Raw genomic sequence first — 55925 nt, forward strand, 5'->3', positions numbered from 1 at the left:
GCATATCGCGAAAGGCAGCGAGACTGATAGCGCTACCATTTCGGCGCCAGATGTATAGCGGCCGGGCGGCGTTGTCACCATGCACTGCAACAAATCGGGAGCGTACGGCGTACGCGTCCGCTGCGCGCGGCGCCTCAGGTGGCCGGGCCTGCCGGTCTGCTGCCGATGCGGATCGCGCGACTGTTCAGCGCTCGCGTCCTGCCAAGCGGCTGAGGCCGCGCCGCCAAGGCATGTTCAGGCATTCGCCCGCACGTCGAACGCGAGCGCCCTGTTCGTGCGCTCGCGTGAAAGCGACGCGGGCTGCACGCAGCCGGTGAAGCGCGTCGCGCTCTGCCGCAGTCCGCGCCGTCGTTCGACGGCGCTGCGGTGTGCCCGGCCCATCGGCGTGGGCCGGCCTGCGCGGCCTCCGCGCGTTGGACGACTACTTGCGTTTGGGCAGGTAGAGATCGGTGATCGTGCCGTCGTAGACCTCGGCGGCCATCGCCACCGATTCGCTGAGCGTGGGATGGGGATGGATCGTGTGGCCGATGTCGGCGACCTCGGCCCCCATCTCGATCGCCAGCGCAGCTTCGGCGATCAGGTCGCCGGCATGCACGCCGACGATGCCGGCACCGACGATCCGGTGGGTGGCCTCGTCGAACACCAACTTCGTGAAGCCCTCGGTCCGGCCCAGGCCGATCGCGCGGCCGCTGGCCGCCCACGGGAACTTGCCCACGCCCACCTTCAGACCCTTGGCCTTGGCTTCGTTCTCGGTGATGCCGACCCAGGCGATCTCCGGATCGGTGTAGGCCACCGACGGGATCACCCGCGCGACCCATTCCTTCTTCTCGCCCGCCGCGACCTCGGCCGCGAGCTTGCCTTCGTGCGTGGCCTTGTGGGCCAGCATCGGCTGGCCGACCAGATCGCCGATCGCGAAGATATGCGGCACGTTGGTGCGCATCTGCGCATCGACCTGGATGAAACCGCGCTCGCCCACGCGCACACCGGCCTTGTCGGCGCCGATCTTGCCACCATTGGGCGAACGGCCCACAGCGACCAGCACGCGGTCATACAACGTCGTGTCCGGAATGCTCTCGCCGTCGAACGCGACGACGATGCCCGTTTTCTCCGGCTTGGCCTCGACGACCTTGGTCTTCAAGTGCACGGACACGCCCTGCTTCTTGAGCCGGTCGGCCAACGGCTTGACCAGGTCCTTGTCGGCACCGGGCATCAGCTGGTCGGCGAGCTCGACCACGGTGACCTGCGCGCCCAGCGCGCGGTACACGGTGGCCATCTCCAGACCGATGATGCCGCCGCCCACGACCAGCAATTGCTTGGGCACCTCGGCCAGTTCCAGCGCGTCGGTCGAATCCATCACGCGCGGGTCGTCCCACGGGAAGCCCGGGAGTTTGAGCGCCTGCGAGCCGGCGGCGATGATGCACTGCTCGAAGCGCACCAGCGTGGTCTTGCCGTCCTGGGCGACCACTTCGATTTCGTTCGGCGACACGAAGGTGCCGGTGCCGGCGACCACGCGCACTTTGCGCTGTTTGGCCATCCCGGCCAAGCCCTTGGTCAGCTGCCCGACGACCTTGTCCTTATAGGTGCGCAGCTTGTCGAGCGAGATCTTCGGAGCGCCGAAGTCCACGCCGTAGTCGCTGGCGTGCTGCGCCTGATCGATGACGTCGGCCGCATGCAGCAGCGCCTTCGACGGGATGCAACCGACGTTGAGGCAGACACCGCCGAGCGTGTCGTAACGCTCGATCAGCACGGTGTCGAGTTCGAGATCGGCAGCCCTGAACGCGGCGGTGTAGCCACCGGGGCCGGAGCCGAGCACGACGATGCGGCATTCCACGTCGGCCTTGCGGCCCGACGACGGGGCCGCCTGCACCGCTTCGGGCTCGGCCGGCGCACGATGTGAGCGCGCGACCGGCGGGTTGCTGCCCGGCGCCTCGCGTTTGCTCCCTCCCCCGCTCACGGGGGAGGCCGGGGGTGGGGGTGCCTTGTCGGCAGATTCCGCAGCCGGCTTGGCGCCGCCTTCGGCGTCGCCCTCGGCTTCGATCACCGCGACCACGCTGCCTTCCGACAACGTGTCGCCGACCTTGACCTTCAGTGCCTTGACCACGCCCGCATGCGAGGACGGCACTTCCATCGTCGCCTTGTCCGACTCCAGCGTGACCAGGCCCTGGTCCTTGGCGACGGTGTCGCCGACGGCGACCAGCACCTCGATCACCGGCACGTCGTCGTAGCCGCCGATGTCGGGGACTGTCACTTCGAGGGTCTTGGCCATCACGCGTTCTCCGGGGGTTGCGTCTGTTCTGGCACCGCCACGCGCGACGCCGGGCGCCGAGCCCAGCTCAGCGTATACAGGTCGTGGCGGCGGTCGTTGAGGTTCTGCACGGTGCCGTCGTTGCGTGCGACCGTCAGATCGTTGAGGCGCAGGTCGGCGAAGGCCACCTGCTCGACATTGGGCGTGGTGTCGGCGGCAACGCCGTCGCGCGCAAACGGGAAATCGCAGGGCGTCAGGATGCAGCTCTGCGCGTACTGGATGTCGAAGTTGTTCACGCCCGGCAGGTTGCCGACGTTGCCCGACAGCACCACGTAGCACTGGTTCTCCACCGCGCGCGCCTGCGAGCAGTAGCGCACCCGCAGGTAGCCCTCGCGAGTGTCCGTGCAGAACGGCACGAACAAGATCATCGCGCCCTGGTCGACCAGGTGCCGGCCGAGTTCGGGGAATTCGCTGTCGTAACAGATCATCACACCGATCGGCCCGCAGTCAGTCATGATCGCCTGGGCGCTGTCGCCGCCGCCGATCCCCCACCAGGTGCGCTCGTTGGGCGTGGGATGAAGCTTGTCGCGGGTATGCAGCGAGCCGTCGCGCAGCGCGACGTAGCAGATGTTGCGCACCTTGCCGTCGTCGTCGTCGCTGGTCCGGGTCGGATGCGAGCCGCCGATGATATTGATGTTGTGGCGGACCGCCAGTTCGCACAGCAGCTGCGCGAAACGCTCGGTGTAGCTGGTGAGCGCCAGCAACGAGTCGACCGGCGACAGCGGCCTGTTCTTCACAGACAACAGCTGCAGCGTGAACAGCTCGGGGAAGACCACGAAGTCGGCGCGATAGTCAGCGGCGATATCGACGAAGTACTCCACCTGCGTGGCGAACTCCTCGAACGAGGCGACACGCCGCTGCTGATACTGCACTGTCGCCACGCGCACCGAATCGGGCAGCGGGCGTGCGGTGCCGCGCGGGTCGGCATCCGGATCGATCTTGGGATTTCGCCAGACCAGGTGCGCCGCGTAGCCGGCCGACTCGGTGTCCTGGGGCAGGTAGCCGGGCAGCACGCCGATCAGCTCGAAGCCGTTACGCAGTTGGAAGCTCAGCGCGCGGTCGCGGATGCGCCCGGCGCGCACATCGGCGACGTACGCGCGCACGTCGCCGCGGTAGGCGCGGGCGCGCCGCGAAAAACCCGGCAGCCGCCCGCCGAACACGATGCCCTTGAGCCGCAGCTCCTGGCACAACCGCTTGCGCATCTCGTAGAGCCGGCGACCGATGCGCAGCCCGCGATGGTCGGGGTCGACGCAGACCTCCATGCCGTAGAGCCAGTCGCCGGTCGACAGGTGCCGTGAGGCATAGCCGCCGCCGGAGATTTCCAGCCAACGGTGCGGCGCCATCGCGGTGCGCTCGTCGATGCGGAACGTGCCGCAGTAGCCAATCGCCACGCCGTCGTAGAACGCCACGAACACGCCCTGCGGAAACTGCGCGATCTGGCCGTTGAGCATCTCGGCCGTGTACCCGTTGTCGTGTCCGTAGACGCGCTCGCTCAGTGCGACGATCGCCGGGATGTCGGCGATGTCGGCATGGCGCAGCGTCAACCGCGCCCGCTCGCGCGTGGACGGATCGCTCATGCCGACACCGGCGCGGTTACAGCAGCACCCGGCGCATGTCGCCGAGCAACTGCGCCAGCGTCGCAGTGAAGCGCGCCGCCGCGGCACCGTCGATGACCCGGTGGTCGTAGGACAGCGACAGCGGCAGGATCAGGCGCGGCTGGAACTGCTTACCGTCCCAGACCGGCTTGATCGCCGACTTCGACACGCCCAGGATCGCCACTTCCGGCGCGTTGACGATCGGCGTGAAGCTGGTGCCGCCGATACCGCCCAGCGAGCTGATCGAAAAACACCCGCCCTGCATGTCCGCCGGGCCGAGCTTGCCGTCGCGCGCCTTCTTGGCCAGCGCCGACATTTCCTGGGAGATCTCCAGCACGCCCTTCTTGTCGGCGTCGCGGATCACCGGCACGACCAGGCCGTTGGGCGTGTCGGCGGCGAATCCGATGTGGAAGTACTTCTTGAGCGTCAGCGTTTCACCGGCCGCGTCCAGCGAGCTGTTGAAGCGCGGGTACTGCTTGAGCACCGCGACCGACGCCTTAATCAGGAACGCGAGCATGGTCAGCTTGATGCCGGCCTTCTCATTCTCCTTGTTGAGCTGCACGCGCAGCGCCTCCAGATCGGTGATATCGGCATCGTCGTGCTGCGTGACGTGCGGGATCATCGCCCAGTTGCGCGCGAGGTTGGCGGCCGAGATCTTCTGGATGCGGCCCAGCTCCTGGACCTCGATCTCGCCGAACTTGGCGAAGTCGACCTTCGGCCACGGCAGCAGGTTCAGGCCGCCGCCGGCCGCGGCCGGTGCACCGGCCTTCGTGGCGCCGCCACCCGCCAGCACGCCCTTGACGAACTGCTGCACGTCCTCGCGCGTGATGCGCCCGGCGCGCGCGGTCCCGCGCACCTGGGCCAGATCGACGCCGAGCTCGCGTGCGAACAGGCGCACCGCGGGGCTGGCGTAGGGCACGTTGCCCGGCAGGATCGCCTCGGCATCGAAACGGACCGGCGGCTGGCCGCTGCCGGCCGGCCGGTGGTCCATCGAGGCCTGCGCGATCGGATCGGCCTTGGCCTGCGGCGCGACCGGCTCGACGGCACTGTCGTCCTTGGACTTGGCCGGCGCGGCGGCCGGCGCCTTGGCGTCGGCCGATGCATCGCCACCGCCCTCGGCCTCGATGATCGCGACCACGCTGCCTTCCGACAGGGTGTCGCCGACCTTGACCTTCAGTTCCTTGATCACGCCGGCCACCGCGGCCGGCACTTCCATCGTCGCCTTGTCCGATTCCAACGTGACCAGGCCCTGGTCCTTGGCCACGGTATCGCCGACCGCCACCAGCACCTCGATCACCGGCACGTCGTCGTAGCCACCGATGTCGGGCACCTTCGATTCCTGCGTGCCAGCGCCGCCGGGCTGCGCCTTGGGCGCCTCGGTCTTGGCAGCGGGCGCGGCCTTCTCGGCCGCCGGCTTGTCGCCCCCACCCGACGCGCTGCGCGCGTCGACCTCCCCCGCTTGTGGGGGAGGTGCATCGGCGGCGGCATCCTGGGCCTCGATGAGCGCGACCACGCTGCCTTCCGACAGGCTGTCGCCGACCTTGACCTTCAGTTCCCGGACCACGCCGGCCACCGTCGAGGGCACTTCCATCGTGGCCTTGTCCGATTCCAGCGTGACCAGGCCCTGGTCGACCGACACCGTATCGCCGACGGCGACCAGCACCTCGATCACCGGGACATCGTCATACCCGCCAATGTCGGGAACGCGCGCTTCTTTCAGGTCGGCCATGCGGCCCTCCGGGCATCTCGTGACCCACTATTGTGGCGCCCCGCAGGTCCCGCGCCAACTGCTGTGATGCCGCATCTCGCGCCTGCACCGATCGCGGAACGTTGCGTCGCGCCCATGGCGTTCGTCTGCGGTACAGGCGCGATGTTGGCCGACGCTCCCATACGAACCCGCATGGCAGCGGGCCCGCCGATGAACGCGCTGCGCAGATTTCCGAAGGCCACGTGAAGCGTTGCGAACGCTTCAGACAGCGCAAATCGCGGATTCAGGTTCCCTGCGCCAGCATAGTCGCGCCTTCCCGAAGAGGAGGGTCGCGACAGGACTTCAGGTTCCGGCCGCGAGAATCCCGCCGGCGCGTCTGCGCTCCCGGCGCCAAAGCAACAAGCATAAGGAGAACTCCCCCATGAAGCCGAACGCGTCCATCCTCAACAAGCGCAGCCTGATCCTCGCCACCCTGGCCTCGCTCGCAGTCTCGTCCGCGGCCTTTGCCCAGGACACCGACACCGCGGCCGGCAAGCGTTTCTCGGTCGTCGGCGGCGTCACGCTGCTGCAGCCGAACAACGACACCGGCCGCAACAACGGACTCAAGGTCGATGGCGGCCCGGCGCCGACCGCTTCGGTGTCGTACAACTTCACCGACAACATCAGCGCCGAGCTGTGGGGCGCGCTCGATTCATTCGATCACCGCGTCAAGCAGGACGGCGTCAAGATCGGCAATGTCGATCAGCAGCCCATCGCGCTGAGCGGCCAGTACCACTTCGGTGATGTCGACAACACCTTCCGCCCGTTCGTCGGTCTGGGCTATCACCAGTCCAACATCAGCAACGAAGACCTGGGCGGCGGCGGCGACCACGTCAGCCTGACCACGCCCAAGGGCGCGATCGGCACGGTCGGCGTCGACATGAACATCAACTCCACCTGGTTTGCCCGTGCCGATGCGCGTTACCTGCGCAGCCGTGCGGACGTCAAGCAGGCCGGTCAGACGGTGCAGCGCGATCTCAAGCTCGACCCGTGGACCGTGGGTGTCGGTATCGGCGCACGCTTCTGATCCTCTCTCTCCCAGAGACGTGCCCAGCGGCCCCGCCTTGTGCGGGGCCGTTTTTTTGCGCCTAAATCGGGGTCAGAGTGCAATTTCGCGTCGCGAAATTGCACTCTGACCCCGGTTCTACCCAGTCCCCGCCGAACGCCGCAAGCCTCAGAGCCAACGCCCCAGGCGCCATTGCAGCAGCACCGCGTAGGCGGCGTGGTAGCCGAGCACCAGGCCGGCGACCGCGAACAGCCCGGCCGGTTCGCCGAGCGGCCCCCACGACGCCAGAACCTCGACGTTGCCGCGCCAGCGCTCCCAGGCCTGCCAGATGCCTGCGATCACCCGCGCAACCACCACCAGCGTCAATGCCAGCACCAGCCAGCGGTTGGGTGTGTACCAGACCGCCCCGGGCCGGTGCTCGACCCGCGTCAGCGCCCAGCCCAGGCCACCGGTCGCCAACCCGGCGAACAGCCCCAGCCCCGCATAGACGAACGCATGCGCGACGAACAGGTTGGTCACGCCCATCACGCCGAGAAACAGCAACGCCGAGGCCGGCAGCAGCCAGGCATTGAGCCGGGTCAACCAGCGCGGCGGGCGCCGGCGCGAAGTTCCGACGCGATAGCGGTTCCACAGCGCCAGCGGCCACAGCAGCAGCATTGCCGCGCACAGCGCCAGCACGAACACGATCAACAGGACGATGGGCATGGCGGCAGTGTGCGGCACGCAGCGTGGCGGCGGCGTCGGCGGCTCCGATCGGCCGCCCTCAGGGTGGCGGCGTCGCGTCCGGGTGACGCACCGGCGGGTCGGCCACCACCCGCTCGCGGCGGAACATGTACAAACCGCTGGCGACAATGATCGCCGCGCCCAGCCAGGTCGGCGCGTCGGGCAGCACGCCCCAGAGCGTGAGATCGAGCACGATCACCCACAGCAGCGCGGTGTACTCCAGCGGCGCGACCTGACTGGCCTCGCCCAGGCGGAAGGCATGGGTCATCGCGACCTGGCCCAGCGCGCCCGCGCTGCCGATCAGCGCCAGCACGCCCAGGTGCTCGGTCTGCAGCGGCCGCCAGTCACGCCAGGCCAGCAGCCCGGCGAAGACCGCCATCAGTACCAGGAACCAGAACACCAGCGACTCGGGGCTGTCGCGCTGGGCCAGGATGCGCACGGTGATCGAGGCGACCGAGTAGCACAGCGCACCGAGCACCACCGCCAGGCCGGCCAGCGTGGCGACACCCTCACCAGTCGGGCGCAGCACCACCAGCACGCCGACGATGCCCACCGCGATCGCCGTCCAGCGACGCGGGCCCACCCGTTCGCCGAGCAGCGGCACCGCCAGCGCGGTGACCAGCAGCGGCGATACGAACACGATCGCGTACGCCGTCGACAGCGGCATGCGCGCCAGTCCGTACACGAAGCCGGCGATCATGCCCACGCCGAGCACGCCGCGCAGCAGGTGCAGCGGCCAATGGATCCGCCACAGCGTACCGCCGCGGCCGCGCAACACGATCCACGCCGCGATCAGCGGCAGCGTGGTCAGGCTGCGGAATGTGGCGACCTGGAACGCCGAGTAATCCTCGGCGATCCACTTCATGCCCGCGTCCATGCCCGCGAACGCGAGCACCGCCAGCAGCATCCACCACACAGCGGCGCGGGCATCGGTCGGCGGAGCGGCACGGGACATGGTCGCGAAGGATGAACAGGGGGCGTCCATCCTCGCACGGAAGCACGCGCCGGGCATCCGGCGCGCACGAGTCTTCAGCGCCGCAGCGTCTCGATGTCGATGACGAAGCGGTAGCGCACATCGCCCTTGCGCATACGCGCGTAGGCGGTCTCGATGTCGGCGATGCCGATGCGCTCGATGTCGGACACGATGCCGTGCTCGGCGCAGAACTCGAGCATCTCCTGGGTCTGCCGGATACCGCCGATCAGCGAGCCGACCAGGCGCCGGCGCTGCATGATCAATGCGCCGGCCGCGACCGGGGCCGGCACCTCGGGAATGCCGACCAGAATCATCGTGCCGTCGACGCGCAGCAGCGACAGATACGCGTTGTAGTCGTGCTCGGCCGACACGCTGTCGACGATGTAGTCAAACGACTTGGCCAGCGCCTTGAACGTGGCCTTGTCGCGCGTGGCCGCGAACGCATGCGCACCGAGCGCCAGTGCGTCGGCGCGCTTGGATTCCGAACTGCTCAGCACCGTCACCCGCGCGCCCATCGCGACCGCGAACTTGACCGCCATATGCCCCAACCCACCCAGGCCGACGACTGCAACGTCGTCACCCGGGGCGACGCCGAAATGGCGCAGAGGCGAGTAGGTGGTGATACCCGCGCACAGCAGCGGCGCGGCAGCATCGAGCGGCAGTCCGTCGGGAATACGCAGCACATAGGCCGCATCGACCGTGATCCGCGTCGAATAGCCGCCATAGGTCGGCCCGCTGCCATCACGCGCCATCGCGTTGTAGGTGGAGGTCATGCCCTCATCGCAGAACTGCTCTTCTCCGGCGCGGCACTGCGGGCAGGTCCGGCACGAGTCGACGAAGCAGCCGACACCGACCGCGTCGCCGACCGAGAACGCGGTCACCGCGCTGCCGACCTGGGCGATGCGGCCGACGATCTCGTGGCCGGGCACCATCGGAAAGATCGACCCGCCCCACTCGTCACGCACCTGGTGCAGGTCGGAGTGGCAGACACCGCAATAGAGGATGTCGATCAGCACCTCGGAGGGGCCGGGCGGGCGGCGCTGGATGGTGGTGGGCGCGAGCGGCGCGGTGGCGTCCGCGGCGGCGTAGGCAGGGGTCTCGAACATGACGGCGGTCTGCGACAGCGGGGGAGGCCACTATTGTCGCGCGTCAGACGCGGAGCGGAGGCGGCGAGCGCGCGATGCAACGTTCCAAGCCGGCTGCGTTACCCTGCGGGCCGTTCCCCATTGCCAGGTGCCCCACATGCCGTCCTTCGACGTCGTCTCCGAAGTCGACACCCACGAACTGACCAACGCGGTCGACCAGGCCAACCGCGAACTGACCACCCGCTTCGACTTCAAGGGCGTGGCGGCATCGTTCGAGCGTGAGGACGCGGTGATCACCCAGTCGGCCCCGAGCGAGTTCCAGCTCCAGCAGATGACCGAGATCCTGCGCCAGCGCCTGGCGGCGCGGAAGATCGACGTCCGCTGCCTGGAGTTCGGCGACATCGACACCAACCTCGCCGGCGCCCGACAGAAGGTCACCGTCAAGCAAGGCATCGAACGCGATCTGGCCAAGAAGATCCAGACCACGCTCAAGGCCGCCAAGCTCAAGGTCGACAGCCAGATCAACGGCGACAAGCTGCGCGTGACCGGCAAGAAGCGCGACGACCTGCAGGCGGCGATCGCGCTGCTGCGCGGTACCGAGTTCGAGCTGCCGCTGCAGTTCGACAACTTCCGCGACTGAGCGCCGCGCCCTAGAAGTAGCGCAGCCACGCCCAGTCCCGGTGCCGCGCCTTGAGCGCGGCAAACCAGCGCACCGCCGGATACAGCGCCAGCGCCAGGGCCGCCGCGGCCGGCAGCAACCACGCCGGGGCGCCGAACCCGAAGAATGCGCCCTGGTTGTGGCCCCACACCGCGACCGCAGCCAGGTACAGCAGCTTCAGCACGTACAGGTGCAGCAGGTAGAAGAACATCGGCGCCGCGCCGTAGGTCGCCACCGGCGCCAGCCGCAGGGCCCACGCCGGCCGCTCGAACAACCGCAGCAGCAACAGGCCCACGCCCAGGGTCAGGCACAGGAACAGCAGCGAAGGCGGGTATTTGGTGACGTTGACCAGACTCATCGCCGTGCGCAGTCCGTCCTCGCCGAGGCGCCAGGGCGCATCGCCATAGCCGTTGACCAGCCGCAGCACGGCGAACGCCGCCAGCGCGCCCACACCCCACGCCAGCAGCCGCCGCTGGCGGCGCATCGCACCGAAGCCGGCCGCGAACCAGGGGCCGGCGGCGTACCCGAGCGCGATCACGCCGATCCACGGCAGCACCGGGTACGAGGTCCGCACCCGCAGGCCCTCGATCGGTTCAAGCCAGGCGCGCTGGTGCAGCACCGCCCACACCCCGGACCAGGCACTGTCCACGCGCACGCTGTCGAGCAGGTTGTGCGCGGCCACTACGACCAGCCCGAGTGTGACCAGCGCCGGGCGCGGCAGCCACAGCAGCGCAGAGAGCGCGAGCATCGACAGACCGATCGCCCAGATCACCTGCAGGTACAGCGTCTGTGGCGGGAACTCGAACGTCCAGGCGAAGTTGACCAGGGTCACTTCCAGCAGCACCAGGAACAGGCCGCGTTGGAACAGAAACGCCGCGGTCGCCGCACGCGGTGCCGGCTGGCGCTGGCCATAGAGCCAGGCCGACAGCCCGGTCAGGAACACGAACACCGGCGCGCACAGATGCGCGAGCAGGCGGAAGCCGAACAGCAACGGCGAGACCTGGTCGATGTCGACCGGATCGCCCATCTGCGCGTGCAGGAAGAAGGTCTCACGCACATGGTCGAGCAACATCAACAGCATGACCAAGCCGCGCAGCAGATCGATCTGGACCAGACGCGGTTGAGGCGATGGGACGGAGACGGCCATGACGAATCGGGACAGCTGGAAAAGTTATTTTATAACATATCGATTGCGGCGTGCCGGCTGGTCTAGACTGCGCGCCCGTCCGCGCCGCCGATTCCGTGACCGCACAGCTTCCCGACGACCCGCTGATCGCCACCCGCCGCTGGCTCGAGCGCGCGGTGATCGGACTGAACCTGTGCCCGTTCGCCAAGGCCGTCTACGTCAAAGATCAGGTGCGGCTGGTGCTGTGCGAGGCGACCACGCCCGAGGCCCTGCTCGAACGCCTGGGCGAGGAACTGCTCCACCTGCGCGACACCCCGGCGCAGACCACCGACACCACATTGCTGGTGCACCCGCACGTGCTGCAGGAGTTCCTCGATTACAACGATTTCCTAGACGCGGCCGATGCCCTCGTCGAGTCGCTCGACCTCGACGGCGTGCTGCAGGTGGCCAGCTTCCATCCCGATTACCGCTTCGCCGGCGTACCCGACGACGACATCAGCCACTGCACCAACCGCTCGCCCTACCCCACCTTGCATCTGCTGCGCGAGGACAGCGTCGAGCGCGCGGTAGCGATCTATCCCGACCCCGACGCGATCATCGAGCGCAACATCGCCACACTCGAACGGCTCGGGCCCGACGGCTGGGACGCCTTGCGCCGCCCCTGAGCGTCAGCCGTGCTCGATCACCCGGCCGATGCCACTGGCATCGATCTCCCGGGTCGCGGCCGCGAGCGCATCGCCATCGCAACCGGCCATCAGCCCGATGCGGAAATGCAGCTCGCCGCCGGGCGTGCGCGAGGAATGGATCGAGCCCAGGTTCACGCCGTGTCGTTCGAACACGTGCAACAGCGCGCGCAGCGAACCCGGCCGGTCCAGCGGCAGGTGCACGCTGACGAACCGGTCACCGGCAAGATCGGCCAGCAGATAACCGACACGCTCGAAGGCGTAGTTGCCCTGCTCGAGCGCCGCCGCGCCCAGCGCCTGGCGTTGCGTATCGAGCAAGGCGCGGAACTGCGCGCGTGCGGCATCGTCGCCGCGTGCCACCAGGGCATGCAGTTGCGCCGTGCGCGCGGCCAAGTCGGCGAGCACGCCGACCACGTGTGGATTGTCGAACTGGATGTCCTCGTAGATCGCGGGGTTCATCGACAGGATCCGCGCGATCATCGCCGCATCGAGCTCGAACGAGGCCGAACGAAACGGCAGCAGGTCCGCCAATCCGCCGCCGTCTGGCGCCCGGTCGAGCAGCACGCCGGCCTGGGCCAGATGCCCGGCGTGCACCAGCGCCTGCACCAAGGCCATGATCCGGTCGTGGCGCTCGGCCTCGGCATGTACCACCTGGCCCTCGAGCGCTACGAGCAGGCGCGCGACCCACGGTCGCCAGCGCGCCAGGCGCGCCTCGCAGACCACGAGCACGCGGCCCCGCAGCGTCGGTGACTTGGGCGGCGCGGTCATCGGGTGCAGGCCGACGACCTCGGCCTGCGCACACAGCATCGCCGCGACCGGGGCCTGTTTGAGCGAGGTCACATCGAGCCACAGCCGCCCGTGCTCGCGCCCGGCCGAGCGCGCGGTCCAGTCGGCGACGACCGCCGCGGTCGCGCGGATCGGCGCGGCGAACACCAGCACGTCCGCCGCCGCGAGCAATGTCTCGGGCGCATCGCTGGCCGGGTCCGCCGGGTCGTGGCCGAGCACTTGCAGCCCCATGCGCGAGGCGAAGAACCCGCGCAGCCAGCGGCCGTAGGCGCCGGCGCTACCGACGATGCCCACGACCGGCGACTCGGGCAGCGGCGCGTCAGAAAAGGGGGAGTCAACGGTCATACCGCCATTCTCGCCGCTCGACGGCGGACATGCCGGCACTTCCCTAACTTATAAATACATGCTTATATGTCGACACTTACCGCCGCCCTCCTCCGCCGATGTCGCACGCCCACGACCATTCCGCACACAAGGCGCACGCCCATGCGCATGACCACGATCACGCGCATGCCCCTTCGGTCTCGGCTGCGAACGAACGCGCGGTCCTGACCGGCTTCGCATTGACCGCCAGTTTCATGGTGGTCGAGATGGTCGGCGGGGTCCTGTCCGGCTCACTGGCGCTGATCGCCGACGCCGGGCACATGCTCACCGACGCTGCGGCGCTGCTACTCGCCTGGCTGGGCTTCCGCATCGGCCGCCGAGCCTCGGATGCCCGGCGCACCTTCGGCTACATGCGTATCGAAGTGCTGGCCGGCCTGATCAATGCGATCACGTTGTTCGCGCTTGTGCTGTGGATCGCCTGGGAAGCAGTGCAGCGCCTGCGGCAGCCAGGCGAGGTGCTCGCCGGGCCGATGCTGGCGGTCGCGGTCGTCGGCCTGCTGGTCAACTGCCTCGTGTTCTGGATCCTGCATCGCGGCGACCAGTCGCACGTCAACATCAAGGGCGCGACGCTGCACGTGCTCGGGGATCTGCTCGGTTCGGTCGCCGCGATCGTCGCCGCGCTGGTGATCCACTTCACCGGCTGGATGCCGATCGATCCGATCCTTTCGATGCTGGTCTGTCTGCTGATCCTGCGCAGTGCCTGGGCGCTGCTGCGCGGCGCCTTCGACATTCTGATGGAAGCCACCCCGCCGGACATCGACATCGACGCGCTGCGCGCGCATCTGCGCGAGCAGGTGCCGGGCGTGGCTGGCGTCGACCACGTGCATGTGTGGTCGATCACCTCGGGCCGGGTGCTGGCGACACTCGAGCTCGCCCTCGACGAGGACGCACCGGCGTCACGCGTGGTGCCGGCGGTCAAGCGCGCGCTGGCCGACCGGTTCTCGATCGGCCACACGACCGTCGAGGTCGTGCACGCCCCGCACCGTGCCTGCGCGCTGGAGTCCGGCAATCGCGCATCGCCCGACAACGCGCACGAGCACGCGCATCCGCACGCACACGACCACGCCGACGCCCCCGATCGCATCCCGGACGCAGCGAAGCCAGGAGGCCCGAATTGAGCGCATCTGCGCCTGCGGTCGAGGCGGCCCCCGATCCAGAGCACGTCGAGATCCTCGCCGGCACCTTCCGCCTGCTCGGCGACCCGACCCGGCTGCGGGTGTTGCTAACCTGTCTCGACGGCCCGGTGCCGGTCGGTGAGATCGCCCGCCGCACCGGTGCCTCGCAGCCGCTCGTCAGCCACCACTTGCGCCTGCTGCGCGGCGCGCGACTGGTGCGCGGCGAACGGCGCCAACGTCAGGTGTTCTACGCGACCGCCGATGCGCACGTGCGCGACATGCTGGTCGATATGCTCGCCCACGCCGACGAGCCGGAGGACGAGGTGCCGCGAGGCTAGCGCACGCGGGGGCGGGCAGGCTCAGACCCGTGCGTGCGCGGCCTCGATCAGTTGCCGGACATCGTCGAGCGAATCGACGATCCGGTGGCCGAGTGCCCGCACCGTCTCGTCGGGCAGCAGCAGGTCGGGCACCTGGATCGTGGTCATGCCGGCCGCGAGCGCGGCGCGCACGCCGGTCGGCGAATCCTCCAACGCCAGGCACCGTGCCGGCGACACGCCCAGCCGCTCGGCCGCGAGCAGGTAGACATCCGGCGCCGGCTTGGGATGGGCGACATCGCTGCTGGTGCACACCGCATCGAAGTACCGCAGCAGACCGGCGGCGGCGAGCTTGCGCTGCGCCAGCGGCGCCCGTGTGGAGGTCGCGACCGCGCGCGGGATGCCGCACTCGGTGAGCAGGTCCAGCAGCGCGACGATGCCCGGACGATGCGCGATCCCGGCTTCGGCACGCGCCAGATACAAGGCCTGGCTGCGACCAAACAGCGCATCCGCAGCGGGCTCGCCGATGCGCTCGACCAGGCGTGCGCGACAGATGCTGTCGCTGTGGCCGATCATCGCGTGCCAGTAATCGGGCTCGATGTCCTGCGCCTGCTCGGCGGCCGCCAGACGCATGCAATCGAGGATTTCGCGCTCGCTTTCGAGCATCAGGCCGTCCATGTCGAACACCACCCCGGCAGGCAGCGACGGCAGGGCGAACGCGTGCGCAGACGGTGGAACGACAGGGGAGATGGAGGGCGTGGACACGCGTTCGATTCTACCCCGCATCGATTCGACGGCCCATTCAGCGTACCCGTGCGTACGGGCAATGCCGTACGCATTCCGCAATAATCGCCGTCCGCCCCACTTCCCCGGTCCACGCGTCGATGAAGGATTCTTTCAGCTACGAACAACTGATCGCCTCGGGCGAGGGCCGGCTGTTCGCGCCGGGCAGCGGCCGCCTGCCGCTGCCGCCGATGCTGATGTTCGACCGCATCCCCCACATCGACGACGACGGCGGTGCGCACGGGCTGGGCCAGATCCACGCCGAGCTCGACGTGCGCCCGGACCTGTGGTTCTTCCAGTGCCACTTCCAGGGCGATCCGGTGATGCCCGGCTGCCTGGGCCTGGATGCGATGTGGCAACTGGTCGGCTTCTACCTGACATGGCAGCAACTGCCCGGTCGCGGCCGTGCGCTGGGCGTGGGCGAGGTCAAGTTCACCGGCGAGGTCGGCCCCGACGCCAAGCTGGTGCGCTACGAGATCGACATCAAGCGCGTGATCAAGCGGCGCCTGATTCTGGGCATCGGCGATGCGCGCATGCTCGTCGACGGACGCGAGATCTACACCGCCAGCGACCTGCGCGTGGGGCTGTTCATGCGTGACGAGGCCGCATGAGCCTGAATCCGACCGCCCGCCGCGTCGTGATCACCGGCGCGGGCATCGTCTCGTGCATCGGCAACGATCTCGACACCGTCGCCGCCTCGCTGCGCGAAGGCCGCTCGGGCATCACCTTCGACGCCGGCCATGCCGAAAAAGGCCTGCGCAGCCAGGTCTCGGGCATGCCCGATGTCGACCTCGACGCGCTGATCGACCGCAAGCTGCGCCGCTTCATGGGCGATGCCGCCGGCTACGCCTATCTGGCGCTGCGCGATGCGATCGCACAATCGGGCCTCGCCGACGACGCGATCTCCGGCCCGCGCACCGGCCTGATCATGGGCTCGGGCGGCGGCTCGCCGGAGAATCTGATCGGCTCGGCCGACGTGCTGCGCGACAAAGGCGTGCGCCGGATCGGCCCGTACCAGGTCACCCGCACGATGAACTCCACGGTCTCGGCGTGCCTGGCCACTGCGTTCGGCATCAAGGGCCTCAACTACTCGATCTCGTCGGCCTGCGCGACCTCGGCGCACTGCATCGGCGTGGCCGCGCAGCAGATCCAGGCCGGCCTGCAGGATGTGGTCTTTGCCGGCGGCGGCGAGGAAGCGCACTGGGGCATGGCGATGCTGTTCGACGGCATGGGCGCATTGTCGAGCCGCTACAACGACACGCCGATGCGCGCCTCGCGGCCGTACGACGCCGATCGCGACGGGTTCGTGATCGCCGGCGGCGGTGGCGCGCTGGTGCTCGAGAGCCTGGAGCACGCGCAGGCGCGCGGCGCGACGATCCTCGGCGAACTGGTCGGCTTCGGCGCCAGCTCCGACGGCGTCGACATGGTTGCGCCCTCCGGCGACGGCGCGATCGCCTGCATGCGCATGGCGATCGACGGCCTCGACGGCGCCATCGACTACGTCAACACACACGGCACTTCGACGCCGGTCGGCGACGTCAGCGAACTGCGTGCGATGCGCACGGTATTCGGCGAGTCGATGCCGCCGTTCTCGTCGACCAAGTCGCTGACCGGCCACTCGCTCGGCGCGACCAGCGTGCACGAAGCGATCTTCTGCCTGCTGATGCTCGAACGCGGCTTCATCGCCGGCTCGATCAACGTCGACACCCTCGATCCCGAAGCCGAAGGCTTGCCGCTGGTCCGCGAAAGCCGCCCCGCCCAACTGCGCACCGTACTGTCGAACAGCTTCGGCTTCGGCGGCACCAACGCCAGCCTCGCCCTGCGCCGCTGGGACGCCTGACAGAACCGGGGTCAGAGTCGAATTTCCAACAGGACGTCCCACGCCTGTTAGCTTTCGGGGAAATTCGACTCTGACCCCGGTTTCGGTCAGCCGAAGAGGGTGGTCAGGTCGGTCGCGTCGAGGGGGCGCCACTGTCCTTCGGGGAGGTCGCCGAGTGACAGGCCGCCGATGCGGCTGCGGTGGAGCGCGACGACGTGGTTGCCGATGGCCGCGAACATGCGTCGGACCTGGTGGTAGCGGCCTTCGACGATCGTCAGCCGCGCATGCGTGGGGTCGACGACCTCGAGTGCGGCGGGCAGCAGCGGCGTGGTCTCGGACTCGAGCACGAGCGTGCCGCTGGCGAACAGCGCGGCCTCGTCGCCGCGCAGCGGCTGCGCCAGCGTCGCCTCGTAGACCTTGGGCAGTGCGGCCTTCGGCGAGATGATCCGGTGCAGCAGTTGGCCGTCGTCGGTGAACAGCAACAGGCCGCTGGTCTCGCGGTCCAGGCGCCCGACCGTCGACAGCACGGGCGCGCGCAGCCGGAAGCGCGGCGGCAGCAAGTCGTAGACCAGCCGGCCGGTGTCCTTGGTCGAGCAGGTGTAGCCGGTGGGCTTGTGCAGCAGCAGCGTCAGGCCTTGCGGCGGATCGAGCGGTTCACCATCGACGCGAATGGCCGCATGCGCCACGCGGTCGTCGGCATAGAGCACCTCGCCGTCGGCATCGGTGATGCGCCCCTCGCGGAACATCCACGCCACCTGCTTGCGGCTGCCGTAGCCGAGGTTGGCGAGCAGCTTGACCAGTTTCATCGCGCCTGCTCCGCGTGCACGATCTTGAAGCCGCCTTGCGCGGCGACCTCGCGCACCAGCCCGAAGCGTGCGGCGAGCACGTCCTCGTAGGGCAGGTGCCGGTTGGCCACCAGCCACAGGCTGCCGCCCGGTGCCAGCGCGTCGGCGGCCGCGGCGATGAACGCACGTCCCAGCTCGGGCCGCTCCTCGCGCCCGTGGGCGTGGAACGGCGGATTGCTGACGATGAAGTCGTAGCGTCGCGGCAGGCCCGCGGTGACGTCGCGCCACTGGAAGTCCAACACCACATCGTCGCGCAGACCGGTCAGATTGCGCCGGGCCAGGGTCAGCGCGCGGCCCTCGGCCTCGATCACGTCGAGCGCGCGCACGCCCGGGCAGCGCTGCAGCACCTCGGCCGCCAGAAAGCCGTAGCCCGCGCCGAGGTCGGCGCCGTGCCCGGCCAGCGTCGTGGGCAGGTGTGCGGCCAGCAGCGCCGACGCCGGGTCGATCCGGTCCCAGGCGAACACGCCGGGACGGCTGACGAACCGGCCACCGAGGATCGGGCGCGGCGCGTCCAGCGCCGCCCAACGCGCGCGCAATGCCTCGTCGCCGCGCGCATCGCACTGCGCCCAGAACACCCGGCACTTGTGCTTGGACAGCGCGCCGATGTTGCCGGCGAGCGCGGCCAGATCGGCCTGCGCGGACTTCGCCCCTTCGTCATTGGCGACGCTGGCCACGACCCAGCCGCCGGGCGCGACCGCCGCCAGCGCGCGTGCCAGCAACGCCCGCGCCTCGTCGCGCTGGCGCGGTGGCAGCGCCAACACCAGCGGCCGTTCCGGCAGCGCCGGGTCCTCGCCGTCGTCGGTCTGCGGCAGCGTCTCCAGGCCCGCGCGCTGCAGCGCGGTGTGCAACGGCGCCAGAGTCTGCTCGCACAGCAGGCCAGGCCACCGGCCGCCGGTCGTCGCCACGCCTGGGCGCGCACGCAGGAACAGCGCGCCGGCCGGCGGCCACGGCAGCAACCGCTGCTCGAACGGGAGGAACAGCGCATCGAGCGCGGAGTCGGCCATCGCGAGGGGTCCTGAGAAACAGCCGGCGATTCTACCGGGACCGCTCGACCGCGACCGCCGCCGCCTGCAGGCGCCGATGCGCGCGTCGCAACGTGGACGGCGCCATCGCGATGCCAACGCGACGTTGATGCATCGCGAACATCCGCGTCGGCACGATGGCCGGGCCTTTCCCAGCCCCAGGAGATCGCGATGCCCATCCGTGCACTGTTCGTCGGCGGCGTCATCGACAACAACGAACTCGACCTCGACGGCACGGAACCGCCGAAGCACTACCCCCCCGAAACCGGCAGCGGTCAATCGCGTTACCGCCTGCATCTGGTCGGCCGCAAGAAGGACCGCGTCGCGTACGCCGTCTACGGCGCGCCCGAGCTGCCCGGCGAGGAGGTGCTTCGGGTCAGCACGGAACGCGAATACGCCCGCCGCTTCGACGCGGCAGAAGATGTGATCGAGTGACCATCGGGCCGGGCAGCGCGCACGCGTTGCCCGGCCGTCTCAGTCCTGCAGTTCGCGCAGCGTCACCGAGGGCGGCGCGTCGAGTACGCGGCGGGTCGCCCACAGGCCGGCGACCAGCGTCACGCCGACGCCGATGCCGCCGCCGGCCGCGGCCAGTGCCCAGTTCGGCCTCCACGGCAGATCGAACACCTGCACCGAGACGACGCCAGCCAGCACCGATGCGGCCAGGGCGGCGACCACGCCCGACAGCAGGCCGATCGCTGCGAACTCCGAGGCCTGCGCCAGCCGCAACTGCGCGCGCCGGCCGCCGAGCACGCGCATCACCCCGCCTTCGAGCAGGCGTTCGTCCTGGCTCGCGCTGACCGCCGCCAGCAGCACCAGCACACCGGCGGCGAGCGAGAACCAGAACACCACCTGCACCACGGTGGAGACCTGATCGGCGGTGCTGCGCACCTGGGTCAGAACCGCATCGATGTCGACGACCGACAGGTTCGGGAAGCGCTGCACCAGATCGGCGGTGAAGCGCGGCCGCTCCGGCGGCACGCGCACCGCGGTGATGTGGCTGGCCGGGTAGCCGTCGAGCGCACCCGGCGAGGCAACGACGAAGAAGTTCGGCCGGAAACTCTCCCATTCGATGCTGCGCAGACTGGTGATCGGCGCCTCGAAGCGCTGGCCGGCGATATCGAACGCGATGCGGTCGCCGATCTGCCAGCCCAGATCCTTGGCGAAACCTTCCTCGACCGACAATTCCGGCGACGCCGGCACCGTGTCGCCCCAGTACGTGCCGGCGGTGATTCGATTGTCGTCTCGCAGCGCGCCCTGCATCGACAGGTTGAACTCGCGCTCGGCGCGGCGCTGGGCCTGGCGGTCCTGGGCCTCGTCGCCGCTGCGCCCCAGATAATCGTCGCCGCGCACCGGTTCGCCATTGCGCGCGATCAGGCGCGCGCGCACCATCGGGAACAGCACCGGCGGCTCGACCGCCTGCTCGGCAATGAAGCCACGCACGGCGTCGAGCTGGTCGGGCTGCACATTGATGATGAAGCGGTTCGGGGCATCCTGGCCGATCGACAGCTGCCAGCGATCGAGCAGGTCGGTGCGCACGAAGGTCAACAGCAACAGCGCCATCAGGCCCAGGCCGAGTGCGCTGATCTGCGCGACGCTGGTGCCCGCGCGCCGGCTCACATTGGCCAGGCCGTAGCGCAGGCTGCCGCGCAGCCTTGAGCGCAGCGCACGCACTAGCGCGATCAGCCCCCAGGCGAGCAACGCCAGCACGGCGAACGTGGCCGCGATGCCGGCCAGCATCGCGCCACCGAGCGCCGCCGAGCCGGCCTTCCACCACAGCAGTGCGGCCAGCCCACCGAAGCCGGCCAGCCCGACCAGCCAGGCGCTGGGCTCGAAACCGCCGAGGTCGCGGCGCAGCACGCGCAGCGCCGGCACCCGCCGCAGCGCCAGCACCGGCGGCGCGCCGAAAGCCAGCAACACGACCAGGCCGACGCCGTAACCTTGCAGCGCGGGCAGGACACCAGCGGCCGGGATCGACAGGCCGAGCAGCGACTCGAGCCAGCGGCCGACGCCCCATTGCAGACCGAACGCAATCGCAACACCCACGGTGCAGGCGACCAGTCCGAGCAGCAGCAGCTCGCCGACGTGGATACCAACCAGCGTGCGCTGCTGCGCGCCCATACAGCGCATCACCGCCACCGACGACAGGTGCCGGGCCGAATGCTGGCGCGCGGCCATCGCCACCGCGACCGCCGCCAAAATCACCGACACCAGTGCCGCCAGCCCGAGAAAGCGGCCGGCACGATCAAGCGAGGAGCGCACTTCGGGACGCGCATCACCGATCGTTTCCACGCGCTGGCCTCGGCCCAGTTGCGCACGCGCCAGGCGGGTGAAACCGTCGACCGCGTTGGTGTCGCCGGCGACGACCAGCCGATAGCCGATGCGGCTGCCCGGCTGGATCAGCCCGGTCCCCGCGAGATCGGACAGGTGCAGGAACACCTTCGGCGCGACGTTGAAGTAATCGATCGACGCATCGGGCTCCTGCAGCACCAGCGCGGCGAGGCGGAAGCTGCGTTCGCCCAGGTGCACGGTGTCGCCGACCGCCGCGCCGAGCGTGTCCGCCCCGGCCCGGCTCATCCACGCGGTGCCCGGCTCGGGCACCGTCTGCGCGTCGCGCTCGACGCCATCGCCGCGGTCGATCCGGAAGCTGCCGCGCAGCGGAAAGCCGTCGCCCAGCGCGCGCACGTCGCCCAGGCGCAGATTGGCCGCATCGCCCTCGCCGACGCGGATCATGCTGTCGAGTTCGACCGTCTCGACCGCGCGCAGGCCCGGCGCATCGGCGGCTGCGCGGAGCGCACCGTCGATCGGCGCATCGCCGCGCACCACCGCGTCGCCGCCGAGCAAGCGGTTGGCCTCGATCGCCAGGGCGCGCTCGGCGCGGTCGGTGACGAAACCGACCGCGGTCACCGCGACGACCGCGAGCACCAAGGCGGCGAACAGGATGCGGATGTCGCCGGCCTTGAAGTCGCGGCGCAGCTGCCGCCAGGCGAGCCCCGCGATCCTCATGCGGGCAGCGCCTCGTCGGCGACGAGCCGGCCGCTGTCGATGCGCAGGCGCCGCGCGCAGCGCGCGGCCAGACGGTCGTCATGGGTGACCAGCACCAGCGTGGTACCGGCATCGGCGTTGAGCGCGAACAGCAGATCGACGATTGCCTGGCCGGTCGCGGTATCCAGGTTGCCGGTCGGCTCGTCGGCGAACAGCAGCGACGGCCGGGTCACGAACGCGCGCGCCAGCGCCACGCGCTGCTGCTCGCCGCCCGAGAGCTGGCGCGGATAGTGGCCCAGGCGCTCGCCCAGGCCGACGCGTTGCAGCACCTCGCGCGCCGGAAACTCGACATCGCGATCGCCACGCAGCTCCAACGGCAGCATCACGTTCTCCAGCGCGGTCAGCGACGGCAGCAGTTGGAAACTCTGGAACACGAAGCCGACCTTCTCGCCGCGCACGCGCGCCCGGCCGTCCTCATCGAGCGTGGAGATCGGCGCGCCGTCGAGCAGCACGCGGCCCGCGCTCGGCGTGTCGAGTCCGGCCAACAGCGACAGCAGCGTGCTCTTGCCCGAACCCGAGGCCCCCACGATCGCCACCGTGTCGCCGTGCCCGATGCGGAAGCCGACGTCCTGCAGGATCGTCAGGTCACCGGACGGCAACGCCACGCGCTTGCCCAGCCCATCGACATCGAGCGCACAGTGCGTCGCGCGCACGGCTTCATCTTGCAGGGAGGAACCGTCGTGCATAGATATCCTTCACTGTTCGCGCCAGCCGGGCGCGCCGTCGCGACGCGGCACCGCCGACCAACCGGAGACATGGGAGATGACACTGGGAACTGCGGCCACGCGCCGCCTGATGCAAGCGCGCGTGGCGCGCTGGATGCTGGCGTGTCTGCTGGCCCTGCCTGTTCTAGCACAGGCCCAGGCCGCCACGGCGCGCCCTGCCGCCGAACCACAGACCAAGACGCTCCTGGTCATGGGTGATTCACTGTCGGCGGGCTACGGCATGTCCGCAGCGCAAGGCTGGGTCGGCCTGCTCGCACAACGGCTGCAGCGCGAGGCGCCGGACTGGCGGGTGGTCAATGCGAGCATCTCGGGCGAGACCACCGCCGGCGGCGCATCGCGGATCGTGCAGGCGGTCGTGCGCGAACGCCCACAGGTGGTGATCATCGCGCTGGGTGCCAACGACGGGCTGCGCGGGCTGCCGCTGGCCGAGGCCCGCCGCAACCTGGCCCGGACGATCGGCGCCTCGCAGCACGTCGGCGCGCGCGTGCTGCTGGTGGGCATGCGCATGCCGCCCAACCTCGGCCCGGACTACACGCGCGGCTTCGAAGCCAACTACCGGCTGCTCGCCGACACGTTCGATGTCGCGCTGCTGCCGTTCCTGCTCGAACCGGTCGCCAACGACCGCGCCAACTTCCAGGACGACAACATGCATCCCACCGCCGAGGCACAGCCGAAGATCCTCGAGCACGTCTGGCCTGCGCTGCGTCCGCTGCTCGGGCCCTAGTCAGGGCCGTTCGAGCAGCGGATACGGATTGACCGGCGCGCCGGTCCACCACTGGCGTTCGGCGGTCAGCCGGAACACCGCGAAATGCAGATGCGGGGCGGCGGGATCGGCGTTGCCGGTGCTGCCGACCCGGCCGATGACATCGCCGCGCCGCACATGCACGCCCTCGGCGATACCGGGCGCATAGGCCTGCAAGTGGGCGTAGTAATACGACCAGGTCCCGGTGGGCTCGAACTGGTAGATCGTCAGGCCGCCGCGCTCGCTGGTGAACAGCTTTTCGATGGTGCCGTCGGCTGCCGCCAGCACCGGCGTGCCGGCAGGCGCCATGATGTCGAGCGCCTCATGCCGGCGCTCACTGCCGCGCGCATCGTCGAAGGTGTCGCGCACGTCGGCGAGCGCGATGCCCTGCACCGGCAGCAGTAACTGCGGTGCCATGCCCGCGTCTGCGCCTGGGGCGGGCACCGGCGTCGCTTCGGGCGCCGCCACGGGCGCGGTGCTCGGCACGGACGCGGCAGGCGCCGATGCAGCGCTCGCTGCAAAGGTGTCGGCCGGTCCCGGCTCTGAAGCCGGCGACGACGGCGCGGCCTCGACGGCCACGGGCGACGCGGCGTCGTGCGTAGATCCGCCGCGCCACAGGAACACCGCCGCGTTCGCCAGCGCGAGCACCGCCGCAAGCGCGATCCACAGGCCGGCACGGGTCATGGCCTATTCCTCCAGCAGTACGACGGTGCCCGGCCCGACGACACCGGCAACCCGGCGCGCGCTCCAGTTGGTCATCCGGATGCAGCCGTGCGACTGGGTCTTGCCGATGTGCGCCGGCTCCGGCGTGCCATGGATGCCGTAATGCGGCTTGGACAGGTCGATCCAGACCGTGCCGACCGGGTTGTTGGGCCCCGGCGGCAACGTGGCCTTGGCATGTCCCCGGTCGGCATCCCAGAACAGGTCCGGGTTGTAGTGGAACGTGGGGTCCTCGGCCACGCCCTCGACCTTCCACTCGCCGATCGGCAGCGGATCGTGCGCGCTGCCAGTGGACGCCGGGAACTGCGCATAGACCTTGCCGGCGCCATCGACCAGCCGCACCACCGAATCGGACTTGCTGACCACCACCCGCTCCGGCTTCGCCAACGTGGGGGCGTCGGCCGTGTTCGGGACCACGATGCGCGCGCCGGCCTCGAAGCGGGCACCGGGGTTGAGCCGGCGCAGCAGCGCAGGCGCGGCATGGAAGCGCTCGCCCAGTGCTTCGGCGAGGCTCTCGAAGCCCAGCGCCTGACGCTTGGCCTTCTCCATCATGTCCTCGGGCAACGCGACGAAGGGACCGGCGACCTCGTCGGCGGTCAGCGTGTGCGCCGTCAATGCCGGCACGGCATCGGTGGTCAGCAGCTGCCAGGTGCGCGCATCCAGCGTGCCGCTCGCCTCCAGGCCGTGGAAGCGCTGGAAAGCGGCGATCGCGCGCGTGGTGTTGGTCCCGCCCTGCGCATCGATCTCGCCCGGCGAGAACTGCGCGCGGTCGAGCAGCACCTGTGCGCGCAGCATCGCCGCATCGCCGCCGTCGGCCGTCGCCGCATTGACCGACTCGGGCGTCAGCGCGACCTCGGCATCCGCCTGCGGTTGATCCTGGGCGATCGCCGGCGCGCAGCTCAGCAGCAGCACCAGGCAGGCGATCATCCAGCGGACGGGACGGGGTCGGGATTGCGTCATCGGGGCGCTCCTGCAACGGGGATGCCGGCATGGTTCCGTGTCCGCTGCGCCGGCCATGTGAAGCCTGGGCCGCGCGTTCAGCGGGCCGGACAGTGCAGCAAGGTCGAGCCCTGTCGCCAGCCGGGATCGTCGGCATAGGCGAACAGCACCTGGCCGTCCTTGAGGTCATCGATCACCGCGCGCGCCACCGCGGTGCGAACGGCGGGACAGCCCCAACTGCGCCCCAGCCGTCCCTGCCGCCGAGCCTGATCGGGATCGACGTAGTCGGCCCCGTGCATGACGATCAGCCGCTCGCGGGCGCGGCCATTGATGCCCGGCTCCAATCCATCCAGGCGCAGCGAGTAACCGTTCTGGCCGGTGTAGGTCTCGGCCGTCGCAAACAGCCCCAGGCTGGATTGGTAGCTGCCCTCGATATCGGAGAAGACCGTCGGCCGGTTGTCGCCGCTGCCGCGTCCATGCGCGACGTGCTCGGCGTGCAACAGGCGCGCCTGCGCGAGATCGAACACCCACAGGCGGACCTCCGTCGACGGCCGCGAGTAGTCGATCACCGCCAGCCGGCGGCCGACATCGCGTGTCCGCGCAGCGCACGCACGCGCTGCCAGCGCGAGCGACAGCACCTCGCGATCGAGCGCGGGCGCGGCGGCCGCCAGCCGGTCGAGCGCATCGTCGGCGCGCGGCGCCATCGCCGGCAGCAGCGCGCCAGGCAGGAGGCAGACGATCCACGCCAGATGGCGAAGGCGTTTGGCAGACATGCGAAGAGCCTACGAGGTCCGCCCGACGCGTGTGTGATCGCGCGCCCAGTCGTGCGGCCGCGCCCAGGCGGGCCTAACGGCGCCGCGCCACCGCGATGGCGACGCCGCCCCGGCACACACCGCTGAACAGGCGCGTCGACTTGATTGCCGGTTAAGCCCGTCCGGCGCAAGATCCTCGCATCCCACACGCCATCGAACGGGCGCCACGCGCCCGCGGGAGATCCGGACATGAACCGCCGTTCCCTGCCCCTGCTGCTTGCCGCCGCGCTGACCGCGATCGCCGCGCCGGTGCTTGCGCGCAGCGACGTGACCGACCCCGAAATCCCGAGGTCGCTGCCTGGAGACAGCCCGGTGTCGGTGCAATGGGCCGACCCGGACGCGTTCTCCGACATCCGCCAGAGCGGCAACCGCTGGGAGGCGCGCCGCGGCAACTGGGTCGTGCAGATCGCCGAGCACATCCGCCGGCGCGCCGAGCGCGAGTTGCCGCCCGGCAGCACGCTCGAGGTCACGATCAACGACATCCGCCGCGCCGGCATGTACGAGCCCTGGCGTGGCCCGCAACTCGACCATGTCCGCATCGTCAAGGACCATTACCCGCCGCGGATCGATCTGGACTTCGTGCTGCGCGACGCGTCCGGCACGATCGTCGCAGAAGGGCCACGCGAACTGCGCGACATGGGCTTCCTGCAGCGTGCCGGCAGCACCATGAGCAGCGACGCCCTGCGCTACGAGAAGCAGCTCATCGACGACTGGCTGCGGCGCGAACTGCGCCCCGCGCTCGTCCAGCGCTGAGCGCAGTCACCGCCCCCTGGCGCACCGGGCGGGTCGAAGTCCCCAACAACAAAAGGCCGCGCAGATGCGCGGCCTTCTGCATGACAGCCCTGCGAAGCGCTAGCGCACCACATTGAGGAAGTGGATGTGGCGCTGGTACTGGTCAAGCACGTCGTGGATCAGCTCGTCACGACGCCAGCCCATCACGTCATAGTCCTGCCCGCCCTCGCGCAGATGCACCTCGGCGCGATAGTAGCGATCGGAGTCCTTCCTGCGCCGGCGCGGGTCGTCGAGCATGAAGCTCGGCGGCTCGTATGGGATCGGTCGCACGGAATAGTAGAAGTCCATCTCCTCGCCATGGCCGACCTGCAACCAGACCCGACCATCCTCGCCGCTGTCGACCTGCACCTCGAGATTCTGCTTGCGCAGTTCGGTGGCGACATCCTCGAACGCAGGCAGGACCTGCGACTGCAGGTAGGCCAGCACTTCCTTCTGCAACGGGTGATGGGCGAGCGCGCGCAAGCGTAGCTTCCAATCACCGCCACCGCCCAGGCCCGTCGGCGCCAGCCGCGCCTCGCGGGTGCTCACCTGCTTGACCACCTCCAGACGCATCGCGCGCACCATGCCCCAGCACATCAGGATCATGACCACGGTGAACGGCAGCGCGGACGCGATCGTTGCGGCCTGCAATGCGGCCAGGCCGCCGGCGAGCAGCAGCGCGATCGCCACCGCGCCCTCGGCCAGCGCCCAGAAGATGCGCTGCCACACTGGCGATTCCTCCTCGCCCTTGGTCGTGAGCATGTCGATGACCAGCGAGCCGGAGTCCGACGAGGTCACAAAGAAGATCACCACCAGCGCGGTCGCCAGACCGGACGTGATCGTCGAGAACGGTAGATTCTCCAGGAACTGGAAAATCGCCACCGAGCTGTCGGCGGCCACCGCATCCACCAGTTGGGTCACGCCGTCGAACATGACCATGTGCAAGGCCGTGTTGCCGTAGATCGTCATCCACAGAAACGTGAAGCCCAGCGGGACCAGCAGCACGCCGACGACGAACTCGCGGATCGTGCGGCCGCGTGAAATGCGCGCGATGAACATGCCCACGAACGGCGACCAGGCGATCCACCAGCCCCAGTAGAACAGCGTCCAGCCGCCCAGCCAACTGGTCGGCTCATAGGCATAGAGGTTGAAGGTCATCGAGAACAGGTTCGACACGTACATGCCGGTGTTCTGCACGAAGGTCTGCATCAGGTAGACCGTCGGCCCGGCGATCAGCACGAACGCCAGCAGCGCGACCGCCATGATCATGTTGAGCTCCGACAGCCGGCGCACGCCACGATCCAGGCCGCTGACCACCGACCCGGTCGCGATCAGCGTGATCACCGTGATCAGCACGATCTGCGTCGTCGTCCCCACTGCGATGTCGAACAGATAGTTCAGGCCGGCGTTGATCTGGATCACGCCCAGGCCCAGCGAGGTCGCCAGGCCGAAGATCGTACCCAGGACCGCGAAGGTGTCGACCGCGTGCCCGATCGGGCCGTGGATGCGCTCGCCGATGATCGGGTACAGCGACGAGCGGATTCGCAGCGGCAGCCCATGGCGATAGGCGAAGTAGGCCAGCGACAGCGCGACCACCGCGTAGATCGCCCAGGCGTGGATGCCCCAGTGGAAGAACGTGATGCGCATGGCCTGGCGTGCGGCGGCGATCGTCTGCGGATCGCCGGCCGGCGGCTCGGCGTAGTGCATGATCGGCTCGGCCACGCCGAAGAACATCAGGCCGATGCCCATGCCCGCCGCGAACAGCATTGCAAACCAGGTGACGTAGCTGTAGTCGGGCCGGCTGTGGTCGGGGCCGAGCTTGATCCGCCCGAAACTACTGACCGCGATACCGATGATGAATACCAGAAAGCCCGCCACCGCGAGCACAGTGAACCAGCCGGCGTCGTTGGCGACCCAGGTCTTGGCGTGGCCGAATGCGGTCTCGGTCGCCTCGGGCACGACGAACGAAAGCACCACCAGCGCCAGCACGATCAACGCCGACGGGTAGAACACCGGGCCGAGAATGCGCGAGTGCCAGCGTTCCGGTGGTGCGGCCGGCTCGGGAGCCGGATGCGCGGGAGAGTCGTTCATGGAGAGTCCTCATACGGGGCACGACGTCGGGCTGCAGCCTGTGCCAGGCGCCGCCGTGTCCAGGTGAAAGCGGTGGCAAGGCCGCCGCCGGAACGCGGGCCGGGACGCGCCCGGCCCTCGGTCAGAAGTAGAAGCCGATGTTGACGTTGAGCCGGGAATGCCAGCCGTCATTGGCCGGATCGCGCACGCCGATGCCCGGGCCGCCGGCGAACCACATATTCTTGCCGGCGATCCAGTCGACGTAGGTCAGCATCACGCCCTTGCCGAAGCTGCAGCCGGTGACGTTCTGGATCGAGTCGCGCAGGCCTGGATCGCCGCCCACCGGCAGCGTCGCGCTGGCATTGTTGTAGCAGGTGATGCTGTCGAACCAGCCCGTGCGCTGCACGTCCCAGGCGACGTTGAATGTCGGCACATCGGCTTGCGCGGCGATCTCGAACGGAAACATGAACGCCGACATCGCGATCCGCGACTCGGGGTTGTCGTAGCGGTAGCGTGCCCATTGCGCCTGCAGCGTCAACGGACCGCGCGTCCACTGCCCGTGCAGCGCCGCGCCGGTGTGATCATGCTTGCGACCGTCGAGACGATTCTCGATGCGGCCGGCGAATGCCGACGCACCATAGGCCGTGTCCCAACCCCCGCTCGTGCCGCTGTGCTCGTAGCGCACGATCACGCGTTCGCGCTCGCGATACGGCAGCTCCTCGGTCGTCGCGACATCGAAGGAGTAGCGATCGAAGTTGGCGCCGGTACCGTACTCGTCGCCAGAGAACACGCCCGCATGCCACTGGTGCGCACCGTGCTGGCGCTGCCAGACCACGCCCAGATCGTAATCGTCCTCGATGCCCAGGTAGTAGCCGGAGCCGAACCAGAAACTGTACGAGGCGGTCGGCAGCAGCCCGAATGGCACCTGCTGGACACCGGCGCGGATGTCGGACACCGGTCCGCCGTCGCGGCCGTCCTCCAGACGCCAGCCCGCATAGGCGTGATGCACGGCGTCGAAGCCGTCGTACCAGCGGTATTGCAGGGAGAAGAAGGCCGGGCCGGCATGGCCCTTGGCGTCGACCCGGACCAGCTCGGTCTGCAGGCCACTGGTCGGCCCGTAATCGAGCCATCCGTAGTTGAAGCGGACCGCGCCGCCGAGCTCGAAACTGCGTCCGGGGTCGGCACCGTCATCGGCCGATACGACAGGCATCGCGCCTGCCAGGACACCACATAACACCCATTTGGAACCACGCATCATCACAACAGGTCTGCCCTCCTCGAATCACTCGATCAATCGGCACGAATCAGCCAGTTTAACGATTCGCAGCGCCAAGCCCAAATCCGGCGAGTTGCGAACATGCGAAAAACCCAGGGAAAACCCGGGGTTTTCAGCCACGACACGATGTGCGAAACGCGCGCGCGCCGCAGGCCATTCGATGTCGGAAACACACGATCGCCGCAGGCACGCGGCCGCATCCGGGCGCTATCATGGACAACCGGCAATGACGCCGATGTGCAGACCCGCCATGACCGTCTACGTCGATGATGCGGTGCACCTGTGGCGCGGCGAACGCTGGGCGCACCTGCTGGCGGACACGCTCGACGAGCTGCATGCCTTCGCCGCGCAGCTCGGCATGCCGCGCCGCGCGTTCCAGAACCGCACCAGCGGCGCCCATTACGACGTCACCGCCGGCTTGCGCGAACGCGCGATCGCGCTGGGGGCGATGCCGATCTCGCGCCACCACGACCGTGCGCTGGTGCGCGCGGTGATCGAGAACGCGCGGCGCCAGGGACGCGGCCTGGCGCCCTGAGCGCGGCGCCGCAGATGAAGCCGGCCTTCGGCGGCGGTATCCTTCCGCCCTTTCCGATCGCGATGCCGACCGCCATGACCGATACACCGCCCGACCGCCTGTCCAACGACCCGCGCAGCCCGCACTACGATGCGGACGCGATGAACCGCGGCATCGGCATCCGGTTCAACGGCAACGAGCGCCGCGACGTCGAGGAATACTGTGTCAGCGAAGGCTGGATCCGGGTCGCGGCCGGCCGTGCGCTCGACCGCCGCGGCCAGCCGCTGACGGTCAAGCTCAAGGGCACGGTCGAACCCTACTTCCACCTCGACGCCTGACGCGCACGGGCGCCGCGTCGCCGGTTCAACCGCCGCCGCGGACCTCGGCGACGATGCCATCGGCGATCGCCTTCACCTGCTTGGTGGTCATCGGCGCGAAGACGCCCTGCCAGGCGCTCGAGGTCGTGTCGTAGCTGCGCGTGGCGACGACCCGGCCTCCCGGCACCTGCACGAACTGCGCGCTGGCCTTGATGTGCGCGTTGCCGGTCATCACGCCCAGACCGATACGGGCGCCGGTCGACACATAGCGGTAGCTGTCCACACGCAGGACCACCACGACCCCGGGCGGATCGAGCGTGGCCGGCCGGCTGTCGCGCACACTGCCCTGCAGCCCGGCGGCCGACGCCGAGTTGCGGATCGCCTCGTCCCACAGCGCACGGAACTTCGACCAATCGTCCGACGCGCGTGCGGCGTCGCTGCCCTCGACGACCAGCACGACCTGGCGCACGTCGCCATCGATCGCAACCGGCTCGACCGGAGCGCCGGCCGGCCGCTGCACGGTGGCCGCGCAGGCCGACAACAGCGCGAGCAGTGCAGTGGCCGTGACGACACGCAGCGCGCGCGGGCGGCGAGCGGCCGCGGATGGGATTTGAGGACGAACGGTAGACATGGCGACTCCTTCGATGGCGGGCATCGCGGCCGGACCCTCCCCCTGCGCGGCGTCCTGGCGCGCGCGGGCAGCCTAGCGCGATCGCATGCGCATCGCGTGAACTGGCGTCCGCCTCACAGCATGCCGTCGCGCTTGACCGCCAGATAGCGCTCGACGAGCGCGGAGGGCAATTGCTCGCCGGTGACGTCGAGCACGGTGACGCGGTGATTACGCAGCGCATCATGCGCCGCCTTGCGCTGGGCCAGGTAACGTGCGGTGGCGCCGGCACGCACGGCGTCGTCGTGATCGTGCACTTCGGCATCGAGCACCTCGTCGAGCGCGCGCTCGCGCAGCGAGGCGACGACGACCAGATGCCGCTTCTGCAGCATGCGCACCGCGGCCAGCACATCCTCGATGTCCTCGTCGCGCAGGTTGGTCACCAGCATCAGCAGACCGCGCCGACGCTGGCGCAGCGACAGTTCGGTCGCCGCGGCCAGGTAGTCGGTCGCCACCGCCTGCGGTTGCAGGTCGTAGCTCACGCGCAGCAGCGTGTCGACCGCGCCCATGCCGCGCTGCGGCGCCATCCAGCGCGCATCGCCGCCGGTCGCCAGCAGGCCGACCGCATCGCCCTGGCGCAGTGCGAGATAAGACACCACGAGCGCCGCGTCGAGCGCGTGGTCGAAGTGCGACAGCGCGCCGTCCTGGGCAAGCATCCGCCGCCCGGTGTCGAGCACCACGACCAGTTGCTGGTTCTTCTCGTCCTGGTACTCGCGCGAGATCAGCTTGCGCGCGCGTGAACTGGCCTTCCAGTCGATCTGGCGCAGGCTGTCGCCGACGCGGTATTCGCGCATCTGGTGGAAATCGGTGCCCTCGCCGCGTCGCCGCTTGATGTGCGCCCCGACCAGCCGCGAGGCCTGGTCGGCGCTGAGCAGCGCGAGCCGGGTCAGCGGTGCGAAGTTCGGGAACACGCGCACGCGCTGCCGCGTACCGGTATCGCGCCGCTGCCACCACAGTGCCAGCGGCGAGCGCAGGCGCAGCTGCACGCCGTCGAAGGCGGTCTCGCCGCGCCGGGTCGGGCGCAGCCGGTACTCGACCCGGGCGACCGTGCCCGGCGCGAGCCGCAGCCGCCGCGGCAGGCCCGTCACCTCCCAGTCCGGCGGATGCAGGTCGTGCACGTCCAGGTGCTGCACACGTGCGCCGCCCTCGATCTGCAGCACCGCCGGGCGAGTCACCCCGATCGGCCAGGCCTCGGGCACCGTGCGCACGACATCCGGCGTGGGCCGGCGCGCCAGCACTGCCAGGTCGCCGATCGACAGGGCCAGCAAGAGCGCACCGATCGTCTGCCACGGCAGCACCGCGGCCGGCCACAGCGAAGCGGCCACGCCGGCCAGGCCCCAGACCACGAGCAGCCCGATCAGGACCGGCGTCGGTCTCATGCCTGCACTCCGCGTTGGCGAAGGCCCGAGGTCATCGGCGCGGCGCGTCGACCTTGGCCAGCACCGCCTGCAGCACCTGGTCGGCGTCCTGGCCTTCGATCTGCAGTTCCGGCGCGAGCGCGATGCGATGGCGCAGCGCGGGCGTGGCGATCTCGCGGATGTCGTCGGGGGTCACGAAATCCCGCCCGGCCAGCACCGCCTGCGCGCGCCCGGCGCGGATCAGCGCCAGGCTGCCGCGGGGACCGGCGCCCAGCGCGATGCCCGGCCAGCGCCGGGTCGCGCCGGCGATGCGCACCGCATAGTCGACGACCGCGGCATCGACGACGGTCGTCGCCGTGCCCTGCTGCAACGCGACGATCTCGCCCGGCGCCAACACCGTCGCCAGTTGCGAGAGGTCGAAATCGGCAGCGACCTTGCCCCCGCTGATCGCGGTCACCATCGCGACCTCGTCCTCATGCCCGGGGTAATCGATCAGCACCTTGAGCAGAAAGCGATCGAGCTGCGCCTCGGGCAGCGGATAGGTGCCCTCCTGCTCCACCGGGTTCTGCGTGGCCAGGGTCATGAACGGCGGCGGCAGCTCGAAGCTGTGGCCCTCGATCGTGACCTGCTGTTCCTGCATCGCCTCCAGCAGCGCGGACTGGGTCTTGGCCGGCGCGCGGTTGATCTCGTCGGCCAGCAGCAGGTTGGTGAAGATCGGCCCGCGGCGCACGACGAAGGTCTCGCTCTTGGTGTCCCACACGGCATGGCCGCTGACATCGCTGGGCATCAGATCGGGCGTGAACTGCACGCGCGCGAAGTTGCAGCCCAGCGCGGCCGCCAGCGCCCGCACCAGCAGTGTCTTACCCAGGCCCGGCACGCCTTCGAGCAGCACGTGACCGCCGGCCAGCAGCGCGACCAGGATCTGGTCGAGCACCTCGGGCTGGCCGATGAAGGCCTTGGCGACTTCGTCGCGGACGGCGGCGACGCGTTCGGCGAGGACATCGCCGGTGATCGGCGCGGGCGGGGACACGGGCAGTTCGCTCATGGTCGGGGTCTCGTGAGGTTCGATCGCATCTGGATCAGGCGGGCGATGCGCTGGCGCAGCGCCTTGGCATCGTCGGGACGGGGCGCGAGCAGGGCCTGGCGGACCTCGCGCGGCGACAGGCCGGTACGCGCGGCGATGGCCTGGTCGCGGGCCTCGCCCTCGAGCGAGGCGGCGAGCGGATCACGCCGGCGCAGGCGCGCCAGGAACGCCTCGCGGACCGCCTCGTAGAGCAGCGGCGCACGGCCGTAGCGCACCAGGTGTTCGCCGCTGGCGCGCACGTGTTCGAGCAGCGCGCGGCGCGCCGCAGGCGGCGACGGGCGCAATGGGCCCAACCGCTGGGTGCGCATCCACAGCCAGGCCGCCAGTGCCAGCAACAGCGGACCCCAGGCCATCCAGCCCCGCGTCAGCAGCAGGTACCACAGCGGCGGCACGCTGGCCGCGTAGACCAGGTGCACGGTGCCCTCGCCCCAGTTCGGCGCCAGCACCTGGCGCGCGAGCATCCAGTGCGGGCCCTCGCGCAACGCGTCGTTGGCGAGGAAATCCATGTCGGCGAGCACATCGACCCAGCCCTCGCCGTGAGCGAAGCGGGCATAGGCGAGATGGCCGTCCGGGTCGCCCCAGGCCAGCCACGGCGCGACCGCGTCAAGCTGGAAGCGGCGGCCGCCGCAGAACTCGGTATGCGGCGGCTGGTCTTCGATCCGCAGGTGCTCGCAGACCCCGGGGCCGTCGACCAGTTGCACGCCCAAGGCGCCGAGCAAGGTCCGCGGCCGCGTCGCCTCGTCGCGCAGTCGCGGTGGCGGCGTGCGCACCACCAGGTGACCGCCGCCGTCGACCCAGTCGAGCACGGTCTCGATCTCCGCCGGCGTCATCGCCCCCGGATCGCTGTAGACCACCAGCGTGTCGCGGGGCCCCAGTGCGATCGCGTCCAGGCGCAGGCGCTGGCGCGACTGCGCCGGCACCCCGGCCTCGCGCAGCGCCTGGCGCAACGCGTACAGCGGGTTGTAGGCGGCCTCACCACGCGGCGGCAGCGTGCGCTCCTCGTCCACGCGCTCGTGGGTGTGCAGGAACAACGCCACGCTCAGCGCGAGCACGAGAGCCGCCAGCACGCCCACTCCGATCCGCGCCGGCCAGCCCATCAGGACGCCCACCCGAAGCGCGGCGCCAACTCGGCGACCAGCGCCTCGAAGGCGGTGTCGTCGGGCAAGCGCCCGCCGTACGCGGCGCGCTGCCAGACCCGCACCATGCCTGCGAACGCGTCACGGTCGCCGGCCTCTGGCAGACGCCGCGACGCGCGCAGGCACTGCGCTTCGGTCGCGCCCGGGACCAGGGTCACCCCGGCCCGTTCGGCCATCGCCTCGACGCTGCCGCGGTAGAGCAGTGCCAGCGCACGCCGCCGCTGGCCCGCGCGCCACAGCGTCCGCGCAGTCGTCACCAGATCATCGGGCAAGGCCTCGGGCAGTGGCGGCGCCGCATCGACGACGATCTCGCTGGGCGCGTCCGGCGCGGCGAGCCCGTCGCGCATCCACGGCCACCAGCGGCGTGCGGTCAGCGCGAGGGCCAGCACAATCAGGCCGAACACGATCCACAGCCCGTACTCGGCGATCAGCGCGAGCACCTTTGCGATCGCCGCGAACACACCCGGATCGAGCGTGCTGCTGCGGTCGCGTGCCTTGTCGTCGCGCGTTTTGGGCTGCCAGCGCCGCTCGATCCGCCGGTTATCGAGCAAGGGATCGGCGTACGCGCGCTCGACGGACTCGCCGAAATCCGCATGCTGCGCGAACTGGTCATCGAATACGTCCTGCAGCGAGACCGCCGACGTGCTCGGCTCGCGGTCCCGCTCCCGGTCCTCGGGCGTCCAGGTCTTGGTCGGCGCCAGCGGGTCGTCGGCCGGGGCCTGTTGCGCCTGCGACGGCCCGGCGGCCAGCAACAGGCCCGCCAACAGCGCGACCGCGACGGTCGAGGCCGCCGGCGCGATCCGCGCGCGCAGCCGCCGGAACGCGATCTCCAGGTCCCAGGCCTCCAATTGCGTGCGCCGGTTGAGGTACAGCCCGAACCCGGCACCAACCTGGAACGGCGCGATCAGACCGATCGCCAGCCAAAGCGCCAGATTGCCCAGCACCTGCGCCCAGCGCGGAGGCTGCTGGGTGATCAACGCCCACATCGCGCGCGCCGACTCCGACAGCAGCTCGGCCGGCACGAACAGCAGCACCAGCGAGACCAGCGACAGCACCAGCACGCCGACGAACAGCTGACCGACGATCGCCAGCAACAGCGCATGCCCGCCGACACCGTCGACCAGCAGCCGCCGGCGCTGCGCCAGCGCCGGTCCGGTCAGGCCTTCGAGCAGTGCGACCGGCAGCGCCACCGCCCGCCACGGACTGAACCGGCGCCAGGTCAGATAGCCGAGCATCGGGCGCCAACCCCAGCGCAACTGCGCGGCGAGTGTCTGCCGCGGCCGCGGCGCGGCGCCGAACACCGCGCGCGAGAGCACAAACAACGGAATCCGGTCGAGCAACGGCGCCAGCCACCACAGCGCCAGCGTCGCCAGCCAGAGGCGGTCGATCGCCCAGGCTGCGGCGTTGACCGCGACAAACAGCGGCAGCGCGCACGCCAGCCACGGCCCCCAGATCGCCGCCGCATGCCGGCGCACCAGCGCATTGCCCAGTTCCATCGCTTCCCAGCCGGTCCGCGGGCGCAGCTCGACCTGGACCGACTCAACGCGCATCCACGCCTCCACGCCCGCCGCGCCACAGCCACAGCAGCACCAGCAGCCACAGCCCGCCGCCGACCCCGAAGCGCACCGGATCGGGAATCGCACCGGTCGACGACCAGAACGCCTCGACGAACGCCGCGAACACGAGCATCACCAGAATGCCGATGCACAGCCGGCCGCCATCGCGCCCGGCCTGCACCACCGCATCGACCCGCCGCAACGGTCCCGGCGCGACCAGCGCCAGGCCCAGCCGCAGGCCGCCGGCCCCGGCGATCACGATCGCGGTGAGCTCGGGCGCCGAATGGCCGACCACGAAGCGCCAGAACGGGCCGCCATGACCGATCGCCTGCAGGTGGCCAGCGACGACGCCGAAGAACACGCCATTGAACAGCAGCACGAAGATCGTGCCCACGCCCGCCAGCAGCCCGCTGGCGAAGGTGCGGAACCCGATGCTGACGTTGTTCCAGATGTAGTAGCCGAACATCTGCACATCGGTCTGCCCCGAGCGCTGGAAGGCCAGGTCCGCCCCGGCCGGGTCGTACATCGATTCCATCTCGGCCAGCTGCGACGGCGAGAGCACCGTATAGGCCAGCTCCGGCCAGCGCAGCACCAGCGCGAACAGCAGCGCCATCGGCAAGGCGAACAATGCCAGCGATGCCCACAGGCAACCGCGCTGGGCGCGCACCAGACGCGGGAATTCGGCCAACAGGAACAGCAGCGCGCGCCGCCAGGGCGGCGGCGGCGGGCGATACATCACCGCATGGCCGCGCTGCATCAGCGCCTGCAGCCGCGCGGTGAGCTGCGGGCTGTAGCCGCGCCGACGTGCGAGCGCCTGCTGCTGGCACAGCCGGCGGTAGCGCGAGGGGATCTCCTCATCGCTCAGGCCGTCCCAGCCGCTGCGGTGGCGGCGTGCGCGCCAGGGGCTGGCCGCGCGTGCATCGAGCCAGCGCTCGAACGCATCCCATTCGGCCGCGTGCCGGGCGACGAAGCTGTCCTGCCTCATGCGCGGCGCCCCAGCAGCCAGTTCGCGATGCCCAGCAGGCGCAGCACCCCCACCTCGCCGCGCGCACCGGTCACCGGCGCGACCACGTCGGCCAGCTCCTGCTGCCGCCCGGGCGTGAGCGTGCCCGCGCGCTCGGCGAACGCGATCACCGCGATCTGCTCATGCGCCTGCAGCGGCACGGCCGGGGCCTGCGGCTGCAGTTCCAGCGCGGTCGGCAACGTGCGGTCACGGGGCGCATGGATCACCAGCGTGCCGGCGACCATGTCGCCCAGCCGCCGGCTCCAGGGATCGGCCAGGCAGGCCACCAGGCCGGCGCCGTAGCCCATCGGCAGCATGTCGACGGTGCGCATCAGGTTGCGCACAAAGCTAGCCATCCAGCCGATCGGCGCACCATCGGCCGAGACCACGCGCAATGACAACGCGCGCTTGCCCGGGGTGCGGCCGCCCGCCAGAGCCTCGAACAGCACCGGATAGCCCCAGAAGATCACGAACAGCGTCACCATGTAGACGCCCGAGCCGACCCGGCCCAGCAGACCGAGCACGATCGACGCGGCCAGCAGCAGAACGCCACGGATGCCCAGGTCGATCAGCCAGGCGACCGCGCGCGGCACCGGGCCGGCCGCCGGCAGCTGCAGGGCCACGCCTTCGGGCGTGTGCACCTCGCGCACGGTGTCGAGCAGCGCCACGGGCGCCTGCGCGCGCGCTGCTGCCGCTGCCTCCCTGCGCTCCGGCTCCGTGCCGCTCATGCGTCGTACGTCGTCCCGCTCAGGCCGCCATCGCGGCGAGATACTCGTCCTTGAGCCGGACGTAGTGCGCTGCGCTGTAGCGCAGTCCCTCGATCTGCGCCTCGGTGAGCCGGCGCACGCAGCGCGCCGGATTGCCGACCCACAGCTCGCCCTCGCCGATCTCGCGCCCCGGCGGCACCACCGCACCGGCGCCGATCATCGCGTGGCGGCCAACGACGACACCGTCGAGCACGATCGCGCCCATGCCCACCAGCACCGCATCGCCGATCGTGCAGGCATGCAGGATCGCCTTGTGGCCGACGGTGACGTCGCTGCCGACGATCGTCGCAAAGCCGCCGAGCTTGGCATGCGGGCCGGCGTGGCTGACGTGGATCACAGTGCCGTCCTGCACGCTGGTGCGTGGGCCGATGCGGACATGGTTGACGTCGCCGCGGATCACCGTGCCGGGCCAGACCGAGACATCGTCGCCAAGATGCACGTCACCGATCACGGTCGCGGCGGGATCCACATAGACGCGGGCGCCGAGCTGCGGGGCGATGTTGCGATAGGGGCGCAGGTTCATCGCGCGAGTATGCCTGCCCGGCCGCGGCTTTGCCCCCATCGCGCCGGTGCCGCGACGCCGCGATCGTCCGCGGCGCGGCCCGGGACCGACACCGCCGCGCGAGGGCTCAGCGCGCGGGCGGCAGCCGGTACCAGTCGCGGGCGTAGGCGAGCGAGCCCCACAGCGCCTGCGCATGCGCCTGCCGGACCAGCGCCGGCGACAGCGCGGCCGGACGCAGCACCCCGGTCCCGGGCGTGTCGCGGTACTGGCTCGGCGGCTTGTCGGGCTGGAACACCACCACGTCCTCGCCCTGCAGCCACGCGAAGTTGCGGTCGTACTGCATCAGCGCCCGTCCGGGCAGACTGAGGTGCGGATCGGAGAGGTCGCGGCCGGTCATCGGCGTGGCATCGCCGATGCCGATCAGCGACAGCAGCGTCGGTCCCAGATCGATCTGGCTGGCGATGCGGTCATCGCGGCGCGGCGCGATGCCTTCGCCGAGAATCAGCCCGGGGATGTGGAAATTGTCGATCGGCACCAGGTCTCGGCCGAATACCCGCGAGTCGTGGTCGGCCACGACCAGGAAGACCGTGTCGCGCCAGTAATCGCGGGCCATCGCGCGCGCGAAGAAGCCACCCAGCGCGTGGTCGGCGTACTTGGCGGCGTTGTCGCGGGTGTGCAGCGGCTGCGTATAGGGCGCAATGCGCCCTTGCGGGAACTCGAAGGGATCGTGATTGCTCGAGGTGAACACGAAGCCGAAGAATGGCTGGCCCTTCGCATGCAGCCGCGCGAACTCGCTGTCGGCGCGCGCGAACAGGTCCTCGTCCGACACGCCCCAGGCGCCGACGAAGGTCGGGTTGCGATAGTCGCGCTGCTCGATCACGCGACCAAAGCCATTCCCCAGGAAGAACCCGCGCATGTTGTCGAAATGGCTCTCGCCCCCGTAGTAGAACGTGGTGTCGTAACCGCGCCGGCGCAGCACCTCGGCCAGGGTGAAGAAGCCATGCTGGCTGCGTTCCCGCTTGACCACGGCCTGCGCTGGGGTCGGCGCGAACCCGGCGACGACTGCCTCGATGCCCCGCACCGAACGCGTGCCGGTCGCATAGAGCCGGGTGAACGCCCAGCCCTGACGAGAGAGTGCGTCGTAGTGCGGCGACAGCGGGCGCCCGCCCAGGCTGCCGATGAACTGCGCGCCGAGGCTCTCCTCGAGCACGATGACCAGGTTTTTCGGCCGTCCCTGCCACGTGGGCGTGCGCGCCGCGAGCGTGGGGATCGCCGGGTCGGCGAACGCGGCCGCCGGCAGTCCGGTGTCGCGGCGCACCGTCGCGAGCACTTCCGCATCGGGCAGTCCGCCGTACAGCGCCTGCGCGCTGTCCTCGTGGCGCAGCCAGCCGCGCAACGCGTCGCCCAGCGAATAGAACGAGTTCAGCGGCAACGTGTTGACCGTGGGATCACTGCTGAAGGCCAGCATCGCGGGGTTCATCGGCCGATGCCCCAGGGTCGAGCGCACCCCCAGCGCCGCGAGCGCGAGCACCAGCAGCGCCAGCACCGCGCGCACCGGCAGTCCGGGCAGCGGCACGTCGTCCCGGGGCCACCAATGGCGCACCAGGCGGATGCTGCCCCAGGCCACCAGGCCGGTGCCTCCCAGTACCGCGATGCATTCCAACAGACGGCCGCCGGCCAGCATCGACAGCACTTCGCGCGGATACGCCAGGTATTCGACGAACAAGCGGTTGGGACGCAGCCCGTACTCCTGCATGAAGCCCGGCGTCGCCAACTCCAGACCGGCCAGCAGCGTGGCGCCCGCGACCAGCCACGCGATCGCCGCCCAGCGCACCGCGCGCCAGGCGAGCACGCGCGCGGGCAGCAACACCAGCAGCGCGGCGAGCACGCCGAACAGCAGGCAGACGCTGGCGATGTCCACCCGCAGGCCCTGCAGCAGCACCTGCGCCCAGCCGTCGACTGCGCTGACCTGGGCGTGGTGCCAGCCCGCCAGGCCCAGCCGCGACAGGCTCAGCAGCAACAGGCCGAGCACACAGATGCCCAGTACAGGGCGGAGCCGGGCAAGCGCCCCGTGCAGCCTGGTCATCGCCGATTCCATCCGCCGGGAAAGGGGCGGTGGCGACAGAATCGCCAGCGGCCTGTTGGAAACGCATGGGAAAGATGTCGGAAATCTGTCGTAACGCCGCGACTGGCGGCCGTATCATCGGTCGCGATGCGGCTCGACGCCGTGGGAAGGACCGATGCGACTGCTCGTGGTCGAGGACAACCGCAACCTCGTCGGCAACCTGTTCGAATACTTCGAACCGCGCGGCCACGAGATGGACGCCGCGCCGGATGGCATCGTCGGCCTGCATCTGGCCGTGACCCAGCGCTATGACGCGATCATCCTGGATTGGATGCTGCCGCGGCTGGATGGCTGCACGCTGCTGCAACGGCTGCGCGAGCATGCGATCGATACGCCGGTGATCATGCTCACCGCGCGCGACGACCTGCACGACAAGCTCGTCGGTTTCCGCGCCGGTGCCGACGACTACCTGACCAAGCCCTTTGCCCTGCCCGAACTCGAGGTCCGGCTCGATGCCGTGCTCGCGCGTGCGCGCGGTCGGCGCAGCCCGCGCGCGCTGCAGATCCACGACCTGCGCCTGGACCTAGACACACTGGAGGCCACGCGTGCCGGCCAGGTCCTGCACCTGTACCCGGCCGGACGCAAACTGCTCGAGACGCTGATGCAGGCCAGCCCCGCCGCGGTCGAACGCCGGCTGCTCGAACACGCGCTGTGGGGCGACGCACCGCCCGATGGCGACATGCTCCGTTCGCACATCTACGACCTGCGCCGCAGCGTCGACGGCCCGTTCCCGGTCAAGCTGATCCGCACCCTCCCGCGCTACGGCTACCGGCTCGTCGCGCCCGCCGAAGCGTGCCCGCCCGGATGAGTCGGAACCGCAGCCTGCGCACCCGCATCCTCTACTGGCTGGCGGCCTACGCGCTGCTGCTGGCAGCCGGGGTGTCGTTGCACGGCTTTCTGGTCAACGAGTACGCCGAGCGCCTGCTGTGGGATTCGATGCTGCGTACCGAATTCACCCGCCACCTCGACCGCCGTGCCAGCGACCCGCAGTACCGCTGGAGCGATTCGGACAGCTTGCGCCTGTACGTGGGCGATGCCGGTGCGCCGCCCGAGACGCGCGGGCTGCCCGACGGCATCCACGACGAGGTCGAGCTCGCCGACGGCACCGAAATCCTGGTGCTGGTGGACCATGTCGACGGCCTGCGCCACGTGCTCACATTGGACATCACCGAGATGGAGCGCGAGGAGGACCGGCTGACACTGTTCATCCTCGGCTCGTCGGTATTGCTGGTGCTGCTGATGGGCGCGGTGATGGCGGTCGGTCTGGGACGTGCCCTGCGCCCGCTGACGACGCTGGCGCGCGACATCGCCGCGCTCTCGCCCGACCGTGCCGGGCAACGCGTCGTGCCCGAGCCGCAGGCCAGTTCGGAGCTGGAGGTCATTGCTGCCGCGCTCAACGACTACCTGCACCGCAACGAGCGCTTCGTCGAACGCGAACGGGCGTTCATCCGCACCGCCAGCCACGAACTGCGCACGCCGGTGGCGGTGATGTCGGGCGCAGCAGAACTCGCACTCGCCGCTCCCGACGTGCCGGCCACGACCGCCCACCAGCTGCGACGCATCCGCCACACCGCCGATGACATGGACCGGCTGATCGCGCTGCTGTTGGCGCTGGCCAAGGACCCGACACGCCTGCTGCAGACTGGCCACCCGATCGAACTGTCAGGGTTGCTGCCGGCGATCATCGACGAACACCGCCACCTCACCCGCGACAAGGCCCTGGAGATCGTCCTGCACGCGCCGCAACCGTGCACGATCCTCGCGCCACCCGGCGTGGTCCGCGCGACCGTGGGCAACCTGCTGCGCAACGCGATCGAACACAGCGACGACGGCCGCATCGAGATCATCCTGTCGGCCGATGCGACCGTCGTCATCCGCGATCCCGGCCACGGCATGTCGCCCGAACAGATCAGCACGATCTACTCGCGCATGGCGCGCAGCGCGGCCCCGGTGGGCGACGGCATCGGCCTGGAGCTGATCGCACGGGTCTGCGAACACCTGGGCTGGGCGCTGGAGATCGACTCGGCGCCGGGCGGTGGCACCACCGCCACACTGCGCATGCACGCATCCGGCAGCGCGCGTTGAGTGGCATGCGCACCGTCCGCTGAACCGCATGGTGCGCACCGGCAGTGGGGACGCACAGCGTCACGGCACGGCCAGGTGCAGAGGCGCCACGGCGCTGCGCAGCCCTTCAGGTCTTCAGACCTGCCAGCAGCACGCGCATCCGGCGCCCGACGCCGGCGCTGACGGACCTATGCAGCGCGCGACCTTCAGTGCCTTCGTTTGCCCTGAAGGTCGCGATCCGCGCGTAAGCGACCGGCAAGCCGAGGCGACGGAGCAAGCGCAGGCATTAAAACTGCGCTGTCAATGCTGCTGGACGGCCGCAGCCCTATCGGAATCAGCACATATTTCACATTTGTTAGCCAATTCCGATAACCGGTACTTATCGGCTCTGGCGCATAGAATGCGGCTCGTTGCCAGCACGCTGCGAGGCCGTCCGAAGGCAGCCTGGATCCATGTGATGAAATGCGCCCGGGTCTCAAGCGCCGAGATCTCGGCAGTCAGGCGGTCGCCACGTGGTCCTGGCATGCACAACCGCCCTGCGAGCCCTCCAAGCCATCAACAAGTGAAGCACTGAATGAAGATCGCCAGCTGGAACGTCAATTCGCTCAATGTCCGCCTGCCGCACCTCGAGCAGTGGCTGCGCGAGGCGCAGCCGGACATCGTCGGGCTGCAGGAAACCAAGCTCGAGGATGCGAAGTTCCCCGACTCGGCGCTGGCCGCGCTCGGCTACCGCAGCGTGTTCTCCGGCCAGAAGACCTACAACGGCGTCGCACTGCTGGCGCGTGAGCGCGCGATCGCCGACGTGCAGATCGGCATCCCCGGCTTCGAGGACGACCAGAAGCGCGTAATCGCCGCGACGATCGACGGCGTGCGTGTGATCGACCTCTATGTCGTCAACGGCCAGGACGTGGGCACCGACAAGTATGCCTACAAACTGCGCTGGCTCGAGGCGGTGCACGACTGGGTCGCGCGCGAACTGGCGGTCCATCCGCACCTGGTGGTGCTGGGCGACTTCAACATCGCGCCCGATGCGCGTGACGTGCACGACCCCGAGGTCTGGAACGACAGCCACATCCTTACCTCGAGCGCCGAGCGCGACGCGCTGCGCCGGCTGCAGGCACTGGGCCTGCACGACGCGTTCCGCCTGCACCACGCGCAGGGCGGGATGTTCAGTTGGTGGGACTACCGTCAGGCCGCGTTCCGCCGTGACCTTGGCCTGCGCATCGACCTGACCCTGGTCTCCGATGCCCTGCGCGACCGCGCGCTGGCCGCGGGCATCGACCGCGAACCGCGCACCTGGGACCGGCCCAGCGATCATGCACCAGCGTGGGTCGAACTGCGGCTGGACCGGTAGCCGCGAAAAACCAGCACAACGCACTGAGTTCGAGGCGCGCGACTACTTTTTACAGCGGGAGATACCGCGTCCAAAAGGAGTTCGGTTGTCATCGCCAGAAGCAGCGGACTGACAGCCGGTGGCCGCGTCGAGCACGCCATGGATGGCGTGCGCCCGAGTCAGGGCAGGATGCACTGACCGAGGGGAAAGCGGCTTCCGGCGGTCAGGTCGCTGCCTATCCGAAGTGGAACTTCCATCTTCAATTCGGGAGAAGAGCAAAAATCGACTCTGACCCCGGTTGTGGGGTCAGCGGCGGAACAGGTTGACGATCGCCAGCAGGATCACCGCGCCGAGGAAGGCGGTGACCAGGAAGCCGAGCCAGCCGCCGCCGACGCTCAGCCCGATCCTGGGCAACAGCCAGCCACCGATGAAGCCGCCGACGATGCCGACCACGATATTGAGCACGATGCCCTGGCCACGACTGCGCATCAGCAGGCTTGCCAGCCAGCCGGCGATGCCGCCGACGAACAGATAGAACACCCAGGACCAGAACGACGTCGGTTCCATACCCGCAACCTCCAATTGCGAAAGGGAGCCGCCGGGCGCGCCGGCGGCCGTCAGCACACGGACGACGCGGTCAGGCCACCGCGTCGCCGAGCAGAGCGTCGAGCGCGGCGCGCGGCAGCTTGCCGGTCTCGTTGCGCGGCAGTGCGTCCACCCGGCGCAGCCGCCGCGGCAGGAACACCGGATCGGTACTCTCGCGCAGCGCGGCCAGCAGCGTGGCGTCGTCGAGCGCAGGGTCGGCGACCACGACCGCCGCGATCCGCCGCACCCCGTAGGCATCGGCGGTCGCCGCCTGGCAGATCACACCATCGCGCACGCCTTCGATCGCCAACAGCCGGCGGGTGAGATCGGCCAGCGACGCGCGCTTGCCGGCGATCTCGATCATGTCGGCCTGACGACCGCGCAACACGAACCGCCCCTGCGCGTCGAGCTCGACGATGTCGGCCAGCATCCGCGGCTCGGGCAGGTGCGGCGCAGTCACCAGCGTGCCGTCGGGCACCGGTTGCAGGCGCACACCGGCGAACGGCGTCCAGGCGGTCTCGCAGGCGGTCCGGCGGCGGGCGAAGATGCAGGTCTCGGTCGAGCCGAACAGCTCGCGCACCTCGCACCCGAAGCGCGCCTCGGCCTGCGCGGCCAGCGCCTGCGGCAGCGGCGCGGTCGCGGTGGCGATCGCGGACAGCGGCGGCAGCGTCACCCCCGAATCGACCAGCGTGCGCAGGTGCACCGGTGTGGTCACCAGCAGGGCCGGCGCCGACGCATCGCGCAGCGCCGCGGCGATGTCCTCGGGAAAGAACGGCCGCGCGCCATGCACCGCCACATTACCCAGCAGCGGCAGCAGCACCGACATCTCCATGCCGTACATGTGCTGCGGCGGCACCGTCGCCACCACCGGCAAGGTGTCGCTGCCGTGCAGGTCGGCCAGCGCCGCCAGGTTTTGCAGGGTGCCGGCGTGGAAACTGCCCCAGGTCTTGGTGTTGGCGGTCGGCACGCCGGTGCTGCCGGAGGTGAAGCCGATCGCGACCACCGCGTCGGCGGCGAGCGTAGGCAGGTCGTCGCCGAACGCCAGCGGCAGGACGTCGGGCAGGCGCAGGTAATGCGGCGGCAGCGCGCCCGATGCGGGGGCGCCGGCATCGCAGCCGCACTCGCCGCGATCGCCGACGCAGTAGCTGTCGGGGTGGCGCGCCCGCACATCGTCAATCGCCCCGCGCGTGCGCGAGGGGGGCAGCAACGTCGTCTGCCCGCGCAGCGCGACCGCGCAGAAGGCGACCAGGAAGCGATAGCGGTCCTCGCACAGATTCAGCGCACACGGCGCGTCGGGCAGCATCGCGGCCACACCGCGCACGTGCGCCAGGAACGTCGCCAGCGATACCGGGCCCTGGGCACCGAATGCGATCGCGCGCGCGCCCTCACCGACGGCCAGCGGCAGCCGCCCGGCCTCCAGTGCGTCCCCCACGCCCCCCTGTTCCCAAACGACTGCCGACATCCGCACTGCGCTCCTCGTGACTGGCCCGCGCGCCCCGGCGGCATCGCGTATCCGACGTTTTAGCTTACGCTGGACGCCCCGCGGCATGCCAAGTGCGGATGTTCAGCCCATATAGCAGCCTGCGTACAGGCCCGGTCCGCTGCGCCTGGCGCGATTACCGACGTGGCCAGTCGGCCGAAACCCTGATCCGTCCCTGGCTGACGACCGAGCTGGCGATCGACGATGCCCGGATCGACCTGACCCGCGACGCGCGCGGCCGGCCGCGGCTGCGTCTGGCCGCCGACGCGTCTGGCGAGGCCCCGCCCCGCTTCGACATCAACTGGAGCCATAGCGGCGAGGCGCTGGCGGTCGCGCTCGGCGACGGCGTCGATGTCGGCATCGACATCGAATGGCTGCGCCCACGGCCGCAGGCGATGGCGCTGGCCCGGCGCTTCTTCGCCCCCGAGGAGGCCGACGCGCTCGCCCGGCTGCCGACGGCCGAGGCCGAAACCGCGTTCGTGCGCCTGTGGTGCGCCAAGGAGGCCGTGCTCAAGGCCCACGGCCACGGCTTGTCATTCGGTCTGGAGCGGCTGACCTTCGCTGCCCGGGACGCGCAGTGGTCGCTGGTGGCGTGCGATCCCGCACTCGGCCGTCCCGAGGACTGGCGCATCGAGACGTTCTCGCCGCTGCCCGGCTACCTGGCGACGCTGGCCTGGCGGCCGCGGCTTCTACAATGCCGGCCATGACCGCCCCCCACGACCCCGCGCTGCGCGCCGATCTCGACGCCGGCCTGCACGCCCTCGCCCTCGACCCGGCCCTGGCCGAGCCGCTGCTCGCCTACCTCGCGCTGCTCGCACGCTGGAACCGGACCTACAACCTCACCGCGATCCGCGAACCGCGCGAGATGGTCGTGCGTCATCTGCTCGACTCGCTGGCGATGACGCCCTACGCGGCCGGGCTGCCGACGCTCGCCGACCTCGGCACAGGGCCGGGGCTGCCCGGCATTCCGCTGGCGATCGCGCTGCCCGCGCTGCGGGTAACGCTGGTCGAGTCCAACGGCAAGAAAGCGCGCTTCCTGCGCGAGGCCGTGCGCCAGCTCGGCCTGGGCAACGCCGAGGTGGCCGAGTCCCGGATCGAGGCGGTCGACCGCCCCGGCGCGTTCGCCGCGATCACCGCACGCGCACTCGCCACCCTGCCCGACATCCTCGCCGCCGGCGGCCACCTGCTGACCGACGACGGCCGGCTGCTGGCGATGAAGGGCCAGCGCCCCGATGACGAGATCGCCGCGCTGCCGGCCGCCTGGCGGCTGGAAGCGGTGCACCCGCTGCGGGTGCCGGGTCTGGCGGCCGACCGCCATCTGGTGGTTGTCGCGCGCACAGCCCCCGGCACCGGCGCCTGAACCGCGTCCGCGCCAGCCGGCGCGTCCGACCCACTGCCCGCCTTAGGGCATAATCCCCCTCCGGACGCCGCATGGCGCCCGGCTCCCGTCCTCAACCGCGCCCGGAGCCCATGGCCCGCATCATCGCCATCGCCAACCAGAAAGGCGGCGTCGGAAAGACGACCACAGCAGTCAACCTGGCCGCGGCGCTGGCCCGCACGCCCAAGCGCGTGCTGCTGGTCGACCTCGACTCGCAGGGCAACGCGACGATGGGCTGCGGCATCGACAAGTCGATCGTGCCGGTCTCGACCTGCGACGTGCTGCTGGGCGAGGTCGAGGCGATGGACGCGATCGTGCAGACCGAGGAAGAGGTCGACCTGATTCCCGGCAACACCGACCTGACCGCGGCCGAAGTCGAATTGATGAACGCACAGGACCGGGAGCAGCGCCTCAAGCGCGCGCTCACGCCGTTGCGCGACCGGTACGACTTCATCATCATCGACTGTCCGCCGGCACTGTCGCTGCTCACGCTCAACGCGCTGACCGCGGCCGACTCGGTGCTGGTACCGATGCAGTGCGAGTACTACGCGCTCGAGGGCCTGTCGGCGCTGCTGCAGACGATCGAGGCCCTCAAGCAGAACCTCAACCCCTCGCTCGAGATCGAAGGCGTGCTGCGCACGATGTTCGACGTGCGCAACAACTTGTCGAATGCGGTCTCGGCCGAGCTGACCGGCCATTTCGGCGACCAGGTGTTCCGGACCATCGTGCCTCGCAACGTGCGCGTGGCCGAGGCGCCAAGCCACGGCCAGAGTATCGTCGGCTACGACCGGGCATCGCGCGGCGCCATCGCCTATCTTGGGCTGGCTGGCGAAATCCTCCGCCGCGAGCGCGCGCGGACCCCGACCCACCAGGACGCCACCGCCATGGAGACCCCGGCATGAGTACGGCCAAGACGCCCGCCAAGAAGCGTGGCCTGGGACGCGGCCTCGAAGCGCTGCTCGGGCCCAAGGCCGCCGCCGAGGCGCCGAGCCTGGAGGCCACCGAGGCCGACACCCTGCGCACCCTGCCGATCGATGCACTGACCGCCGGCCGCTACCAGCCGCGCAAGCACTGGGACGCCGACAAGCTCACCGAGCTGGCCGAATCGATCCGCGCCCAGGGCGTGATCCAGCCCATCGTCGTGCGCGAACTGCCCGACCGCACCTACGAGATCATCGCCGGCGAACGCCGCTGGCGCGCCTCCAAGCAGGCCGGCCTGGCCGACGTGCCGGTGGTCGTGCGCAACGTCGAAGACCGCACGGTCGTGGCGATGGCGCTGATCGAGAACATCCAGCGCGAGGACCTCAACCCGCTGGAGGAAGCCCAGGCGCTGCAGCGACTGATCGACGAGTTCGACCTCACCCATGCCCAGGCCGCCGAGGCCGTCGGCCGATCGCGCGCGGCGGTGTCCAACCTGCTGCGCCTGCTCGAACTGCCGCCGGCGATCCGCATCCTGGTCGAGTCCAAGCAGCTGGAGATGGGCCACGCGCGCGCACTGCTCACGCTCTCGCCCGAACTGGCCAGCAAGCTCGCCAGCGACGCGGTCGAGCACGGCTGGTCGGTGCGCGAGGTCGAGCACCGCGCGCAGCAGTTCGCCGCCGGCCGGGTGCCGGGCGGCAACGGCCGCAGCGCCGCGCGCAGCAAGGTCCGCCCGCAAGCCGACATCGTCTCGCTGGAGAACGAGCTGTCGGAGACCCTGGGCACGCGGGTCTCGATCGCCAACGGCCGCGGCAACAAGGGCCGGCTGGTGATCCACTACGGCAATCTCGAAGCGCTCGACGGCGTGCTCGAACGGCTGCGCGGGGCGCGCGACTGAGTCTGGAATTGTGTAACGCCGTGCCTTGCCTCTAGGCTGCGCGGATGCACCTTCCCCCCACCCGCCTGTCCTGGTCGCGCCGGCTGCTGCTGGCGCTGCTGGTGCTGGGCCTGGCGATCGCGCCGGTGCTGGTGGCGATGGGCAATACCTACGAGCTCGTCCGCGGCGAAACCGCCGCTGAGCACGACACGACGGCGCACGCGCACGCCGACGATGGCAACCTGCTGCACGCGGTCGCCCATTGCGCCGGATGCGGCGCGCACACCCCGGCGCTGCCGCCGGTACTGCCCGCCCTGGCCCCGCCGGTCCTGGTGCGGCCTGCCTACCCGCACCCCGGCGACGCGCCGATCCGCCGGCACGAACGCCTGCTGCGTCCCCCGATCGCCGCCTGAGTCCCGCTGGCGTCCGCGCGCATCGCGTGCCGGGCGGTTCGCGGGTGCCCGACGCACGTCGCCGTCCGCGTCGTGAGGCAAGCCGGCAGGCCAGGCCACGACCGACGCCAGGGCGCGCCATCGCAGGCCCCCGTGCGCGCGCACACGGTGCCGACCTGAGCGTCCGTCCGCACCCGTCCCTGTCCCGACACGTCGCCCGACGCGCCCGCCAGCGCTGCTGAGGCCGTCGCGCGTCCGCGCGTGGCCGGCCCCGCCCCTCGCAATGCCGCCGGCTGATCGCCGGCGGCGATCACGATCGGAGTGTGTCCCATGCTGTTGCGACTGACGGCCTGTGCCGTCCTTGCCGCCGCGCCGTGCCTCGTGCCGGCGCAGGCGGCGCCCCCTGCTGTGTCCGTTGTATCGATGACACCCGCCCCCACAGCGGCGCAGGTCCTGACCCTGGACGCGGCGTTCGTGCGCGTTGCGCAGGCCCACCCCGGCCTGCGCCTGATCGATGGCCGCGGCACGGTGCTCGCCGCCGAGCGCGACCTCGCGGCGCTGCGCCCGCCGCTGGAAGCGGGCTTCGAGCTTGAGAACCTGGTGCCCGACGCGCCCGGGCGCACGCTGGAAGCGACGCTGTCGCTGGCCGGCGTGTTCGAGCGCGGCGGCAAACCGGACGCGCGTCGCGCGCTGGCGCAGACCCGGATCGATGCGCTCGCACTCGAGCGCGAAGCCGCGCGTGTGGACCTGCTCGCCGAGACCGCGCGCCGCTACCTGGACGCCGTGGTCGCCGCACGACAACGCCGCCTGGCCGACGACGAGATCGCCGAGCAGGCCCGCGTGGTCGCCGCCGCGCGCCATCGCTTCGAGGCCGGCGCCGCGCCCGAAGCGGTCGCGCTCGCCGCACAGGCGACGCAGGCCCAGGCCGAACTGCGCCGCGCGCGCGCAGAACGCGAAGGCGACGCCGCACGTCGCAGCCTGGCGATGCTCTGGGGCACGCCCGAGACCGACTTCGCGGTGACCGACGCCGACCCGCTGGCCCTGCCGGAGATCGCCACGTTCGCAGAACTGCGCGCCCTGCTCGAGCGCACGCCCGAACTGCGCCGCTTCGGCGACCAGCGCCGCATCGCCGAGGCACGCCTGCAGCTGGCACGCAGCGCGCGCACGCCCGACATCGGCTGGCAGCTGGGCGTGCGCCGCGACCAGGATAGCCGCGATGTTTCGCTGCTGGGCGGTATCACGGTGCCGCTGGGCAGCCGCGCGCGCGCGCAGCCCGAGATCCGCGCCGCCGAAGCCGAACTGGCGCTGCTCTCGGTCGAACGCGAGGCCGGCGATCTCGCGCTGCAGGCCACGCTGGCCGAGGCGCACGGCCGTTATGTGGTCGAGCGTGCGCAGGTGCAGCGCTTGCAGACCGACGTGCTGCCACAACTCGCTCGCGCGCTGACCCAGACCGAACGCGCCTGGGCCGCCGGCGCCGCCAGCTACCTCGAATGGGCGCAACTGCTCGACGCCCGCCGCGACGCGCTGCGCCAGCAGCTCGACGCCGCCGAAGCGGCGCAACGCGCGCTGATCGAACTGCAACGCCTGACCGGCGAACCGCTCGCGCGGCGCGCCACCACCGGAGACACCCGATGACGCCCCGCCTCCCCCGCCATGCCCTGTCCCTGCTCCTGCTGACGGCGCTGGCCGGCTGCAGCGCGCCCGACAGCGCACCCGCCACTGCCGCGACCGAACCGAACGAGCCGCACGCCGAAGGCAGCGAAGACGCACACGGCCACGACACCGCGGTCGTCGTGCCCGACGCGATCGCGCGCGACATCGGCCTGCGCACCGCGCCCGCCGGGCCAGGCACGATCGCCGACCAGCACGAAGTGCAGGGCCTGCTGACCACGCGCGAGACCGGCAATGCCCGCGTCACCGCACGCTTTCCCGGGCCGATCCGCCGCCTGCATGCCGAACTGGGCGATGTCGTACGGGCCGGCCAGCCGCTGGCGACGATCGACAGCAATCTCAGCCTGTCGTCCTATACCGTGACCGCGCCGATCGCCGGCACCGTGCTCGCGCGCGACGCCGCAGTCGGCCAGGTCGCGGGCGAAGGCGCGGTGCTCTACGAGCTCGCCGACCTGTCGACGCTGTGGGTGGACCTGCACGTCTACGGCCGCGATGCCGAGCACCTGGCACCGGGCTCGCCGGTCACGATCACCCGCCTGGGTGACGGCGCCACCGCACAGACCCAGATCGAGCGCGTCCTGCCCGCCACCGCGACCGCCAGCCAGAGCACGGTGTCGCGCGCGCGCCTGGACAACGCCGACGGCCAATGGCGCCCCGGCGCCGCGGTCCGCGCGCAGGTCACCGTTTCGCTGCAGCAGGCCGCTCTGGTGGTCCCGTTGAGTGCGCTGCAGCGCATGGACGAGCGCGATGTGGTGTTCGTGCGCGAAGGCGAGCGCTACGAAGCGCGACCGGTGTCGTTGGGCCGCCGCGATGCGCAGCAGGTCGAGATCCTCGACGGCATCGCCGCCGGCGACGAGGTCGTGGTCGCGCAGAGCTACACGCTCAAGGCCGACCTCGAGAAAGCGGGAGCGACGCATGCGCACTGAGATGAGCTACCCCACGCTGCGCCGCGTCCGCGGACACGCGCATGGAGCGACTACGACCCGCGTGTGCGCGTGCACGGCGCTGCATGCCTCCGCCGCCGCGTTGGCCCTCCCGGGAGGGCGCTCGAATGCTTGAGTCGATGATCCGCCTGGCTATCCGCCATCGCTGGCTGGTGCTGCTGGCCACGCTCGCGCTGATCGCCGCCGGCGTCTGGAGCTTCCTGCGATTGCCGATCGACGCCACGCCCGACATCACCAACGTGCAGGTGCAGGTCACCACCGCCGCGCCCGGCTACGCGCCGCTGGAGACCGAGCAACGCATCACCTTCCCGATCGAAACCGCACTCGCCGGCCTGCCACGGTTGGACCACACCCGCTCGCTGTCGGCCTACGGCCTGTCGCAGGTGACCGTGGTGTTCGAGGACGGCACCGACCTGTACTTCGCACGTCAGCAGGTGGCCGAACGGCTGCAGCAGGTGCGCGGCCAGGTGCCCGACGGCATCGCACCCACGCTCGGCCCCGCGGCCACCGGCCTGGGCGAGATCTTCATGTACACGGTCGAGGCCGAGGCCGGCGCCCGCAAGCCCGACGGCAGCGCCTACACCGCGACCGACCTGCGCACGCTGCAGGACTGGGTGATCCGCCCGCAGCTGCGTACCGTGCCCGGCATCACCGAGGTCGACACCGTCGGCGGTTTCGAACGGCAGATCCACGTCACGCCCGATCCGGCGCGACTGGTCGCGCTCGATGTGCACTTCGAGGATATCGTCACCGCGATCGAGGCCAACACCCGCAATGTCGGCGCCGGCTACATCGAGCGCAACGGCCAACAGTTGCTGGTGCGCGTGCCCGGCCAGGTCGCCGACATCGCGGCGATCGGCAACATCGTGCTGGTCAGGCGCGACGGCGTCCCGCTGCGCGTGCGCGATGTCGCGGACGTCGGCGAAGGCCGTGAACTGCGCACGGGGGCGGCGACCAAGGACGGTAGCGAGGTCGTACTGGGCACGGTGTTCATGCTGGTCGGCGAGAACAGCCGCACCGTCGCACGCGCCGCGGCCGCTCGGCTGGAGGCCGCCAATGCAAGCCTGCCGGCCGGCGTGCACGCGACCGCGGTGTACGACCGTACGGCCCTGGTCGATCGCACGGTGCGCACGGTGGCCCGCAACCTGATCGAAGGCGCGCTGCTGGTAATCGTGGTGCTGTTCCTGCTGCTGGGCAATGCACGCGCCGCCCTGCTCACCGCGCTGGTGATTCCGCTGACAATGCTGTTCACCGTCATCGGCATGCGCCAGGGCGGGGTCTCGGGCAACCTGATGAGCCTGGGCGCGCTCGACTTCGGACTGATCGTCGACGGCGCGGTGATCATCGTCGAGAACTGCCTGCGCCGTTTCGGCCAGGCCCAGCAACGGCTGGGCCGCCTGCTCGACAGCGACGAGCGCCATGCCCTGGCCGCCAGCGCCACCGCCGAGGTCATCCGCCCCAGCCTGTTCGGCCTGGGCATCATCGCCGCGGTCTACGTGCCGGTCTTCGCGCTCGATGGCGTCGAAGGCAAGATGTTCCACCCGATGGCGATCACCGTGGTGCTGGCGTTGACCGGCGCAATGCTGCTGTCGCTGACCTTCGTACCGGCGTCGATCGCACTGCTGCTGTGCGGCCGCGTCGCCGAGCACGACAACCGCGCGATGCGCGCCGCGCGTCGCGGCTACGCACCGCTGCTCGACGGTGCACTGCGCCACGGCCGCTGGCTGGTCGCCGGCGCCGCCGTGCTGGTGCTGGGCTGCGGCTGGCTGGCCACGCGCCTGGGCAGCGAGTTCGTGCCGAGCCTGGACGAAGGCGACATCGCGCTGCATGCGATGCGCATTCCCGGCACCGGCATCGAGCAATCAGTGGCGATGCAGCGCGCGCTCGAACGGCGTCTGCTGCAGGCGCCCGAGGTCGCGCACGTGTTCTCGCGCATCGGCACCGCCGAGGTCGCCAACGACCCGATGCCGCCCTCGGTCGCCGACACCTTCGTCATCCTGCACCCGCGCGGCGACTGGGCGCAGCCGCGCAAGCCGCGCGCCACCCTGGTGGCCGAGATCGAGGCACTGGCGCAGGCGATGCCCGGCAGCAACTACGAGTTCACCCAGCCGATCCAGATGCGCTTCAACGAGCTGATCTCCGGCGTGCGCAGCGACGTGGCCGTGCGCATCCAGGGCGACGATCTCGATGTGCTGCAACGCTTGGCCAGCCAGGTTGAGACCGTGCTGCGCAGCATCGACGGCGCCGCCGACGTGCGTACCGAAGCCGTCGACGGCCTGCCGCTGCTGGAGATCGCCCCCGACCCGCGCGCGATGGCCCGCTACGGCCTCAACCCCGGCGATGTGCAGCGCGTGGTGGCCGCCGCGATCGGCGGCCAGACCGCCGGCCAATTGTTCGAAGGCGACCGTCGCTTCGACATCGTCGTACGCCTGCCCGAGGATCGGCGCACCGATCCGGCCGCACTCGCCGACCTGCCGATCCCGCTGGGCACGTCGCCCTCGCCCGACGAAGCCGGCCGCGACGACGCCTGGCCCTCGGGCGCACCGCGCACGGTGCCGCTGCGCGAGGTCGCCGCTATCGAGACACGCATGGCCCCGAACCAGATCGCCCGCGAGAACGGCAAGCGCCGCATCGTGGTCACCGCCAACGTCCGCGGCCGGGACCTGGGCAGTTTTATCGAGGACGCGCAGGCGCAGGTGAGCGCGCGCGTGTCCCTGCCGACCGGGACATGGATCGACTACGGCGGGACCTTCGAACAACTGGTCTCGGCCAGCCAGCGCATGCGCCTGGTGGTACCGGCGACGCTGGCCGCGATCCTGGTGCTGCTGTTTATGGCGTTCGGCTCGCTGCGCGATGCGCTGGTGGTGTTCAGCGGCGTGCCGCTGGCGCTGACTGGCGGCGTGCTGGCGCTTGCGGCGCGCGGCATCCCGCTGTCGGTCTCGGCCGGCGTGGGCTTCATCGCCCTGTCGGGCGTAGCCGTGCTCAACGGGCTGGTGCTGGTGGGCTTCATCCGCCGGCTGCGCGCCGACGGCCTGCCGCTCGCAGATGCGATCCGCGACGGTGCCCTGACACGTTTGCGCCCGGTGCTGATGACCGCCCTCGTCGCCTCGCTCGGCTTCGTGCCGATGGCCTTCAACGTCGGCGCTGGTGCGGAAGTGCAGCGTCCGCTGGCCACCGTCGTCATCGGC

At 70.3% G+C, this 55925-nt stretch carries 52 protein-coding genes (1 of these 52 cut by a window edge); 23 read left to right on the forward strand and 29 right to left on the reverse strand.

Going from position 1 to position 55925, the window contains the following annotated elements; genetic code table 11:
- Positions 1 to 421: 421 nt before the first annotated feature.
- The 3 genes from lpdA to aceF are packed head-to-tail and all read right to left on the reverse strand — an operon-like array spanning position 422 to position 5629.
- On the reverse strand, positions 422 to 2266 hold the full coding sequence (gene lpdA, locus MNO14_RS14070; protein WP_241944317.1) for a dihydrolipoyl dehydrogenase: 1845 nt from the start codon (positions 2264 to 2266) through the stop codon (positions 422 to 424).
- On the reverse strand, positions 2266 to 3882 hold the full coding sequence (locus MNO14_RS14075) for a bifunctional GNAT family N-acetyltransferase/carbon-nitrogen hydrolase family protein (RefSeq protein ID WP_241944318.1): 1617 nt from the start codon (positions 3880 to 3882) through the stop codon (positions 2266 to 2268). The genes lpdA and MNO14_RS14075 overlap by 1 nt, the downstream gene beginning before the upstream one ends.
- Positions 3883 to 3898: 16 nt before the next feature.
- The gene (gene aceF / locus MNO14_RS14080; RefSeq protein ID WP_241944319.1) at positions 3899 to 5629 is read right to left on the reverse strand and encodes a dihydrolipoyllysine-residue acetyltransferase; all 1731 of its coding nucleotides are present in this window, start codon (positions 5627 to 5629) and stop codon (positions 3899 to 3901) included.
- A 400-nt stretch (positions 5630 to 6029) separates the two neighbouring features.
- On the opposite strand from aceF, the gene MNO14_RS14085 reads away from it, so the two are divergent.
- Complete coding sequence (locus MNO14_RS14085; protein WP_241944320.1) at positions 6030 to 6674, forward strand: OmpW family outer membrane protein; 645 nt, start codon at positions 6030 to 6032, stop codon at positions 6672 to 6674.
- A gap of 147 nt (positions 6675 to 6821) precedes the next feature.
- On the opposite strand, the gene MNO14_RS14090 is transcribed toward MNO14_RS14085, so the two are convergent.
- From MNO14_RS14090 to MNO14_RS14100, 3 genes are all read right to left on the reverse strand, one after another.
- On the reverse strand, positions 6822 to 7358 hold the full coding sequence (locus MNO14_RS14090) for a DUF1453 domain-containing protein (RefSeq protein WP_241944321.1): 537 nt from the start codon (positions 7356 to 7358) through the stop codon (positions 6822 to 6824).
- A gap of 58 nt (positions 7359 to 7416) precedes the next feature.
- A complete protein-coding gene (locus MNO14_RS14095) occupies positions 7417 to 8331 on the reverse strand; it encodes a DMT family transporter (RefSeq protein ID WP_183427128.1) in 915 nt (304 codons plus the stop codon).
- Between the two features lie 74 nt (positions 8332 to 8405).
- Positions 8406 to 9455, reverse strand: a complete 1050-nt coding sequence (locus MNO14_RS14100; protein WP_241944322.1) for an NAD(P)-dependent alcohol dehydrogenase — start codon at positions 9453 to 9455, stop codon at positions 8406 to 8408.
- Positions 9456 to 9591: 136 nt separating this feature from the next.
- Between MNO14_RS14100 and MNO14_RS14105 the strand changes: the two genes are divergently transcribed.
- Positions 9592 to 10074 carry a YajQ family cyclic di-GMP-binding protein gene (locus MNO14_RS14105; protein ID WP_241944323.1) on the forward strand — a complete coding sequence of 161 codons (483 nt, stop codon included), beginning with the start codon at positions 9592 to 9594 and terminating at the stop codon, positions 10072 to 10074.
- A 10-nt stretch (positions 10075 to 10084) separates the two neighbouring features.
- Here MNO14_RS14105 and MNO14_RS14110 read toward each other — a convergent pair whose 3' ends face one another.
- Positions 10085 to 11239, reverse strand: coding sequence for a heparan-alpha-glucosaminide N-acetyltransferase domain-containing protein (locus tag MNO14_RS14110; protein ID WP_241944324.1), 1155 nt, complete (start codon positions 11237 to 11239; stop codon positions 10085 to 10087).
- Between the two features lie 95 nt (positions 11240 to 11334).
- Here MNO14_RS14110 and MNO14_RS14115 point away from each other — a divergent pair, with 95 nt between their 5' ends.
- Positions 11335 to 11883, forward strand: coding sequence for a DUF1415 domain-containing protein (locus tag MNO14_RS14115; RefSeq protein WP_241944325.1), 549 nt, complete (start codon positions 11335 to 11337; stop codon positions 11881 to 11883).
- Between the two features lie 3 nt (positions 11884 to 11886).
- On the opposite strand, the gene MNO14_RS14120 is transcribed toward MNO14_RS14115, so the two are convergent.
- Positions 11887 to 13032, reverse strand: a complete 1146-nt coding sequence (locus tag MNO14_RS14120) for a prephenate dehydrogenase (protein ID WP_241944326.1) — start codon at positions 13030 to 13032, stop codon at positions 11887 to 11889.
- Positions 13033 to 13130: 98 nt separating this feature from the next.
- On the opposite strand from MNO14_RS14120, the gene MNO14_RS14125 reads away from it, so the two are divergent.
- Both MNO14_RS14125 and MNO14_RS14130 read left to right on the forward strand, forming a co-directional pair.
- On the forward strand, positions 13131 to 14189 hold the full coding sequence (locus MNO14_RS14125) for a cation diffusion facilitator family transporter (protein WP_241944327.1): 1059 nt from the start codon (positions 13131 to 13133) through the stop codon (positions 14187 to 14189).
- Positions 14186 to 14524 (forward strand): metalloregulator ArsR/SmtB family transcription factor, encoded by a 339-nt coding sequence (locus tag MNO14_RS14130; RefSeq protein WP_241944328.1) that lies wholly within the window; start codon positions 14186 to 14188, stop codon positions 14522 to 14524. The genes MNO14_RS14125 and MNO14_RS14130 overlap by 4 nt, the downstream gene beginning before the upstream one ends.
- Before the next feature lie 21 nt (positions 14525 to 14545).
- Here MNO14_RS14130 and MNO14_RS14135 read toward each other — a convergent pair whose 3' ends face one another.
- A complete protein-coding gene (locus MNO14_RS14135) occupies positions 14546 to 15178 on the reverse strand; it encodes an HAD family phosphatase (protein WP_241946352.1) in 633 nt (210 codons plus the stop codon).
- Positions 15179 to 15384: 206 nt separating this feature from the next.
- Between MNO14_RS14135 and fabA the strand changes: the two genes are divergently transcribed.
- The gene (gene fabA, locus MNO14_RS14140; RefSeq protein WP_241944329.1) at positions 15385 to 15894 is read left to right on the forward strand and encodes a 3-hydroxyacyl-[acyl-carrier-protein] dehydratase FabA; all 510 of its coding nucleotides are present in this window, start codon (positions 15385 to 15387) and stop codon (positions 15892 to 15894) included.
- Entirely contained in the window at positions 15891 to 17123 is a 1233-nt protein-coding gene (gene fabB, locus MNO14_RS14145; protein WP_241944330.1) for a beta-ketoacyl-ACP synthase I, read from the forward strand. Before fabA ends, fabB begins: the two co-directional genes overlap by 4 nt.
- Before the next feature lie 86 nt (positions 17124 to 17209).
- Here the strand turns inward: fabB and MNO14_RS14150 are convergent, their stop codons facing one another.
- Entirely contained in the window at positions 17210 to 17908 is a 699-nt protein-coding gene (locus MNO14_RS14150; RefSeq protein WP_241944331.1) for a pseudouridine synthase, read from the reverse strand.
- The gene (locus tag MNO14_RS14155; RefSeq protein ID WP_241944332.1) at positions 17905 to 18951 is read right to left on the reverse strand and encodes a methyltransferase; all 1047 of its coding nucleotides are present in this window, start codon (positions 18949 to 18951) and stop codon (positions 17905 to 17907) included. The genes MNO14_RS14150 and MNO14_RS14155 overlap by 4 nt, the downstream gene beginning before the upstream one ends.
- Positions 18952 to 19146: 195 nt before the next feature.
- On the opposite strand from MNO14_RS14155, the gene MNO14_RS14160 reads away from it, so the two are divergent.
- Complete coding sequence (locus MNO14_RS14160; protein WP_241946353.1) at positions 19147 to 19404, forward strand: hypothetical protein; 258 nt, start codon at positions 19147 to 19149, stop codon at positions 19402 to 19404.
- Between the two features lie 39 nt (positions 19405 to 19443).
- Here MNO14_RS14160 and MNO14_RS14165 read toward each other — a convergent pair whose 3' ends face one another.
- On the reverse strand, positions 19444 to 21972 hold the full coding sequence (locus MNO14_RS14165; RefSeq protein WP_241944333.1) for an FtsX-like permease family protein: 2529 nt from the start codon (positions 21970 to 21972) through the stop codon (positions 19444 to 19446).
- Positions 21969 to 22628: an ABC transporter ATP-binding protein gene (locus MNO14_RS14170; protein ID WP_305879413.1), complete on the reverse strand. Its 660-nt coding sequence runs from the start codon at positions 22626 to 22628 to the stop codon at positions 21969 to 21971. The genes MNO14_RS14165 and MNO14_RS14170 overlap by 4 nt, the downstream gene beginning before the upstream one ends.
- 145 nt (positions 22629 to 22773) lie before the next feature.
- On the opposite strand from MNO14_RS14170, the gene MNO14_RS14175 reads away from it, so the two are divergent.
- Positions 22774 to 23460: an arylesterase gene (locus MNO14_RS14175; protein WP_241944335.1), complete on the forward strand. Its 687-nt coding sequence runs from the start codon at positions 22774 to 22776 to the stop codon at positions 23458 to 23460.
- Here the strand turns inward: MNO14_RS14175 and MNO14_RS14180 are convergent, their stop codons facing one another.
- The 3 genes from MNO14_RS14180 to MNO14_RS14190 form a co-directional block, all read right to left on the reverse strand.
- Positions 23461 to 24162: a M23 family metallopeptidase gene (locus MNO14_RS14180; protein WP_241944336.1), complete on the reverse strand. Its 702-nt coding sequence runs from the start codon at positions 24160 to 24162 to the stop codon at positions 23461 to 23463. It abuts the gene before it with no gap.
- A 3-nt stretch (positions 24163 to 24165) separates the two neighbouring features.
- Positions 24166 to 25158 carry a L,D-transpeptidase gene (locus MNO14_RS14185; protein WP_241944337.1) on the reverse strand — a complete coding sequence of 331 codons (993 nt, stop codon included), beginning with the start codon at positions 25156 to 25158 and terminating at the stop codon, positions 24166 to 24168.
- 77 nt (positions 25159 to 25235) lie between these two features.
- Complete coding sequence (locus MNO14_RS14190) at positions 25236 to 25841, reverse strand: murein L,D-transpeptidase catalytic domain family protein (RefSeq protein ID WP_241946354.1); 606 nt, start codon at positions 25839 to 25841, stop codon at positions 25236 to 25238.
- A 297-nt stretch (positions 25842 to 26138) separates the two neighbouring features.
- On the opposite strand from MNO14_RS14190, the gene MNO14_RS14195 reads away from it, so the two are divergent.
- A complete protein-coding gene (locus tag MNO14_RS14195) occupies positions 26139 to 26702 on the forward strand; it encodes a DUF3016 domain-containing protein (protein WP_241944338.1) in 564 nt (187 codons plus the stop codon).
- 99 nt (positions 26703 to 26801) lie between these two features.
- Here the strand turns inward: MNO14_RS14195 and betT are convergent, their stop codons facing one another.
- Positions 26802 to 28811 (reverse strand): choline BCCT transporter BetT, encoded by a 2010-nt coding sequence (gene betT, locus MNO14_RS14200; RefSeq protein ID WP_241944339.1) that lies wholly within the window; start codon positions 28809 to 28811, stop codon positions 26802 to 26804.
- 121 nt (positions 28812 to 28932) lie between these two features.
- Positions 28933 to 30000: a hypothetical protein gene (locus tag MNO14_RS14205; RefSeq protein WP_241944340.1), complete on the reverse strand. Its 1068-nt coding sequence runs from the start codon at positions 29998 to 30000 to the stop codon at positions 28933 to 28935.
- Between the two features lie 316 nt (positions 30001 to 30316).
- Here MNO14_RS14205 and MNO14_RS14210 point away from each other — a divergent pair, with 316 nt between their 5' ends.
- Together MNO14_RS14210 and MNO14_RS14215 are read left to right on the forward strand one after the other, a co-directional pair.
- Entirely contained in the window at positions 30317 to 30601 is a 285-nt protein-coding gene (locus MNO14_RS14210) for a DUF4031 domain-containing protein (RefSeq protein WP_241944341.1), read from the forward strand.
- A gap of 74 nt (positions 30602 to 30675) precedes the next feature.
- A complete protein-coding gene (locus MNO14_RS14215; RefSeq protein ID WP_241944342.1) occupies positions 30676 to 30918 on the forward strand; it encodes a DUF3297 family protein in 243 nt (80 codons plus the stop codon).
- Positions 30919 to 30943: 25 nt separating this feature from the next.
- On the opposite strand, the gene MNO14_RS14220 is transcribed toward MNO14_RS14215, so the two are convergent.
- The 9 genes from MNO14_RS14220 to MNO14_RS14260 all read right to left on the reverse strand — a co-directional run bounded on the left by MNO14_RS14220 (position 30944) and on the right by MNO14_RS14260 (position 41056).
- Positions 30944 to 31528, reverse strand: a complete 585-nt coding sequence (locus tag MNO14_RS14220) for a hypothetical protein (protein WP_241944343.1) — start codon at positions 31526 to 31528, stop codon at positions 30944 to 30946.
- A gap of 113 nt (positions 31529 to 31641) precedes the next feature.
- Positions 31642 to 32943 carry a DUF58 domain-containing protein gene (locus MNO14_RS14225; RefSeq protein ID WP_241944344.1) on the reverse strand — a complete coding sequence of 434 codons (1302 nt, stop codon included), beginning with the start codon at positions 32941 to 32943 and terminating at the stop codon, positions 31642 to 31644.
- Positions 32944 to 32974: 31 nt separating this feature from the next.
- The gene (locus MNO14_RS14230; RefSeq protein ID WP_241944345.1) at positions 32975 to 33967 is read right to left on the reverse strand and encodes a MoxR family ATPase; all 993 of its coding nucleotides are present in this window, start codon (positions 33965 to 33967) and stop codon (positions 32975 to 32977) included.
- On the reverse strand, positions 33964 to 35073 hold the full coding sequence (locus tag MNO14_RS14235) for a DUF4350 domain-containing protein (protein ID WP_241944346.1): 1110 nt from the start codon (positions 35071 to 35073) through the stop codon (positions 33964 to 33966). Before MNO14_RS14235 ends, MNO14_RS14230 begins: the two co-directional genes overlap by 4 nt.
- Positions 35074 to 35102: 29 nt before the next feature.
- Positions 35103 to 36692, reverse strand: coding sequence for a DUF4129 domain-containing protein (locus tag MNO14_RS14240; protein WP_241944347.1), 1590 nt, complete (start codon positions 36690 to 36692; stop codon positions 35103 to 35105).
- A complete protein-coding gene (locus MNO14_RS14245; protein WP_241944348.1) occupies positions 36682 to 37683 on the reverse strand; it encodes a stage II sporulation protein M in 1002 nt (333 codons plus the stop codon). Before MNO14_RS14245 ends, MNO14_RS14240 begins: the two co-directional genes overlap by 11 nt.
- The gene (locus MNO14_RS14250; RefSeq protein ID WP_241944349.1) at positions 37680 to 38429 is read right to left on the reverse strand and encodes an RDD family protein; all 750 of its coding nucleotides are present in this window, start codon (positions 38427 to 38429) and stop codon (positions 37680 to 37682) included. Before MNO14_RS14250 ends, MNO14_RS14245 begins: the two co-directional genes overlap by 4 nt.
- Positions 38430 to 38448: 19 nt before the next feature.
- Complete coding sequence (locus tag MNO14_RS14255) at positions 38449 to 38991, reverse strand: gamma carbonic anhydrase family protein (RefSeq protein ID WP_241944350.1); 543 nt, start codon at positions 38989 to 38991, stop codon at positions 38449 to 38451.
- A 106-nt stretch (positions 38992 to 39097) separates the two neighbouring features.
- Entirely contained in the window at positions 39098 to 41056 is a 1959-nt protein-coding gene (locus MNO14_RS14260) for an LTA synthase family protein (RefSeq protein WP_241944351.1), read from the reverse strand.
- Positions 41057 to 41210: 154 nt separating this feature from the next.
- Here MNO14_RS14260 and MNO14_RS14265 point away from each other — a divergent pair, with 154 nt between their 5' ends.
- The 3 genes from MNO14_RS14265 (at position 41211) to xth (ending at position 44513) form a co-directional block, all read left to right on the forward strand.
- Positions 41211 to 41903: a response regulator transcription factor gene (locus tag MNO14_RS14265; RefSeq protein ID WP_241944352.1), complete on the forward strand. Its 693-nt coding sequence runs from the start codon at positions 41211 to 41213 to the stop codon at positions 41901 to 41903.
- Positions 41900 to 43180 (forward strand): HAMP domain-containing sensor histidine kinase, encoded by a 1281-nt coding sequence (locus MNO14_RS14270; RefSeq protein WP_241944353.1) that lies wholly within the window; start codon positions 41900 to 41902, stop codon positions 43178 to 43180. The genes MNO14_RS14265 and MNO14_RS14270 overlap by 4 nt, the downstream gene beginning before the upstream one ends.
- A gap of 553 nt (positions 43181 to 43733) precedes the next feature.
- On the forward strand, positions 43734 to 44513 hold the full coding sequence (gene xth, locus MNO14_RS14275; RefSeq protein WP_241944354.1) for an exodeoxyribonuclease III: 780 nt from the start codon (positions 43734 to 43736) through the stop codon (positions 44511 to 44513).
- 285 nt (positions 44514 to 44798) lie between these two features.
- On the opposite strand, the gene MNO14_RS14280 is transcribed toward xth, so the two are convergent.
- Both MNO14_RS14280 and MNO14_RS14285 read right to left on the reverse strand, forming a co-directional pair.
- Positions 44799 to 45059, reverse strand: coding sequence for a GlsB/YeaQ/YmgE family stress response membrane protein (locus MNO14_RS14280; RefSeq protein ID WP_241944355.1), 261 nt, complete (start codon positions 45057 to 45059; stop codon positions 44799 to 44801).
- Positions 45060 to 45129: 70 nt separating this feature from the next.
- Positions 45130 to 46539: an AMP-binding protein gene (locus tag MNO14_RS14285; RefSeq protein WP_241944356.1), complete on the reverse strand. Its 1410-nt coding sequence runs from the start codon at positions 46537 to 46539 to the stop codon at positions 45130 to 45132.
- Between the two features lie 98 nt (positions 46540 to 46637).
- Between MNO14_RS14285 and MNO14_RS14290 the strand changes: the two genes are divergently transcribed.
- The 8 genes from MNO14_RS14290 to MNO14_RS14325 all read left to right on the forward strand — a co-directional run.
- On the forward strand, positions 46638 to 47264 hold the full coding sequence (locus MNO14_RS14290) for a 4'-phosphopantetheinyl transferase superfamily protein (RefSeq protein ID WP_241944357.1): 627 nt from the start codon (positions 46638 to 46640) through the stop codon (positions 47262 to 47264).
- Entirely contained in the window at positions 47261 to 47917 is a 657-nt protein-coding gene (gene rsmG / locus MNO14_RS14295) for a 16S rRNA (guanine(527)-N(7))-methyltransferase RsmG (RefSeq protein WP_241944358.1), read from the forward strand. Before MNO14_RS14290 ends, rsmG begins: the two co-directional genes overlap by 4 nt.
- A gap of 110 nt (positions 47918 to 48027) precedes the next feature.
- Positions 48028 to 48837, forward strand: a complete 810-nt coding sequence (locus MNO14_RS14300; protein WP_241944359.1) for an AAA family ATPase — start codon at positions 48028 to 48030, stop codon at positions 48835 to 48837.
- On the forward strand, positions 48834 to 49751 hold the full coding sequence (locus tag MNO14_RS14305) for a ParB/RepB/Spo0J family partition protein (protein WP_183427168.1): 918 nt from the start codon (positions 48834 to 48836) through the stop codon (positions 49749 to 49751). Before MNO14_RS14300 ends, MNO14_RS14305 begins: the two co-directional genes overlap by 4 nt.
- A gap of 44 nt (positions 49752 to 49795) precedes the next feature.
- Positions 49796 to 50143, forward strand: coding sequence for a DUF2946 family protein (locus MNO14_RS14310; protein ID WP_241944360.1), 348 nt, complete (start codon positions 49796 to 49798; stop codon positions 50141 to 50143).
- 309 nt (positions 50144 to 50452) lie between these two features.
- Positions 50453 to 51757, forward strand: a complete 1305-nt coding sequence (locus tag MNO14_RS14315; protein ID WP_241944361.1) for a TolC family protein — start codon at positions 50453 to 50455, stop codon at positions 51755 to 51757.
- Positions 51754 to 52719, forward strand: coding sequence for an efflux RND transporter periplasmic adaptor subunit (locus MNO14_RS14320; RefSeq protein WP_241944362.1), 966 nt, complete (start codon positions 51754 to 51756; stop codon positions 52717 to 52719). The genes MNO14_RS14315 and MNO14_RS14320 overlap by 4 nt, the downstream gene beginning before the upstream one ends.
- A gap of 125 nt (positions 52720 to 52844) precedes the next feature.
- Positions 52845 to 55925 carry the 5' portion of a CusA/CzcA family heavy metal efflux RND transporter gene (locus MNO14_RS14325; protein WP_241944363.1) on the forward strand. Its footprint extends 99 nt past the window's final position, so 3081 of the gene's 3180 nt are visible here — the first part of the coding sequence; its start codon is at positions 52845 to 52847; the stop codon falls past the right edge of the window.

Source organism: Luteimonas sp. S4-F44 (assembly GCF_022637415.1).
Classification (GTDB): Bacteria; Pseudomonadota; Gammaproteobacteria; order Xanthomonadales; family Xanthomonadaceae; genus Luteimonas.

What these genes read in the sequence shown, in the direction of transcription:
- lpdA (WP_241944317.1), bottom strand. Translation starts at nt 2,266, where the DNA reads ATGGCCAAGACCCTCGAAGTGACAGTCCCCGACATCGGCGGCTACGAC.
- MNO14_RS14075 (WP_241944318.1), bottom strand. Translation starts at nt 3,882, where the DNA reads ATGAGCGATCCGTCCACGCGCGAGCGGGCGCGGTTGACGCTGCGCCAT.
- aceF (WP_241944319.1), bottom strand. Translation starts at nt 5,629, where the DNA reads ATGGCCGACCTGAAAGAAGCGCGCGTTCCCGACATTGGCGGGTATGAC.
- MNO14_RS14085 (WP_241944320.1), top strand. Translation starts at nt 6,030, where the DNA reads ATGAAGCCGAACGCGTCCATCCTCAACAAGCGCAGCCTGATCCTCGCC.
- MNO14_RS14090 (WP_241944321.1), bottom strand. Translation starts at nt 7,358, where the DNA reads ATGCCCATCGTCCTGTTGATCGTGTTCGTGCTGGCGCTGTGCGCGGCA.
- MNO14_RS14095 (WP_183427128.1), bottom strand. Translation starts at nt 8,331, where the DNA reads ATGTCCCGTGCCGCTCCGCCGACCGATGCCCGCGCCGCTGTGTGGTGG.
- MNO14_RS14100 (WP_241944322.1), bottom strand. Translation starts at nt 9,455, where the DNA reads ATGTTCGAGACCCCTGCCTACGCCGCCGCGGACGCCACCGCGCCGCTC.
- MNO14_RS14105 (WP_241944323.1), top strand. Translation starts at nt 9,592, where the DNA reads ATGCCGTCCTTCGACGTCGTCTCCGAAGTCGACACCCACGAACTGACC.
- MNO14_RS14110 (WP_241944324.1), bottom strand. Translation starts at nt 11,239, where the DNA reads ATGGCCGTCTCCGTCCCATCGCCTCAACCGCGTCTGGTCCAGATCGAT.
- MNO14_RS14120 (WP_241944326.1), bottom strand. Translation starts at nt 13,032, where the DNA reads ATGACCGTTGACTCCCCCTTTTCTGACGCGCCGCTGCCCGAGTCGCCG.
- MNO14_RS14125 (WP_241944327.1), top strand. Translation starts at nt 13,131, where the DNA reads ATGTCGCACGCCCACGACCATTCCGCACACAAGGCGCACGCCCATGCG.
- MNO14_RS14135 (WP_241946352.1), bottom strand. Translation starts at nt 15,178, where the DNA reads ATGGACGGCCTGATGCTCGAAAGCGAGCGCGAAATCCTCGATTGCATG.
- fabA (WP_241944329.1), top strand. Translation starts at nt 15,385, where the DNA reads ATGAAGGATTCTTTCAGCTACGAACAACTGATCGCCTCGGGCGAGGGC.
- fabB (WP_241944330.1), top strand. Translation starts at nt 15,891, where the DNA reads ATGAGCCTGAATCCGACCGCCCGCCGCGTCGTGATCACCGGCGCGGGC.
- MNO14_RS14150 (WP_241944331.1), bottom strand. Translation starts at nt 17,908, where the DNA reads ATGAAACTGGTCAAGCTGCTCGCCAACCTCGGCTACGGCAGCCGCAAG.
- MNO14_RS14155 (WP_241944332.1), bottom strand. Translation starts at nt 18,951, where the DNA reads ATGGCCGACTCCGCGCTCGATGCGCTGTTCCTCCCGTTCGAGCAGCGG.
- MNO14_RS14165 (WP_241944333.1), bottom strand. Translation starts at nt 21,972, where the DNA reads ATGAGGATCGCGGGGCTCGCCTGGCGGCAGCTGCGCCGCGACTTCAAG.
- MNO14_RS14175 (WP_241944335.1), top strand. Translation starts at nt 22,774, where the DNA reads ATGACACTGGGAACTGCGGCCACGCGCCGCCTGATGCAAGCGCGCGTG.
- MNO14_RS14180 (WP_241944336.1), bottom strand. Translation starts at nt 24,162, where the DNA reads ATGACCCGTGCCGGCCTGTGGATCGCGCTTGCGGCGGTGCTCGCGCTG.
- MNO14_RS14185 (WP_241944337.1), bottom strand. Translation starts at nt 25,158, where the DNA reads ATGACGCAATCCCGACCCCGTCCCGTCCGCTGGATGATCGCCTGCCTG.
- MNO14_RS14190 (WP_241946354.1), bottom strand. Translation starts at nt 25,841, where the DNA reads ATGGCGCCGCGCGCCGACGATGCGCTCGACCGGCTGGCGGCCGCCGCG.
- MNO14_RS14195 (WP_241944338.1), top strand. Translation starts at nt 26,139, where the DNA reads ATGAACCGCCGTTCCCTGCCCCTGCTGCTTGCCGCCGCGCTGACCGCG.
- betT (WP_241944339.1), bottom strand. Translation starts at nt 28,811, where the DNA reads ATGAACGACTCTCCCGCGCATCCGGCTCCCGAGCCGGCCGCACCACCG.
- MNO14_RS14205 (WP_241944340.1), bottom strand. Translation starts at nt 30,000, where the DNA reads ATGCCTGTCGTATCGGCCGATGACGGTGCCGACCCCGGACGCAGTTTC.
- MNO14_RS14210 (WP_241944341.1), top strand. Translation starts at nt 30,317, where the DNA reads ATGACCGTCTACGTCGATGATGCGGTGCACCTGTGGCGCGGCGAACGC.
- MNO14_RS14215 (WP_241944342.1), top strand. Translation starts at nt 30,676, where the DNA reads ATGACCGATACACCGCCCGACCGCCTGTCCAACGACCCGCGCAGCCCG.
- MNO14_RS14220 (WP_241944343.1), bottom strand. Translation starts at nt 31,528, where the DNA reads ATGTCTACCGTTCGTCCTCAAATCCCATCCGCGGCCGCTCGCCGCCCG.
- MNO14_RS14225 (WP_241944344.1), bottom strand. Translation starts at nt 32,943, where the DNA reads ATGAGACCGACGCCGGTCCTGATCGGGCTGCTCGTGGTCTGGGGCCTG.
- MNO14_RS14230 (WP_241944345.1), bottom strand. Translation starts at nt 33,967, where the DNA reads ATGAGCGAACTGCCCGTGTCCCCGCCCGCGCCGATCACCGGCGATGTC.
- MNO14_RS14240 (WP_241944347.1), bottom strand. Translation starts at nt 36,692, where the DNA reads ATGCGCGTTGAGTCGGTCCAGGTCGAGCTGCGCCCGCGGACCGGCTGG.
- MNO14_RS14245 (WP_241944348.1), bottom strand. Translation starts at nt 37,683, where the DNA reads ATGAGGCAGGACAGCTTCGTCGCCCGGCACGCGGCCGAATGGGATGCG.
- MNO14_RS14250 (WP_241944349.1), bottom strand. Translation starts at nt 38,429, where the DNA reads ATGAGCGGCACGGAGCCGGAGCGCAGGGAGGCAGCGGCAGCAGCGCGC.
- MNO14_RS14255 (WP_241944350.1), bottom strand. Translation starts at nt 38,991, where the DNA reads ATGAACCTGCGCCCCTATCGCAACATCGCCCCGCAGCTCGGCGCCCGC.
- MNO14_RS14260 (WP_241944351.1), bottom strand. Translation starts at nt 41,056, where the DNA reads ATGACCAGGCTGCACGGGGCGCTTGCCCGGCTCCGCCCTGTACTGGGC.
- MNO14_RS14265 (WP_241944352.1), top strand. Translation starts at nt 41,211, where the DNA reads ATGCGACTGCTCGTGGTCGAGGACAACCGCAACCTCGTCGGCAACCTG.
- MNO14_RS14270 (WP_241944353.1), top strand. Translation starts at nt 41,900, where the DNA reads ATGAGTCGGAACCGCAGCCTGCGCACCCGCATCCTCTACTGGCTGGCG.
- xth (WP_241944354.1), top strand. Translation starts at nt 43,734, where the DNA reads ATGAAGATCGCCAGCTGGAACGTCAATTCGCTCAATGTCCGCCTGCCG.
- MNO14_RS14280 (WP_241944355.1), bottom strand. Translation starts at nt 45,059, where the DNA reads ATGGAACCGACGTCGTTCTGGTCCTGGGTGTTCTATCTGTTCGTCGGC.
- MNO14_RS14285 (WP_241944356.1), bottom strand. Translation starts at nt 46,539, where the DNA reads ATGTCGGCAGTCGTTTGGGAACAGGGGGGCGTGGGGGACGCACTGGAG.
- MNO14_RS14290 (WP_241944357.1), top strand. Translation starts at nt 46,638, where the DNA reads ATGTTCAGCCCATATAGCAGCCTGCGTACAGGCCCGGTCCGCTGCGCC.
- rsmG (WP_241944358.1), top strand. Translation starts at nt 47,261, where the DNA reads ATGACCGCCCCCCACGACCCCGCGCTGCGCGCCGATCTCGACGCCGGC.
- MNO14_RS14300 (WP_241944359.1), top strand. Translation starts at nt 48,028, where the DNA reads ATGGCCCGCATCATCGCCATCGCCAACCAGAAAGGCGGCGTCGGAAAG.
- MNO14_RS14305 (WP_183427168.1), top strand. Translation starts at nt 48,834, where the DNA reads ATGAGTACGGCCAAGACGCCCGCCAAGAAGCGTGGCCTGGGACGCGGC.
- MNO14_RS14310 (WP_241944360.1), top strand. Translation starts at nt 49,796, where the DNA reads ATGCACCTTCCCCCCACCCGCCTGTCCTGGTCGCGCCGGCTGCTGCTG.
- MNO14_RS14315 (WP_241944361.1), top strand. Translation starts at nt 50,453, where the DNA reads ATGCTGTTGCGACTGACGGCCTGTGCCGTCCTTGCCGCCGCGCCGTGC.
- MNO14_RS14320 (WP_241944362.1), top strand. Translation starts at nt 51,754, where the DNA reads ATGACGCCCCGCCTCCCCCGCCATGCCCTGTCCCTGCTCCTGCTGACG.